Origin of the sequence: Streptomyces sp. NPDC001508 (genome assembly GCF_040298665.1) — a bacterium.
GTDB lineage: Bacteria > Actinomycetota > Actinomycetes > Streptomycetales > Streptomycetaceae > Streptomyces.
The window spans coordinates 1-56,406 of sequence record NZ_JBEPAP010000060.1 but is presented as its reverse complement, the minus strand read 5'-3'; the positions used below and the strand labels follow the sequence as shown (position 1 = coordinate 56,406).

The 56,406-nt window shown below is 69.9% G+C and carries 52 protein-coding genes, 3 pseudogenes and 1 riboswitch; of the genes and pseudogenes, 32 read left to right on the top strand and 23 right to left on the bottom strand.

What is annotated here, in order from left to right; all coding sequences use genetic code 11:
* Nucleotides 1-154 precede the first annotated feature (154 nt).
* A complete protein-coding gene (locus ABT245_RS36280; protein WP_351742381.1) occupies nt 155-1,081 on the bottom strand; it encodes a DUF3027 domain-containing protein in 927 nt (308 codons plus the stop codon).
* A gap of 445 nt (nt 1,082-1,526) precedes the next feature.
* On the opposite strand from ABT245_RS36280, the gene ABT245_RS36275 reads away from it, so the two are divergent.
* The 4 genes from ABT245_RS36275 (at nt 1,527) to ABT245_RS36260 (ending at nt 5,053) form a co-directional block, all read left to right on the top strand.
* Nucleotides 1,527-2,951: an MFS transporter gene (locus ABT245_RS36275; protein ID WP_351742379.1), complete on the top strand. Its 1,425-nt coding sequence runs from the start codon at nt 1,527-1,529 to the stop codon at nt 2,949-2,951.
* Nucleotides 2,952-3,013: 62 nt separating this feature from the next.
* A complete protein-coding gene (locus tag ABT245_RS36270; protein ID WP_351742376.1) occupies nt 3,014-3,484 on the top strand; it encodes a DUF2771 domain-containing protein in 471 nt (156 codons plus the stop codon).
* Complete coding sequence (locus ABT245_RS36265) at nt 3,454-4,209, top strand: futalosine hydrolase (protein ID WP_351742373.1); 756 nt, start codon at nt 3,454-3,456, stop codon at nt 4,207-4,209. The genes ABT245_RS36270 and ABT245_RS36265 overlap by 31 nt, the downstream gene beginning before the upstream one ends.
* The gene (locus ABT245_RS36260) at nt 4,199-5,053 is read left to right on the top strand and encodes a 1,4-dihydroxy-6-naphtoate synthase (RefSeq protein WP_351742371.1); all 855 of its coding nucleotides are present in this window, start codon (nt 4,199-4,201) and stop codon (nt 5,051-5,053) included. The genes ABT245_RS36265 and ABT245_RS36260 overlap by 11 nt, the downstream gene beginning before the upstream one ends.
* Before the next feature lie 38 nt (nt 5,054-5,091).
* On the opposite strand, the gene ABT245_RS36255 is transcribed toward ABT245_RS36260, so the two are convergent.
* Together ABT245_RS36255 and ABT245_RS36250 are read right to left on the bottom strand one after the other, a co-directional pair.
* Nucleotides 5,092-5,475 carry a cold-shock protein gene (locus ABT245_RS36255; RefSeq protein WP_351742368.1) on the bottom strand — a complete coding sequence of 128 codons (384 nt, stop codon included), beginning with the start codon at nt 5,473-5,475 and terminating at the stop codon, nt 5,092-5,094.
* Nucleotides 5,476-5,641: 166 nt separating this feature from the next.
* Nucleotides 5,642-6,556, bottom strand: coding sequence for a hypothetical protein (locus tag ABT245_RS36250; protein ID WP_351742366.1), 915 nt, complete (start codon nt 6,554-6,556; stop codon nt 5,642-5,644).
* Between the two features lie 114 nt (nt 6,557-6,670).
* Here ABT245_RS36250 and ABT245_RS36245 point away from each other — a divergent pair, with 114 nt between their 5' ends.
* The 5 genes and pseudogenes from ABT245_RS36245 (at nt 6,671) to ABT245_RS36225 (ending at nt 9,409) form a co-directional block, all read left to right on the top strand.
* Nucleotides 6,671-6,955 (top strand): hypothetical protein, encoded by a 285-nt coding sequence (locus ABT245_RS36245; protein ID WP_351742364.1) that lies wholly within the window; start codon nt 6,671-6,673, stop codon nt 6,953-6,955.
* 433 nt (nt 6,956-7,388) lie between these two features.
* Nucleotides 7,389-7,579: pseudogene (locus tag ABT245_RS36240) on the top strand (hypothetical protein).
* The gene (locus ABT245_RS36235) at nt 7,566-8,087 is read left to right on the top strand and encodes a DUF6879 family protein (protein ID WP_351742361.1); all 522 of its coding nucleotides are present in this window, start codon (nt 7,566-7,568) and stop codon (nt 8,085-8,087) included. Before ABT245_RS36240 ends, ABT245_RS36235 begins: the two are co-directional and overlap by 14 nt.
* Nucleotides 8,084-8,914, top strand: coding sequence for a helix-turn-helix domain-containing protein (locus ABT245_RS36230; protein WP_351742391.1), 831 nt, complete (start codon nt 8,084-8,086; stop codon nt 8,912-8,914). Before ABT245_RS36235 ends, ABT245_RS36230 begins: the two co-directional genes overlap by 4 nt.
* 60 nt (nt 8,915-8,974) lie before the next feature.
* A complete protein-coding gene (locus ABT245_RS36225; RefSeq protein ID WP_351742358.1) occupies nt 8,975-9,409 on the top strand; it encodes an ATP-binding protein in 435 nt (144 codons plus the stop codon).
* A gap of 69 nt (nt 9,410-9,478) precedes the next feature.
* Here the strand turns inward: ABT245_RS36225 and ABT245_RS36220 are convergent, their stop codons facing one another.
* Entirely contained in the window at nt 9,479-11,116 is a 1,638-nt protein-coding gene (locus tag ABT245_RS36220; protein WP_351742355.1) for a recombinase family protein, read from the bottom strand.
* Between the two features lie 516 nt (nt 11,117-11,632).
* Here ABT245_RS36220 and ABT245_RS36215 point away from each other — a divergent pair.
* A complete protein-coding gene (locus ABT245_RS36215) occupies nt 11,633-11,884 on the top strand; it encodes a hypothetical protein (protein WP_351742352.1) in 252 nt (83 codons plus the stop codon).
* On the opposite strand, the gene ABT245_RS36210 is transcribed toward ABT245_RS36215, so the two are convergent.
* Together ABT245_RS36210 and ABT245_RS36205 are read right to left on the bottom strand one after the other, a co-directional pair.
* A complete protein-coding gene (locus ABT245_RS36210; RefSeq protein ID WP_351742348.1) occupies nt 11,860-12,486 on the bottom strand; it encodes an HAD family hydrolase in 627 nt (208 codons plus the stop codon). The two genes, ABT245_RS36215 and ABT245_RS36210, sit on opposite strands and share 25 nt — an antisense overlap.
* A gap of 411 nt (nt 12,487-12,897) precedes the next feature.
* Complete coding sequence (locus ABT245_RS36205) at nt 12,898-13,908, bottom strand: hypothetical protein (RefSeq protein ID WP_351742346.1); 1,011 nt, start codon at nt 13,906-13,908, stop codon at nt 12,898-12,900.
* A 258-nt stretch (nt 13,909-14,166) separates the two neighbouring features.
* Here ABT245_RS36205 and ABT245_RS36200 point away from each other — a divergent pair, with 258 nt between their 5' ends.
* From ABT245_RS36200 to ABT245_RS36185, 4 genes and pseudogenes are all read left to right on the top strand, one after another.
* Nucleotides 14,167-16,887 (top strand): helicase-associated domain-containing protein, encoded by a 2,721-nt coding sequence (locus tag ABT245_RS36200; protein ID WP_351742344.1) that lies wholly within the window; start codon nt 14,167-14,169, stop codon nt 16,885-16,887.
* Between the two features lie 204 nt (nt 16,888-17,091).
* Nucleotides 17,092-17,625: an NUDIX hydrolase gene (locus ABT245_RS36195; RefSeq protein WP_351742342.1), complete on the top strand. Its 534-nt coding sequence runs from the start codon at nt 17,092-17,094 to the stop codon at nt 17,623-17,625.
* 54 nt (nt 17,626-17,679) lie between these two features.
* Nucleotides 17,680-17,898 (top strand): annotated as a pseudogene (locus tag ABT245_RS36190) (hypothetical protein); the annotation flags it as partial.
* 70 nt (nt 17,899-17,968) lie between these two features.
* On the top strand, nt 17,969-18,811 hold the full coding sequence (locus ABT245_RS36185; protein WP_351742339.1) for a protein kinase family protein: 843 nt from the start codon (nt 17,969-17,971) through the stop codon (nt 18,809-18,811).
* 60 nt (nt 18,812-18,871) lie between these two features.
* Here ABT245_RS36185 and ABT245_RS36180 read toward each other — a convergent pair whose 3' ends face one another.
* Complete coding sequence (locus ABT245_RS36180) at nt 18,872-19,708, bottom strand: recombinase family protein (RefSeq protein ID WP_351742336.1); 837 nt, start codon at nt 19,706-19,708, stop codon at nt 18,872-18,874.
* A gap of 108 nt (nt 19,709-19,816) precedes the next feature.
* Here ABT245_RS36180 and ABT245_RS36175 point away from each other — a divergent pair, with 108 nt between their 5' ends.
* A complete protein-coding gene (locus ABT245_RS36175) occupies nt 19,817-21,457 on the top strand; it encodes a DNA repair helicase XPB (RefSeq protein ID WP_351742389.1) in 1,641 nt (546 codons plus the stop codon).
* On the opposite strand, the gene ABT245_RS36170 is transcribed toward ABT245_RS36175, so the two are convergent.
* The gene (locus ABT245_RS36170) at nt 21,423-22,595 is read right to left on the bottom strand and encodes a glycosyltransferase 87 family protein (protein ID WP_351742386.1); all 1,173 of its coding nucleotides are present in this window, start codon (nt 22,593-22,595) and stop codon (nt 21,423-21,425) included. The two genes, ABT245_RS36175 and ABT245_RS36170, sit on opposite strands and share 35 nt — an antisense overlap.
* Before the next feature lie 104 nt (nt 22,596-22,699).
* Entirely contained in the window at nt 22,700-22,879 is a 180-nt protein-coding gene (locus ABT245_RS36165) for a hypothetical protein (protein WP_351742333.1), read from the bottom strand.
* Nucleotides 22,880-23,276: 397 nt separating this feature from the next.
* Here ABT245_RS36165 and ABT245_RS36160 point away from each other — a divergent pair, with 397 nt between their 5' ends.
* Nucleotides 23,277-25,328 carry a HelD family protein gene (locus ABT245_RS36160; RefSeq protein ID WP_351742331.1) on the top strand — a complete coding sequence of 684 codons (2,052 nt, stop codon included), beginning with the start codon at nt 23,277-23,279 and terminating at the stop codon, nt 25,326-25,328.
* A 661-nt stretch (nt 25,329-25,989) separates the two neighbouring features.
* Here ABT245_RS36160 and ABT245_RS36155 read toward each other — a convergent pair.
* Together ABT245_RS36155 and ABT245_RS36150 are read right to left on the bottom strand one after the other, a co-directional pair.
* Entirely contained in the window at nt 25,990-26,700 is a 711-nt protein-coding gene (locus ABT245_RS36155) for a copper homeostasis protein CutC (protein ID WP_351742328.1), read from the bottom strand.
* Nucleotides 26,701-26,796: 96 nt separating this feature from the next.
* A complete protein-coding gene (locus ABT245_RS36150) occupies nt 26,797-27,465 on the bottom strand; it encodes a maleylpyruvate isomerase family mycothiol-dependent enzyme (protein ID WP_351742325.1) in 669 nt (222 codons plus the stop codon).
* Between the two features lie 329 nt (nt 27,466-27,794).
* On the opposite strand from ABT245_RS36150, the gene ABT245_RS36145 reads away from it, so the two are divergent.
* From ABT245_RS36145 to ABT245_RS36135, 3 genes and pseudogenes are all read left to right on the top strand, one after another.
* On the top strand, nt 27,795-28,439 hold the full coding sequence (locus tag ABT245_RS36145; RefSeq protein WP_351742322.1) for an HD domain-containing protein: 645 nt from the start codon (nt 27,795-27,797) through the stop codon (nt 28,437-28,439).
* Between the two features lie 18 nt (nt 28,440-28,457).
* Nucleotides 28,458-28,712 (top strand): annotated as a pseudogene (locus ABT245_RS36140) (Cmx/CmrA family chloramphenicol efflux MFS transporter); the annotation flags it as partial.
* Between the two features lie 62 nt (nt 28,713-28,774).
* Nucleotides 28,775-29,899 (top strand): GNAT family N-acetyltransferase, encoded by a 1,125-nt coding sequence (locus tag ABT245_RS36135; RefSeq protein WP_351742320.1) that lies wholly within the window; start codon nt 28,775-28,777, stop codon nt 29,897-29,899.
* Between the two features lie 509 nt (nt 29,900-30,408).
* Here ABT245_RS36135 and ABT245_RS36130 read toward each other — a convergent pair.
* Entirely contained in the window at nt 30,409-30,792 is a 384-nt protein-coding gene (locus tag ABT245_RS36130; RefSeq protein WP_351742317.1) for a DUF8819 family protein, read from the bottom strand.
* 54 nt (nt 30,793-30,846) lie between these two features.
* Here ABT245_RS36130 and ABT245_RS36125 point away from each other — a divergent pair, with 54 nt between their 5' ends.
* Nucleotides 30,847-31,767, top strand: coding sequence for a MurR/RpiR family transcriptional regulator (locus ABT245_RS36125; protein WP_351742314.1), 921 nt, complete (start codon nt 30,847-30,849; stop codon nt 31,765-31,767).
* 492 nt (nt 31,768-32,259) lie between these two features.
* Here the strand turns inward: ABT245_RS36125 and groL are convergent, their stop codons facing one another.
* The 4 genes from groL to thrC all read right to left on the bottom strand — a co-directional run bounded on the left by groL (nt 32,260) and on the right by thrC (nt 36,543).
* The gene (gene groL / locus ABT245_RS36120; RefSeq protein WP_351742311.1) at nt 32,260-33,882 is read right to left on the bottom strand and encodes a chaperonin GroEL; all 1,623 of its coding nucleotides are present in this window, start codon (nt 33,880-33,882) and stop codon (nt 32,260-32,262) included.
* Between the two features lie 467 nt (nt 33,883-34,349).
* Nucleotides 34,350-34,553 (bottom strand): cold-shock protein, encoded by a 204-nt coding sequence (locus tag ABT245_RS36115; RefSeq protein WP_004986573.1) that lies wholly within the window; start codon nt 34,551-34,553, stop codon nt 34,350-34,352.
* A gap of 434 nt (nt 34,554-34,987) precedes the next feature.
* On the bottom strand, nt 34,988-35,263 hold the full coding sequence (locus ABT245_RS36110) for a MoaD/ThiS family protein (protein WP_351742308.1): 276 nt from the start codon (nt 35,261-35,263) through the stop codon (nt 34,988-34,990).
* On the bottom strand, nt 35,260-36,543 hold the full coding sequence (gene thrC / locus ABT245_RS36105) for a threonine synthase (RefSeq protein ID WP_351742306.1): 1,284 nt from the start codon (nt 36,541-36,543) through the stop codon (nt 35,260-35,262). The genes ABT245_RS36110 and thrC overlap by 4 nt, the downstream gene beginning before the upstream one ends.
* A gap of 18 nt (nt 36,544-36,561) precedes the next feature.
* A riboswitch (SAM riboswitch) is annotated at nt 36,562-36,726 on the bottom strand.
* Nucleotides 36,727-36,884: 158 nt separating this feature from the next.
* On the opposite strand from thrC, the gene ABT245_RS36100 reads away from it, so the two are divergent.
* Nucleotides 36,885-37,829: a glucosyl-3-phosphoglycerate synthase gene (locus tag ABT245_RS36100; protein ID WP_351742303.1), complete on the top strand. Its 945-nt coding sequence runs from the start codon at nt 36,885-36,887 to the stop codon at nt 37,827-37,829.
* A gap of 715 nt (nt 37,830-38,544) precedes the next feature.
* Entirely contained in the window at nt 38,545-39,951 is a 1,407-nt protein-coding gene (locus ABT245_RS36095; protein WP_351742299.1) for an alpha,alpha-trehalose-phosphate synthase (UDP-forming), read from the top strand.
* Here ABT245_RS36095 and otsB read toward each other — a convergent pair.
* Nucleotides 39,930-40,805 (bottom strand): trehalose-phosphatase, encoded by an 876-nt coding sequence (otsB, locus tag ABT245_RS36090; RefSeq protein WP_351742296.1) that lies wholly within the window; start codon nt 40,803-40,805, stop codon nt 39,930-39,932. The two genes, ABT245_RS36095 and otsB, sit on opposite strands and share 22 nt — an antisense overlap.
* A 48-nt stretch (nt 40,806-40,853) precedes the next feature.
* Nucleotides 40,854-41,096: a DUF3263 domain-containing protein gene (locus ABT245_RS36085; RefSeq protein WP_351742293.1), complete on the bottom strand. Its 243-nt coding sequence runs from the start codon at nt 41,094-41,096 to the stop codon at nt 40,854-40,856.
* Between the two features lie 296 nt (nt 41,097-41,392).
* Between ABT245_RS36085 and ABT245_RS36080 the strand changes: the two genes are divergently transcribed.
* From ABT245_RS36080 to ABT245_RS36070, 3 genes are all read left to right on the top strand, one after another.
* Nucleotides 41,393-42,334 carry an ROK family protein gene (locus ABT245_RS36080; RefSeq protein WP_351742291.1) on the top strand — a complete coding sequence of 314 codons (942 nt, stop codon included), beginning with the start codon at nt 41,393-41,395 and terminating at the stop codon, nt 42,332-42,334.
* Nucleotides 42,334-43,512: an N-acetylglucosamine-6-phosphate deacetylase gene (gene nagA / locus ABT245_RS36075; RefSeq protein ID WP_351742288.1), complete on the top strand. Its 1,179-nt coding sequence runs from the start codon at nt 42,334-42,336 to the stop codon at nt 43,510-43,512. Before ABT245_RS36080 ends, nagA begins: the two co-directional genes overlap by 1 nt.
* Before the next feature lie 130 nt (nt 43,513-43,642).
* The gene (locus tag ABT245_RS36070; RefSeq protein WP_351742286.1) at nt 43,643-44,572 is read left to right on the top strand and encodes a 1-phosphofructokinase family hexose kinase; all 930 of its coding nucleotides are present in this window, start codon (nt 43,643-43,645) and stop codon (nt 44,570-44,572) included.
* A 4-nt stretch (nt 44,573-44,576) separates the two neighbouring features.
* Here the strand turns inward: ABT245_RS36070 and ABT245_RS36065 are convergent, their stop codons facing one another.
* Both ABT245_RS36065 and cdgB read right to left on the bottom strand, forming a co-directional pair.
* Entirely contained in the window at nt 44,577-45,518 is a 942-nt protein-coding gene (locus ABT245_RS36065) for a CBM35 domain-containing protein (protein WP_351742283.1), read from the bottom strand.
* Between the two features lie 141 nt (nt 45,519-45,659).
* A complete protein-coding gene (gene cdgB / locus ABT245_RS36060) occupies nt 45,660-47,312 on the bottom strand; it encodes a diguanylate cyclase CdgB (RefSeq protein WP_351742280.1) in 1,653 nt (550 codons plus the stop codon).
* Nucleotides 47,313-47,698: 386 nt separating this feature from the next.
* Between cdgB and ABT245_RS36055 the strand changes: the two genes are divergently transcribed.
* On the top strand, nt 47,699-48,190 hold the full coding sequence (locus ABT245_RS36055; RefSeq protein ID WP_502982260.1) for a flavin reductase family protein: 492 nt from the start codon (nt 47,699-47,701) through the stop codon (nt 48,188-48,190).
* Between the two features lie 81 nt (nt 48,191-48,271).
* On the top strand, nt 48,272-48,739 hold the full coding sequence (locus ABT245_RS36050) for a GNAT family N-acetyltransferase (protein WP_351742274.1): 468 nt from the start codon (nt 48,272-48,274) through the stop codon (nt 48,737-48,739).
* Between the two features lie 173 nt (nt 48,740-48,912).
* Here the strand turns inward: ABT245_RS36050 and arfB are convergent, their stop codons facing one another.
* Nucleotides 48,913-49,341 (bottom strand): alternative ribosome rescue aminoacyl-tRNA hydrolase ArfB, encoded by a 429-nt coding sequence (gene arfB / locus ABT245_RS36045; protein ID WP_351742272.1) that lies wholly within the window; start codon nt 49,339-49,341, stop codon nt 48,913-48,915.
* Between the two features lie 172 nt (nt 49,342-49,513).
* Between arfB and ABT245_RS36040 the strand changes: the two genes are divergently transcribed.
* Nucleotides 49,514-50,089, top strand: coding sequence for a TerD family protein (locus ABT245_RS36040; protein ID WP_351742270.1), 576 nt, complete (start codon nt 49,514-49,516; stop codon nt 50,087-50,089).
* Between the two features lie 140 nt (nt 50,090-50,229).
* On the opposite strand, the gene ABT245_RS36035 is transcribed toward ABT245_RS36040, so the two are convergent.
* Complete coding sequence (locus ABT245_RS36035) at nt 50,230-51,450, bottom strand: tyrosine-type recombinase/integrase (protein WP_351742269.1); 1,221 nt, start codon at nt 51,448-51,450, stop codon at nt 50,230-50,232.
* Between the two features lie 5 nt (nt 51,451-51,455).
* Entirely contained in the window at nt 51,456-52,022 is a 567-nt protein-coding gene (locus ABT245_RS36030) for a hypothetical protein (RefSeq protein ID WP_351742267.1), read from the bottom strand.
* Between the two features lie 165 nt (nt 52,023-52,187).
* Between ABT245_RS36030 and ABT245_RS36025 the strand changes: the two genes are divergently transcribed.
* The 4 genes from ABT245_RS36025 to ABT245_RS36010 all read left to right on the top strand — a co-directional run bounded on the left by ABT245_RS36025 (nt 52,188) and on the right by ABT245_RS36010 (nt 56,224).
* Nucleotides 52,188-52,358, top strand: a complete 171-nt coding sequence (locus ABT245_RS36025) for a helix-turn-helix domain-containing protein (RefSeq protein WP_351742264.1) — start codon at nt 52,188-52,190, stop codon at nt 52,356-52,358.
* A 952-nt stretch (nt 52,359-53,310) separates the two neighbouring features.
* Entirely contained in the window at nt 53,311-53,655 is a 345-nt protein-coding gene (locus tag ABT245_RS36020) for a hypothetical protein (RefSeq protein ID WP_351742262.1), read from the top strand.
* Nucleotides 53,656-54,051: 396 nt separating this feature from the next.
* Nucleotides 54,052-54,579: a phage major capsid protein gene (locus ABT245_RS36015; RefSeq protein WP_351742259.1), complete on the top strand. Its 528-nt coding sequence runs from the start codon at nt 54,052-54,054 to the stop codon at nt 54,577-54,579.
* Nucleotides 54,580-55,507: 928 nt separating this feature from the next.
* On the top strand, nt 55,508-56,224 hold the full coding sequence (locus ABT245_RS36010; RefSeq protein ID WP_351742256.1) for an Lsr2 family DNA-binding protein: 717 nt from the start codon (nt 55,508-55,510) through the stop codon (nt 56,222-56,224).
* The last annotated feature ends 182 nt before the right edge of the window (nt 56,225-56,406 follow it).

Genomic DNA, 56,406 nt, shown 5'->3' with positions numbered 1-56,406 from the left:
GGCACCTCAAGTGCGCCTCACTGCCGGCCCCGGGCGCGGGACAGACCTGGAAACCCCCCTGGAAACAGCCAAGTTCCCCCACCGACCCATCACCGAGCGGCGTGGCCCGGGGACCGGGAGCGCGGCCGGAGCGGGTGGCAGGCGGGGTCCGGGGTTACGAGTGGCCGAGTTCCGCTGTCGACTCGTCGGTGATCGTCGGTACCGAGCCGGAGTCCGGTGCCGGGCGCAGGGGGAAGGGGTCCACCCGGGTCTCGTCGATCACCGGCGCCGCCGGCTGGGGCGGCTTGGGCATGACGGCCGCTTCGGAGTGGCCGCCGCAGCCGTACGCGAGCGAGACCACGCGGCCGTCCGCCGGGGCGAACTCGTTCGCGCAGACACCGAAGGCCTGGCCGAGTGAGCCGCCGAGGGGCAGCAGGAAGCCGCAGCTGACGCAGGGCGCGGGCGCCGCCTGCGCCATCGGCGTCCCGGGGCCGAACGCCTCCTCCCAGCGGTCGGCGGCCAGGTGCAGGCCGTAACGGGACAGGACCCGGGCGCGGCGCATGCCGAGTTCTTCCGCCACCGCCGAGATCGAGCCCCGGGACGGCGCCACCGGGAGTGTCGCGGGGGCGCCCGCGGTGACTTCCGCGTCCTCCGCCTCGGCCAGTTCCGCCATCTCCTCGGAGACCGCGGAGTGCACGGGCGGCTCGTCCTCGCCGGAGTAGCCCGGTTCCAGCCGCAGGTCCTCGGACTCGGTGGGCAGCAGATCGCCGGGGCCCAGGTCGCCGGGCCGCAGCCGCTCGCTCCAGGGCACCCACTCGGGCGCGAGCAGCGCGTCGGGTCCGGGCAGCAGGACCGCCTCGTCGAGGGTGACCACCTTGGCGCGCGAGGCGCGGGCCACCGTCACCGCCCAGCGCCAGCCCCGGTAGCCCAGTTCCTTGCACTCGAAGAAGTGCGTGACAACACGGTCGCCCTCGGACACCAGCCCGGTGTGCTCGCCGACCACGCCGGGCGCCGCCGCCTCCTCGGCTGCGGCGCGGGCGAGGTCGACGGCCTCGGCGCACAGGCGGTCGGGGGTACGGCTTCGCGTTGTCGCTGCGCTCACAGGTATCGCTTCTCTCCTACGCCGTCTCACGGGTGCGCCTGCCTGAAGGCGGTGGGGCGGACGGAGCGGACCTGTGGGCCGCATCGACGTCCGCGTCCGATCGCACTCGGGCGCACCTCTGCCATCCATTCTGCGGGATGGCTGAGATACGCACGCTACCTGTTCGTGTGCGCTCGGCCTACACCGACGGCCGCTTCACTCCCGCCGGGTGCCGTTTCCGGTCCGCCCCGAGATCCTCGACGGGCCGGTACACCACCGGCCGTCCGGCCGTGCCGCCGCCGGTTGCCACGCTCTGACCCGGCGCCTGGGCCGGGCCCCGCCACCCGCCTCACCAGCAACGTCCCCTGCTTTTGGGCCGATCCTCCCCCACCCCCGGTGCTGATGCCACCGACTCGCTCGGCGACAAGTGCTCTAGGAAAAGGATTCTCAGGGCACTATGAACGTCGTGGCAGCCGCGAGGTCGCCCCAGGGCACCGCCCGCGTCGGCGGCGGCAAGGGGAGCAGTCGAGGTGGCGGTGCGGGCCGTATGGGCGGTGCCGTCCGCGCGGTCGGCCGTGCCCTGCACCTTCCGGTCGCCGGCGCGGCCCGCGGCATCAGGAGGGCCACGCACGCGCACGGCGCCGGCGAGTCCGGGCTCGGCAAGCTGATCGAACTGCACGCCGTCAACGGCGCCGGCGATGTGATGATCACCGTGGCGCTCGCCTCCACCGTGTTCTTCTCGGTGCCGACGGACGAGGCCCGCGGCCGGGTCGCCCTCTATCTCGCGATCACCATGGCCCCGTTCACGATCCTCGCGCCGGTGATCGGCCCACTGCTCGACCGGCTGCCGCACGGCAGGCGCGCCGCGATGGCCGCCGCGATGCTGGCCCGTGCCCTGCTGGCGCTGATCATCTCCGGGGCGGTCGCGAGCGGCAGCCTGGAGCTGTATCCCGCCGCGCTCGGGGTGCTCGTGGCATCGAAGGCGTACGGCGTGGTCCGCAGCGCGGTCGTGCCCCGGCTGCTGCCGCCCCGCTTCTCCCTGGTGAAGGCGAACTCCCGGGTGACCCTCGCCGGGCTGCTGGCCACCGGGGTGGCCGCCCCGATCGGGGCGGGCCTGCACGCCATCGGCGACCCCTGGCCGCTGTACGGCGCCTTCGTGATCTTCGCGGCGGGTACGTTCCTGTCGTTCTCGCTGCCGCGCAAGGTCGACTCCGCCAAGGGCGAGGATGTCGCCCTGCTCGCCGCGGACGCGGAGCATCTGCGCGGCCCGCGCCGCACCGGCGCCAGACGCCCGGGGCTGCGCACGGTCGGCCCGGCCGTCACGCACGCGCTGGGCGCGAACGCCGCCCTGCGCTGCCTCTCCGGCTTCCTGATCTTCTTCCTCGCCTTCCTGCTGCGCGAGCACCCGCTGACCGGCGAGAGCGCGGCCGTCTCGCTGGGGATAGTGGGCGTCGCGGCCGGCGCGGGCAACGCGCTCGGCACGGCGGTCGGGGCCTGGTTGCGGTCCCGGGCACCGGAGATCATCATCGTGACCGTGGTCGCGGTGGCGCTGGGCACAGCGGTCGTCGCCGCGGTGTTCTTCGGCGCGTTCCTGGTGGCGTGCCTGGCCGCGGTCGCCGGGTTCGCGCAGGCGCTGGCCAAGCTGTCCCTGGACGCGCTGATCCAGCGGGACGTGCCGGAACCGGTCCGCACATCGGCGTTCGCACGTGCGGAGACGCTGCTGCAGATGGCGTGGGTGTTCGGCGGCGCCGTGGGCATCGTGATGCCGCTCAACGGCGCCCTGGGCCTGGCCGTGGCCGCCGTATTCGTGGCCGTCGGCTGGCTGACGACCGTGCGCGGGCTGCTGGCCTCGGCCCGGCACGGCGGGGCGGCCCGGCCGCGAGTGGCGTAACGAACCGGGCACGCCGCCCCCCACGTGGGGGCCGCCCCAGGGGTGCCCGATAGCCTTCGGCCATGACCATGCAATCCGCTTCGCGACGCCGCCGCGCCGTCGCCGCCGCCGGCGCCGTTTCCGCCGGACTGCTCGTCCTCACGGCCTGCGAAAAGCCGACCCCGATCGCAACGGTCACCGTCGGCACCAACTCGGTCAACTCCGAAGCCACCTGCTACAACGACGACAAGGCCCTGGACACGGCCGCCCTCGGGAACTGCCTCAAGGACACCGACATCAAGTCCATCACGGTGGACCCGGAGGAGACCGTCCGCTTCGGTGTCGACCCGAAGATCGCCGACAGCGGCTGGACGATCCTGATGAACGGTCAGCCGCTCACCGACTCCAGCACCAAGACGTACCGCACCATCCCCGGCAGCGTCTTCTTCAACGCCCAGTACGGCGCGCAGGGCAACTCGACCCTGGTGTCGGTCAAGGAAGGCGACAAGACCGTCAAGGGACTGTGGTCCTTCAAGCTGAAGAAGGCATCCTGACCACGTCCGGCAAGCGTTTCCTCGTGGCCACCGCGGTCCCCGCCGAGCGGGACGCGGTGGCGCAGGCGTTTCCCGGCACGGCGCGCGAGGTGCGCCTGCCCGGCGGCACACTCCACCGGATCACCGGCGCGCACACCTACGACCTGCTCGCCGCCGGCGTCGGCCCCGCCCTCGCCGCCGCCTCCACCGCCGCCGCCCTGACTGCCGCGGCCCTGCACGGCTCCCCGTACGCGCTCGTGGTCAGCGCCGGGATCGCCGGCGGATTCCGGCCCGCGGCGCCCGTCGGATCGCTCGTCGTCGCCGACGAGATCACCGTGGCCGATCTGGGCGCCGAGACCGCCGACGGCTTCCTCCCGGTCACCGGACTCGGGTTCGGCACCGTCAGTCACCGTCCGCCGGAAACACTCGTACGGGAGGTGACCGCGGCGACCGGGGCGCGCTCCGGGACCGTGCTCACCGTCTCGACCGTGACCGGGACCGCGGCCCGCGCCGACGCGCTGCGCGTCCGCCACCCCCGGGCGCTCGCGGAGGCCATGGAGGGCTTCGGGGTGGCCGAAGCGGCCACCGCGCACCGGGTGCCCGTCCTCGAAGTACGCGCGGTGTCCAACCCCGTCGGCCCGCGCGACCGCGCCGCCTGGCGCATCGGCGACGCCCTCGCGGCCCTCACCGAGGGCTTCGGGAAGCTCACGCCCGCACTGGAGAGTTGGAACCCGCATGAGCCCTGAGAGCCGACCGCTGCAGATCGCCTACTCCCCCTGCCCGAACGACACCTTCGTCTTCGACGCCCTCGCCCACGGCCGCGTCCCCGGCGCGCCCGCGCTCGACGTCACCTTCGCGGACATCGACATCACCAACGGCATGGCCGAGCGCGGCGAGTTCGACGTGCTGAAGGTGTCGTACGCGGTGCTGCCGTACGTCCTCGACGAGTACGCGCTGCTGCCCTGTGGCGGCGCGCTGGGCCGGGGCTGCGGGCCGCTCGTGCTCACCCGGGAGCCGGAGGCGGATCTCACCGGCCGGACCGTGGCCGTGCCGAGCGAGAGGTCGACCGCCTATCTGCTGTTCCGGCTGTGGGCCGCGGACACCCTGCCGGAGGGCGTCGGCGAGATCGTCGTCATGCCGTTCCACGAGATCATGCCGGCCGTGCGGGACGGGAAGATCGACGCGGGACTGGTGATCCACGAGGCGCGGTTCACCTACCAGAACTACGGGCTGCACAAACTCGCCGACATGGGCGAACACTGGGAGGCCACGACCGGGCTGCCGATCCCGCTGGGCGCGATCGTCGCCAAACGGTCGCTGGGCGCGGACACGCTGCGGCTGCTCGCCGAGTCGGTCCGTACGTCCGTGCACGCCGCCTGGGACGATCCCGAGGCGTCCCGGCCCTACGTCATGGAACACGCCCAGGAGATGGACCCCGCCGTCGCCGACCAGCACATCGGGCTGTACGTCAACGAGTTCACGTCGGACCTCGGCGAGGACGGGTACGCGGCGATCCGGGGCCTGCTCACCCGCGCGGCGGCCGAAGGGCTGGTGCCGGCCCTCCGCCCGACCGCACTCGACTTCCCCTGACCGGGCGCGGCCCGGCGGGATGATCCACGGGCCGCGGGCTACACGTCCAGTTGGTCGGCGACCGCGCGCAGCAGACCGGCGATCTTCTTTCCGGAGGCCTTGTCGGGGTAACGGCCCTTCTCCAGCATCGGGGTGATGTTCTCCAGGAGGGTCGTCAGGTCCTGCACGATGGAGGCCAGTTCGTCCGGCTTCTTGCGCTGGGCCGCCGCGACCGACGGGGTCGGGTCGAGGACGACCACCGACAGGGCCTGGTCGCCCCGCTGTCCGGCGACCACGCCGAACTCCACGCGCTGTCCCGGCTTGAGCACATCGACTCCGGCGGGGAGAACCGAGGAATGGACGAAGACGTCACCGCCGTCGTCACGGGAGAGAAAGCCGAAGCCCTTCTCACTGTTGAACCACTTGACCGAGCCCTTCGCCAAGGCACAGACTCCCTCATTCACCCCAGGTCCGCCCTGGTGCTGCCATCTACAGCCGTCGAACCAGCCTACCGGCCCTTTCCCCACGTAGGCACGGGCGGAAACAGCGGAGAGTGCCGAAAGCGCCACAGAGGCCACCTGTGGAATCTGACGAGTTATCAGCCACAGATCACCAGAGATAACCCGTAGCCGGATACCGGGCCAGAGCCTTGACATGATGCCGCTCCCTGGTGTAAGCGCTGCGGCGAACGCCCGGCGGAGCGTCGAACCTCCCCCGCGCGCCGCCCCTGGTTCCCTTCCAGCCGGTCTCTCCGGTGGGGAGCAGCAGGCCGGATTCCACCAGGCGCTTAGCCGACCTGGTGACGGCCTCCCTGGTCATTCCTGCTCGCTCGCCGATCGTTCCGGCTGCTGCGGAGATTCCCTCCGGCCCGAGAAACGACCGCATGGCCACCCATGCCAGGAAGTCGCCGTCTGTGTCGGCCTGCTCCAGGACGGCCAGGGGAACGTGGACGTACGGGCATGCCGTGCCCTTCCTGGTCATCATGACTTCCCGGAAGGACCGCGCCCGGCCGTCCTTCCACTTTGCGCCGTCGGCCCGCTTCTCGACAGTGTCACGCATTACCGCTAGCCACTGGTCGACCTTTTCATCGGTCGTGAGACGGGCTGGAGACGGCCAGTAGCGCGTAACTCCCCTGGTGCCGGTCTCTTCCATCACTACCCATTCCGCGAGGGCGTACGAGGCTTTCAGCGCTTTCTGCCGAGACATGCCGTTCCAGACCTGGCCGAGGTCGACGGCCGACAGGTCGACGTAATCCCGCTTCCCTGAGTGGCGCTCCAATTGCACCCACTGCCGGAAGGGGGCAGGCTTCAACGTGCCCAGCATCGCGCGGGGAACCATGCTGTAAGCCGCTGCGTCGTTCGTGGTTGAATACATGTGAGGCTCTTCCTGTCTCTGGCTCGACCCCTTCGCTTCCACGGCTATCGGGGGTCGAGCCTCTTTCTTTTCTCCAGGAAGTGTCTCCAGGAAGTCGCCCCACCTGGTAATACCGGGAATCGGTAGCAACTTCCCGGCAGTAAGTATCAACTCACGTAATGGCCGAATTGGCTTGCAGCCCTTACCGGTTATAAACGGCGGCTCCGACCCTGGGAGCCTGAACAAGGACAGGGAAAGTCAGTTAGTAATTCAGGAAGGGTTCCCATGGGAATCGTCATATCGCTGGACGACTACCGGCGCAGGAAGGGTCTCCCCCTCCCCCGGATCTCGACGACGGCCACGACGGCCGGGAAGCAGCACCAGGCCAGGAAGCGGCGCGAGCAGCAGCAGCCGACGACGGCCACCAGGCCGACGGCTCCGGCCCGTTCTCGGCGCGCTGCGCGGTCGGCTGTCGTCGTGACGGACGTTGACCCTGGGGCAGCCGTCCGGGAAGCCCTGGTGATGCCGGAGCGCCGTCCTGCTGCCCGACGGGAGGCCGTCAGTGTCTGAGCGTGTGGAAGTCGTCCCCGTGGTCGACGTTGACCGGCCGACAGAGTGCGGCACGGCCGACTGTTCCCGGCTGCCGAGGTGGCGCGGTCTGTGTCAGCGCTGCTACTCGCGGGAGTGGAAGGCTGCGCGCCGGAGGGTCGCCCAGGTGCAGCGCGCGGCCGAGCTAGCGACGCTCGCGGAGTGGGTCGGCACCGAGCCGCAGCCCTGCTGAGAGCCCCTGAGAGCCTGTCTCGCCCCTGTCGGCTGAGCACAGGCCTGTGCGGCAATCTGAGGGCCGTTGGATGCCGTCCTGGCCCCGAGGAGCCGACAAGCACCCCTCAGAGCCCCTGTCGACCCGGTTTCCTGTTGTGGCAACGCAACTCCCTTGTGCCCGGGGGTTGGTGCTGGCCAGCATCGGGCAGGACACGACCGCAGCAGACCGGGGAGGGAACCCATGAAGGTGACCAAGCTTGCGAGTACCTTGACATCAAGGATTGCCCCACCATCTACGCCACGGACAGGGGCACACTCCTTTTCCAGGGGGAGACTCCCACCGACCACGGTCTAGCGATTCCCGCTCACGAAACGGTCGTTGAACTCCCCGTGGAACTCATCAGGAAGGCCATTGCAGATGGGCTCATCTAAGAGCCTCGCAGAACTCTTCGACACGTTCGAGCGGGAAGCGTTCCGGCTTGAGACTCTGGACGACTACAGCAACTCGGGGAACACAGACGCCTATAGGGCGTTCCTTGCCGGGGAGCCTCAGCCGGATGACTACAACGACGGTTGGGTGTCGGAACTCATCTCTCACACTAGCAAGGGCAAGCGCATCTATCGCGTGCACATCCTTTCTCGCCCTCTCACTCCGTATCTCAGGTTTGAGCTTGGGTGGGGATACCGAAAGAACGCGACGGGTGGTGAGGAGTTCTTCATTCTCGACACGACCGAAAAGCCAAACCCGCTTGAAGGAGTAGGAGACTTCTGGCTCTTCGATTCCGTGAGCGCTGCTGTCATGAACTACGACGAGAACCGCGCATTCACGGGGTCTGAGGTTCTTCCCGAAAGCCGGGCACAGGAGTTCATCGAATACCGGGACAGGGCACTCTCTCAGGCTGTCCCGTTCCTCGAATGGTGGGCGAAGTACGAGGAGTGAACAGAGGAGAGCTGGGGGCCGCACTGCGGGCACTACGGCAAGCATCCGGGAAGGAAGCTAAGGCCGTGGCCCGCAGTGCGCTCATGTCCACAAGCAAGCTGAGCAAGATTGAGACTGGCAAGACTGCCCCAACGGTTGCTGATGTAGAGAGCATCCTTACGGCAATTGGTGTCTCTGATGAGGTCAAGGCCGAATACCTCGGAGTCGTCCGGGCTTCTACGACGGAAACAACGGCTTGGCGACTTGTCCGGCGCATGGGAGTCCATAAGGCTCAGCAGCAGACCAGGGCTCTTGAATCTCAAATGACGCTGCCGCGTCTGTTCCAACCGGCTCTGATTCCCGGACTCCTGCAAACCCCTGAGTACATCCGGGCAATTCTGTCTCGGCATGACCTAACTGAGGACGTCCTCACTCGCACCACAACCGCCCGGCTTGAACGGCAACAGGTGCTCTACGACTCAACCAAGGAACTGCATTTCATCATCACTGAGAATGTCTTGCGTTGGCGCATAGTGTCGGCCCCGAGGATGGCTGAGCAGATAGGCAGGCTCATTGCGCTATCTCGTCTGCCCAACATTGACATGCGGGTAGTCCCCTTTGCTGCGGAACAGAGAGACATCGCCAATCATGCGTTCGTCATCCGGGATGACAGGACAGTCACAGTCGAGACTGTTCACGCTGAGCTAGTGGTGACAGACCCGAGAGACGTTTCCCAGTACGTGAAAAAGTTCGAGGGGTTCGCCTCAGTGGCACTGACCGGCAACGACATGCGTTCGATGCTGGGAAGTGTGCAAGACGACTTCTTGCGCGAACAGGAAACTGGGTAGGTCGCTCTGCACGGGGTCTCTAACCTTCTGGGGAAGCAACAGAGGCCCCAGGGAGCGCACGTGAAAACCACAGTGCCGGAGGATACGGAAAAGCCGGATATCAAGGAATGGCGTTGGTCGTGCGTGAAGGGCAGCGCGCCACTGTCCCGGAAGATTCTCAGAAAGTGGCTGGCCGGTAGGGACGCTTCAGACTATGAGGAGGATGCAAGCCTTCTGTTCATGGAACTCCTCTCAAATGCTTTCCGCTACTGCCCGCCGGACAGGCTCATTCCAACTCGGTGGATGCTCTATGAGGACAGGCTCAGGATTGAAGTGGATGACGCGTCCACCGAAGAGCCGGTTGTGACCGTTCTCGATGATGAGGCTGAAAGCGGCAGGGGCCTCATCCTGGTCAGTCTCCTTGCGGGCAAGTGGGGTTCAAATCACAGGGTGTTCAATGACGGGCACGGCAACTACCTCCAGGGCAAGACTGTTTGGTTCGAGCTGTACAAGTGAACAGAGACAGCAGAGAGCCCCTGTGACGCCCTCCCAGGCTCGGGAAGGTATCCAGGGGCTCTCAGCGCTTCACCAGGGCCCGTGCAACTTACGCTGTCGCGTCATCACGATCTTGCGCAGGTAGCCTACCGGCGTGTTGTGGTGGAACACATTTGGGTACTCGGTAATCCCAACACGTTGAGGGAAGAGCTCTTCGGCCATGGTCTTGATATCTCCTAGGTTCATGACGTATCCCCGATCCTTCTTGTCGGCACCCTCGCCCCAGACAAAGACCTTTACGCCATAGGTCCGAAGAAAGTCCCGACGGTCTTCCTGGTCTTTTGTTTCCCAGACTTCCCCGTACTTCTTACCCGTTGCCTTGAAAGTCGGGTTAGCCCTCTCCGCTTCCTGCTTTGCCAGGAGAGCGACCTTTCCGGAGAGCGACTTATGCATACGCTGATAGGACTCTTCCTGTCCCTCTCCGTCGTACTCTCCTGCGATGTACTTAGCTTCCAGGTTTTCCAGGCGTGCCCTAGTCATCTGGAGTTCCCTTGCCTGAGAGGGGCCTACTCCTGCCCTCTCGTACATGTCCCACTGACCAATACTGTCCCGGATCACCTGGTCAACCCAGGAATCAAGAACGTCTGCCCGGATAGTCGGGCCGCTCTGACAGTTCCCGCCCTTGAACTTGTTGGAGCACCGGTAATAGCGATAACCGGGGGTCCTTGTTCCGTCCTTCCGCTTATAGCCCGTACCCAGGAAAGAGGTGAACGGCGCTTCGCACTCTCCACAGTGGGCGACACCGGACAGGAGAGTCTTAGCGATGTTCCGGCTACCCGTAGGGGCTCCCTCTGGCTTCTCTGCGGGCTTGATCTTGTCTACTAGGTCCGTCCACTCATCCATGGACGCTAGAGGCTTCTCAGGGAGGATTACGGGGTCTCCGTTATCGTCTAGAACGGCTTCCCCCCTGTAGGTGTAGATACCGGGAACCCAAGAGGAGCGGATGAACCGGTTAAGGATGGTGGACTGCCACTGTGTTCCCTTGGTTTCCTCGCCCTTGAGCTTCCGGAGATGATCCCCCCACGTGAGGATTCCTCGGGAGTTGAAGTCACGGGCAATCCGGTACGTCGACTGTCCCTCACCAATGCGCCGGAAGATCTCTTCTACGTAAGGGTAGAAGTCCTGGTCAATCTCCAGGATCTTTCGCTTCCCGCCCTCAACGGCCTTGATGCGGTAGCCGGTAGGCGGAGCACCTACCAGCCATGAACGGTTCTCCAGTCGGCTTTGTACGCCGTTCAGGATGCGTGCCTGGATAACGTCCCACTCAGCCTCAGCAAAGACGGCAGTCATGCGCGCCATCATCTTGCCTTGAGGAGTCGAGAGGTCGAACCCTTCCTCTACACAGACAATGAACTTGCCGTTTTGCTGCGCCCACTCCAAGAGTTCATTGAAGTGCATTGATCGGCGGGTAAGCCTGTCCATCTTGGCTGCAATCAAGACATCAAATTGGTCTGCCCTGTCATTGAGCCACTTCCCCAGCTTCGGACGCTTGAAGGGGGAGAGGGAGCCTGAGACGTCCGTGTCCTCTGCCTCTCCCACCAGGTGGCCGGAGATGTGAGGGGCCGTCAGATAGTGGCTGGCCACTCGGCGCTGCCACTCGATGGACGTAGAGCCGTCCGAGTCGGCAGACAGGCGGAGACAGGCGAGGTAGCGCAGGTTGGGTTCCATGGGGAGGACTGTAGCGCGTCTCTGTGCCTAAGCGACTTACTTGACCTTGCCAGTCGGCAAAGAACGCGCTCCCTCGACCGGTCCCGGACGCCCCGGACGCCGGTTGAACTGCCGTCATGACACCTTACCGGGGGTCTCTCCAGCGGAACATGCCTTAAAACGGCGCCGGGCCGCTATGCGCCGTGAGTGGCGGAACACAGGCGCAGCGGGGTGAGGGAGGTGTGACGATTACCCGATGCGCCGGGCGCGTTTCCGGACGCGTTCCCGGGCGCGTTTTCGGACACGGCAGGCTTCGAGCAGCGGACGGCCGAACGGCCGCTGACCGGGTGACGGGTTACCCCTCCGTCACGTCGGGCCGCCCTTTCCTCCGCCCGCCCCGCCAGGAGAGCCATTTCCCAAAGTATTCCTGTAAGCCAAGGCGAGGAGAGCTGACGTGGTGTGGGATCGTGGCCGGCCGGCAGACGGGGACAAGACGTCGCCCGGTTGTCCCTTCGGGCCGGGAACTACCCTGGTGCGGTGCGTGACAAAAACCAAGCGAATTCCGCCGCGCCCGGTGACGGGCTGATCCGCGCCGGTGCCGTCGTCTTCTTCCTCGGCGCCGTGGCCACGCTCGTCACCGTGGCCCCGCTGTTCCTCGGCGCGAAGCCCTTTCCGACGTACATGTTCGGCCTGAGCATGCTCATGGGGGTCGGATTCCTCGTGGCCGGCGCGGGGGTCCTGCGGTCGATCGCGGCCGGACGGCGTCAGGCGCGGGGCGTCTCGCGATAGCCGGTCAGCCAGCGCGGGAAGGCGGACAGATCGTCGAGGACGACGTCCGCGCCCGCGCCGCGCAGTTCCTCCGCGTCGCACGGGCCGGTGGCCACGGCCACGGAGAGGGCGCCTGCGGTACGGGCACCGCGTACGTCTCCGACGTGGTCGCCGACGTAGACGCTCGCGCCGTGCTCGCGCAGCGCCTCCGCCTTGCGCTCCGCCCAGAGGTCGCCGACCACCGCGTCGGGCTCCATACCGAGGTGGCTGAGGTGCAGCTTGGCGTTCGGCTCGTACTTCGCGGTGACCACGATCGCCCGGCCGCCGGACGCGCGCACCGCCGCGATCGCCTCGCGGGCGCCGGGCATCGCGGGGGTCGCGGCGATGGCGATCGCCGGGTACATCTCGCGGTACAGGTCCGCCATGGGGGCGACCTGCTCGGCCGGGAACCAGTTGACCAACTCGTCGGCGAGCGGAGGCCCTAGCCGGGTGATGGCCAGATCGGCGTCGATGTGGGTTCCCGTCCGCTCCGCCAGCGCCGTGTAACAGGCGTGGATGCCGGGCCGGGAGTCGATCAGGGTCATGTCGAGGTCGAACCCGACGGTCAGCACGCGAGAACTCATTCCGCCATTGTGCCGATCGCCTCCGGCCCCCGACCGACCCGCCCCTCCGAAACCGGCGCCACGGCATAGCGAGGGCAGGGCACCACCGGCATGAGGGCCACCCCGACGGAACGGGCCTGCGCGGCCGCCACCACCCGCCCCAAGCGGACAGCCGCCCACAAGCCCCCAGCCGGCCCCCCTACGCCCCTACGCCCAAGCCTCCGGGCAGGGGGCGCGAGGCGTAGGGCGAGCTGCACTGGGCCGTCGGCCGGGGGGCGTGGGTCGGATGGGTGTGTTCGGGCGGGCGGTGGCCGGGGGCAACCCGGCGGACGCCTGCACGTCAGCAGCCCCGTAACGCGGCCGACCCGGCGGAGCCAGGTCAGCCAGGTCAGCCGACGGCGCTGGACGGTCTGGCCGATGCCGGGGACGCGGTCAGCGGGGGCGTTGGGAGCGCCACAGGAGGTAGGCGGCTGAGGTCAGGGCCGCGGCGCGGACCGTCCAGGGCCAGGTTTCGGACAGGGCGTCTCGCATGTGGCCCTGGGCGATGGGGTCGCCCCAGCGGCCCTCGTTCCTGCCCCACAGCCAGACCAGGCCGCCGACGAGCGCCAGGCCGGGCAGGCCCATGACGGCCCATTTGCTCTCCGCAGCGGTGAGACGACGGGAGCCGTAGGCGATGAGCCAGCCGAGGATCAGCGCGAACCAGTTGCCGAGCACCGCCCCTGCGACCAGGGCCGCGGCGGCGAGCAGGAGCAGCGGGTTGGTCCAGCCCGCGGCGGGGCGGGGCAGCGGCAGCCGGCGGCGCGGAGGTGGCTCGGCCGTCTCGGGCGCGGTGGGTTCGGGGGCCGCTGCCGGCTCCGTCGTCGGCTCCGTCGCCGTGGCCTGTTTCTGCGCGGCCTCCGGTTCCTTCGGTGGCGGCTTGAGGAGTTCGGGGATCTCCACTCCCCCGACGAACCCGGGCACGCTGTCCCCGGCCCCGAACGGGCTGTCGTCCACCCGCCACCAGTCGGGCTGCAGTGCGGTGTCGCCGAGTTCGTCCTCGCCGGCGAGGTGGGGCGGTGCGGGGCCGTCCGGACGGGCGGGGGCCTCCGGCTCCGCGGGCCGCGGCCGGGGTACGACCCGACGCAGTCCCTTCGGGCTCAGCAACCCCTTCGGCTCGGGCTCGCGCGGTACGGGCTGCACGGGCACGGCGGCGGGCGGCGGCTGCGGCACCCCGCTGCTCCCGCCGGCCGCCGTCACCACCTCGTCCGGCGTGCCCAGCCGGGCGAGGATGCGGCGCACGGCGGCGGGACTGTCCACGGTGGTCCTGGCCCGGTGCCGGTCGATCTCGTTGCGCAGCTCGGACACCAGGCGCATGCGGTCGGCCGACGGCAACTGGCGCTGCTGCGCGATGTCGCCGACGCGGCTCAGATACTCGTAGACGACCTGGTCGCTCTCGATACCCACGAAGTCCCCTCCGGGGCCGGTGCGTTGGATACCCCGTCGGGACGACGGTAGCGCAGGCCGCCGCTCGCGTCGGCGCGCACGCCCGCGGGCAGCGCGTCTTCGAGCAGGGGCGGCCCGCGTCTCCGAGCAGGGACAGCCCGCATCTCCGAGCAAGAACGGCGCGCGCCTTCGAGCGGGGGCGTTGCATCGGCGGGGCGGATGCCATCGCCGGGGGCATGCGCTCCCGGCGTCCGTCCCGTACCCGCTACCGTGGGTCGGATGAGCAACCCGGCACCACCGCCGCGTTCCCTCGCGGAGGCGCTCCGCGCCAGGGACGACACCGCCCTGGCCGCGCTGCTGCGCAGCCGACCCGACCTCGTCACCCCCGTGCCCGGCGACCTCACCCAGCTCGCCACCCGGGCGGGCACCCGGGCCTCGGTGCTGCGCGCCCTGGAGCGCCTCGACCTGTTCGTCCTGCAGACGGCCCAGGCCCTGGCCGTGGCGACGGACCCGGCGTCCTACGACGAGTTGCTGGGCCTGATGGCGGGTGACGCCGGCGACCGGGCCGTCGCCGCCGCCCTGCCCGACGCCCTCGCCACCCTGCGCGAACAGGCCCTGGTGTGGGGCGATGACGACCGGCTGCGCCTGGTCCGCACGGCCCGTGAGGTGCTGGCACCGACCCCGCAGCACCCGTCCCCGACCGGCCTCGGCCCGACCGTGCGGGAGGCCACCGCGGGCATGTCGCCGGGCCGGATCCAGGAGATCGTCACGGCCGCGGGCCTGCCCTCGACCCATGACTCGGTCTCCGCGGTGGCCGCGCTCAGCGCCCTGTTCACCGACCGCGCCCGGATGGCCGCGCTGCTGTCCGGCGCCCCGGCGGAGTCCCGCGAGGTGCTGGCCCGGCTCGTCTGGGGGCCGCCGTACGGCCAGGTCACCGCCGAGCCGGCCGCCCATCTGCGCTGGCTGCTGGACCGCGGTCTGCTGCTGCCGACGGCGCCGGGCACCGTCGTACTGCCGCGCGAGGTCGCCCTGCATCTGCGCGAGGGGCGCGCCCACCGCGCGGCCGAGGCCGTACCGCCGCCGGTCGAGACGGCCGCGACGCATCCCGCGCAGGTCGTGGACGCGACGGCGGCCGGGCAGGCGTACACCGCGCTGGCGACCGTGGAGGAACTGCTGAAGGACTGGGACGAGGGCGGCCCGACGGTGCTGCGGGCCGGCGGGCTCAGCGTCCGCGACCTGAAGCGGACGGCCGTCGCCCTCGACGTGTCCGAACCGGTCGCCGCCTTCTGGGTCGAACTGGCCTATGCGGCGGGCCTGCTGTCCTCGGACGGCGAGGCAGATGAGCGGTATGCGGCGACCCCGGCCTACGACGAGTGGCTGGAGCTGCCCCCGGCCGAGCGCTGGACGCGGCTCGCCGAGGCATGGCTGACGGCGACCCGGACGCCGGGTCTGGTCGGCGGGCGGGACGCCAAGGACCGTACGTTGGCGGCGTTGGGGCCGGGCCTTGACCGCTCTGTGGCGCCCGAGGTGCGGCACCGGGTGCTGGGGCTGCTGGCCGCGCTGCCGGAGGGCGCGGCGCCGGACCCCGACTCCGTGCCGGCCCGGCTGCGCTGGGAGCGTCCGCTGCGCGGTCCGGTGGGCGCCCCGGAGCGCGAGGGCGGCCGGCCGCGGGGCGGCGAGGAGGAACTGCGTTCCCGGATCGCGCGCTGGACATCGGCGGAGGCGGAGTTGCTGGGCATCACCGGCCGCGGCGCCCTCTCCGCCCACGGCCGCGCGCTGCTCGGCGTATCCGGTCCTGCGGGCACGGCCGCCTCGGCGCGCGGTCCGAGCGGCCGTCGCCGCTCCGACGGCGGCCCGGGGACCGGTACCGGTGGCCCGGGAATCCGTACCGGTGGCCCGGGGAGCGGTGGTCCGGAGATCGGCGGTCCGGGGGCAGGTGGTCCGGGGGCCGGCGGTCCGGGGGCAGGTGGTCCGGAGACCGGGCCCGGGGACAAACTGCCCGCGCACCACCGCCGGCGCCCGCCCGTGCCCCGCGAGCCCCTTTCCCCGGCCGAGCGGGCGGCGGCCGCCGCCGTGGCCGCCGGGCTGCTCGCGCCGCTGCTGCCCGAGCCGTTGGACCACGTCCTGCTCCAGGCGGATCTGACGGCGGTGGCGCCGGGGCCGCTGGAGCGACCGCTGGCCGACACGCTGGGCGTGCTCGCGGACGTGGAGTCAAAGGGCGGCGCGACGGTCTACCGCTTCACGCCCGCCTCCGTGCGCCGCGCCCTTGACGCCGGCCGGACCGCCGCCGACCTGCACGCCTTCCTCGCCGCACACTCCCGCACCCCGATCCCGCAGCCGCTGACCTATCTGATCGACGACGTGGCCCGCAAGCACGGCCGGCTACGGGTGGGCGCGGCCTCCGCGTACGTACGCTGCGACGACGACGCGCTGCTGAACGAGATCCTCGCCGACCGGCGGTCGGCCGCCCTGCGGCTGCGCAGGCTGGCGCCGACCGTGCTGGCGGCGCAGGCCGACCCGGCGGCGCTGCTCGAGGGCCTGCGCGCCATGGGGTACGCGCCCGCCGCCGAGTCCGCCGAGGGCGATGTGCTGATCGCCCGCGCCCACGCCCACCGCACCCCGCCCCGCACGGCCCCCGAGCCGGTCCCGGACGGCCCGCCCGTCCCCGACGCGACCCTGCTGTCCGCCGCGATCCGCGCGATCCGCGCCGGCGACCTGGCGGCCACGACCCCGCGCAGGCCCGCGGGCGCGGCGACGACGGGCGGCGACCTGCCGCGCACCAGCTCCGCCGAGACCCTGGCCACCATGCAGGCCGCCGTCCTGACGGGCGAGGCGCTGTGGATCGGGTACGTGAACGCCGAGGGCGCCGCGAGCCAGCGCGTCATCGCGCCCATCCGGGTCGAGGGCGGCTTCGTGACGGCGTACGACCACACGGCGGACGAGGTACGGACCTACCCGCTGCACCGGGTCACGGGGGTCGCGGAGCTGGCCGCCGACTGAACGGGGACCCCCGGGATCAGCTGCCCGTAGGGCACACTGACTGGCCAGTGTGGTTACGCAGACCCGTTGCGGCAGGTCTCGATGCCCAGTGCCAAGTAGGGCGAATCAAGGCCATCTCGTCAAGATGACGCGAAAAGAGCCGAACCTGCGCCCGCCTCGGGATCGGTCTGAGATCCTGGAGACCGATCGAGAGGGGCCGCAGGCATGGAGTGGAAGACCCACGGTGAGCGACAGATCTACACGAACAACTGGGTGAATCTGTGTCTGGTCGACGTGCAGCAGCCGGACGGGCGCAGGTGGGAGTACCACGTCGTGCGCCTCCGGCACCTGGCCGTGGCCGCCGTGGTCAATGATCGTCAAGAGGTCCTGATGATGTGGCGCCACCGCTTTATCACCGACTCCTGGGCCTGGGAGCTGCCCATGGGCCTGGTCGAGGAAGGCGAGACCCCGGAGGAAGCGGCAGCCCGCGAGGTTCTGGAAGAGACGGGCTGGCGCCCCGGCCCCATCAAGCCCCTGATCTACGCCGAGCCGGCCAACGGCATCACCGACTCGCAGCACCACGTCTTCCGCGTGGATGGCGCGACCTACGCCGGGCCGCCTACGGAGAAGAACGAGTCCGACCGCATTGAGTGGATTCCCCTCTCGGCGGTGCGGGGCATGATCGACCGCCGCGAGATCGTGAGCAGCGGATCACTCGTCGGCCTGCTGTACCTGCTCATGGATGAAGCGATCCGCTGACCGGTGAGAGGAACTCCCGTAGCTGCGCCTCAAAGGCCAGGGCTACGGGCTCCTACGAAGGAGTACGCCGCGCTGTGCGAGCGGTACGCGGGCCGCTTCCTGCACCACAATCCGATGCCGGGCGGAGGGGCCCGTGACCCGAAGAAGGTCGCTGCCTCTGCGCACGCCATGAAGGCGGCCGGGTTCATGATCTTCGACGACCTGTGGACCGTGAACGGCACGAACCTCGCGCAGTGCGACTCGGACTGCGGCCGACCGTACGGTCAGGCGTAGCACACGACAGCAGCGAGGCGGCCGACCTCGACTCGTGGTCGGCCGTGCTCGCCCGGAAGGAGAAGAGACGTTGTCCGGGTCACCCCCTGAACTGCCGATCGTGGTGCTCGACGCGCTGATGCCCATGTCTCAGCGCCTGGTCCTGGACCGCCGGGGCTCCATGGTCTGGGAGGTCGAAAGCCATCGGGGCCACTACGCCGTGAAACTCGGCTACCCGATCGAGGCCACGGCCGACTGGTCTGCCCAGCCTTGGACCGCCCTCGCACCCGCGCGCGAGGGAGCCGTGCTGCATCGCCTCGGCTTCGATGACTTCGCATACGGCGAGTGGGAACGCGGAACGTGGAACTTTCAGCCGTGGCACCAGGGACCGGACTTGTACCAACTGTGGGAGCCATGCCGTAGGAAAGACTCACCCCTCGAACCGCACGCTGGCGTGGCGCTGGGCTGCGTGGAGGCCCTGGCCGAACTTCACGCCAAGGGCTGGGCCCACGGTGACGTACAACCCGCCCACTTCATCATCGGGCCGGACCGGACACACCTCATCGACCTGGCACTAGCCCGAGGCGGACACGTCCCCGAGGGGTTCGACTTCCCGTTCCGCGGGTGCCTCGTTCACTACGAGGCACCCGAGATCGCGCGCAGCGTCCTCGCCACGGGGGAAGCCAAGCCGACACAGGAAGCCGACATCTACGCTCTCGGCGCCTCCTTGCTCATCTCGGCCACAGGCTGGCGGGCTGTCGAGTACCCGGACGACGCTCCGCGCCCTGTCCAGCGAGAGGCCGTGGCCAACGGCAGGCGCCGATCCGTGAAGGCGCCAGGTGAGCTGGGCGAGCTGATCGACGCAATGCTCAGCCACTCTTCCGAGGATCGGCCAACCATCTACGAGGTGGGTAAGGCCCTGAGCTGCCTCTGAGGCGCCGGTTCACCGACGCCGCACAAGACCGAAGCCGACAACCAAAAACTGGACCACGCCTCAGCCTGGACAGCATTCCGGGTGATCCGGTCGCGGAAGCCAGGATCGGCGGGCGGTTGACCAGGGGCAGACCGTCCGTTCGCAGGATCGGCTTTCCGTCCTCGATGACCTGGCCGAGCAACTGGGGATTGCCCAGCAGGCTGCGCAGCGTCGTCGTGTACCACAGTTTGGAGTCGCTGCGCTTGCCCGTGGTCTGCGGGAGGTATGGCCAGGAGATGGGGCACCCTCCTTGTTGAGGTCGTTGATGATCTGCATGAGCGAGTCCTTGGCCAGGACCCCCTCCACGATCTTCCTGATCGTCTTGGCCTCGTCCTCATTGACCGCGAGCACCTTGCCCGCCCCGTTGGGATCGGGGACGACCATGTACCCGTACGGAACCCGCCCACCGGTGTAGCGGCCCTCGCGGCGCAGGTGCTCGTGCGCGCTTGACACTGGCATCCCGATGGTGTCGGACTCCAGCTCAGCGAAGACCGCGATCACTTTCGCCACGGCCCGGCCCATCGACGACGTGAGGTCGAGCGGCTCCGTCGCCGACGCGAGCGCGACGCTCTGGTGCTCGGCGAGTCGCATGATCTCCGCGAAGCCGACCGTCGAGCGTGCGAGCCGGTCGCTCCTGAAGAACACGATCACGTCCAGCTCCGCGAGCCTGGTCAGAATGCGTAGCAGACCCGGCCGGTCGAGGCCCCGCGAGAAGCCGGAGACGTCGATGTCTTCCTCGACGACTACGACGTTCCAGCCACGTGCCTCACACAACGACTCGCAAGCCGCTCTCTGGCGCTCAGGAGAAGTCGCCTCGTCCGTTTCACTCGATAGGCGAACATAGATAGCGGCGCGCATCCCCGCGCGCTGGCCGGAACGCCCTTTCGGCGCCGGGCACGGGGCATGGCCCGAGCCGTGGCAGGTGCGGTGTCTGTCACGCTGACGATCCTATTCGTGGAGGTATGCGTGTCCTGCCTGATCGTCCAATCCGACAAAACCCTGCTCCTGGAGGTCGACCATGAGCGGGCCGATGACTGCCGTCGGGCCATCGCGCCGTTCGCCGAGCTGGAGCGGGCGCCGGAGCACATCCACACCTACCGGGTGACGCCGCTCGGCCTGTGGAACGCGCGGGCGGCCGGGCATGACGCGGAGCAGGTCGTCGACGCGCTCGTGCAGTACAGCCGCTACCCCGTGCCGCACGCGCTGCTCGTGGACATCGCCGAGACCATGGACCGCTACGGTCGGCTCAGCCTGAGCAAGCACCCGGCGCACGGCCTCGTGCTCACCAGCAGCGACCGGCCGGTCCTGGAGGAGGTGCTCAGGTCCAAGCGGATCGCGCCGCTCGTCGGGGCCCGGATCGACCCCGACACCGTCGCCGTGCACCCCTCCGAACGCGGCCAGATCAAACAGGTGCTGCTGAAGCTGGGCTGGCCCGCCGAGGACCTCGCCGGGTACGTGGACGGGGAGGCGCACCCGATCGAGCTGCGCGAGGACGGCTGGGCGCTGCGGGCCTACCAGAAACAGGCCGTGGAGAACTTCTGGCACGGCGGGAGCGGGGTCGTGGTGCTGCCCTGCGGTGCGGGCAAGACGCTGGTCGGCGCCGGATCGATGGCTCAGGCCAAGTCCACCACCCTGATCCTCGTCACCAACACGGTCTCGGCCCGGCAGTGGAAGCACGAGCTGGTGCGGCGGACCTCGCTGACCGAGGACGAGATCGGGGAGTACAGCGGTACGAAGAAGGAGATCCGGCCGGTCACCATCGCCACGTACCAGGTGCTGACCACGAAGCGGAAGGGCGTCTACCCGCATCTGGAGCTGTTCGACTCCCGTGACTGGGGGCTCATCGTCTACGACGAGGTGCATCTGCTGCCGGCTCCCGTCTTCAAGTTCACCGCCGACCTCCAGGCCCGCCGCCGGCTCGGGCTGACCGCGACGCTGGTGCGTGAGGACGGCCGCGAGTCGGACGTGTTCTCGCTCATCGGGCCCAAGCGGTTCGACGCCCCGTGGAAGGAGATCGAGGCGCAGGGCTATATCGCGCCCGCCGACTGTGTCGAGGTCCGGGTGAACCTGACCGACGCCGAGCGGCTCGCGTACGCGACCGCGGAGACGGAGGAGAAGTACCGCTTCTGCGCGACGACCGACACCAAGCGCCGGGTCGCCGAGGCCCTGGTGCGCCGGTTCGCCGGGCAGCAGATCCTCGTCATCGGCCAGTACATCGACCAACTCGACGAACTGGGCGAGCACTTGAACGCGCCGGTGATCAAGGGGGAGACGTCGAACGCGCAGCGCGAGAAGCTGTTCGACGCGTTCCGTGAGGGCGAGATCAGCGTGCTCGTCGTGTCCAAGGTCGCCAACTTCTCCGTCGACCTGCCGGAGGCGACGGTCGCCATCCAGGTGTCGGGCACCTTCGGCTCCCGGCAGGAGGAGGCCCAGCGGCTCGGCCGGGTGCTGCGCCCCAAGGCCGACGGCCACCAGGCCCACTTCTACTCCGTGGTGGCCCGCGACACCATCGACCAGGACTTCGCCGCCCACCGCCAGCGGTTCCTGGCGGAGCAGGGGTACGCCTACCGCATCATGGACGCGGACGAGATCCTGACCGAGACCTGAGCCACACCCCGGTGAGCCGGCAGTCATCGACGAGTGCGTCATGGGGTGGGCCGGTAGCTGTGTCGTGTCGTACGCCGACGGTTTGCCGGCCGGGCTGGGGATCTTCGGGTGCTCGGGGGACTGCGCGGCGCTGTGGGACGAGGGTCCGGGCCAGCAGGGCGAGAGCGAGCAGTGGGTACGGGGACGCGAGCGGCTGCTGCCACCACGCGAGCCGCAGGTCCAGGTCACCCTCGTGCGGCAGCAGCCACATGGTGCGGGCGGTGAACACGGCCGCCGTCAGCGCCGCGAGCCGGATGCGGCCCTCCGCGAGGAGCACGGCGATCAGCGGGACGCACCACACCCAGTGGTGGGACCAGCTGATCGGCGAGACCAGCAGGGCGGTGCCCGCCGCCAGCAGGATGCCGTGCCGCTCCCGCCCCGCCCGTGCCGCCGACCACAGGCCCGCGACGGCCACGCCGACGACCGGGAGCGCCCACGCAGGACCCGGTGCCTGATCGCCCGCCGCCCGCGCGATCAGACCCGGCAGCGACTGGTTGTCGACGATCCAGACCTTGCCCACCCGGCCGGTCTCGAAGATCCCTCCGGTCCAGAAACCGACGCTGGCCGCCGGGAGCAGGACCGCGCCGACCGCGAGGGTCGCGGCGAAGCCGGCCGCGGCCGTCGCCGCCTCCCGTCGGCCCCCGGTCAGCAGGAGATGGACGACGAAGACGGCCGGGGTCAGTTTGATCCCGGCCGCCACGCCCAGGGCAAGTCCCTTGGCGCGGGCGCCCGGCGGGCGGGTGAGGTCCCACAGGACGAGGCAGGCGAGCGCCAGGTTGATCTGGCCGAACAGGACCGTCTGGAAGACCGGTTCGAGCCACAGGGCCAGGGCGGTGGCCGCACACACCTGCGGCGCCCGGGCCGTCCGGCCCGCGAGCCGGGCCGAGAGGACGACGAGATGGGCGAGCAGAAGCACATTGCCCGCGACGAAGGCCGCCTTCATGGCCGGGACGGGGATCCAGGTCGCCGGCACGAACAGGACCGCCGCGAACGGCGGGTAGGTCGCCGGCAGCCGCCACTCGGTGACGGTGAAGCCGTACAGGTCGCCGCCGTGGACGACGGCCGCGCCCTCGGCCCGGTAGACCAGCGCGTCGGCCATCGGGGCGCGTTGCAGGACACACAGGGCGGTGAAGGAGAGAAGGGACAGGGCCAGGAGGAGATAAGGCGTCACCGTCCGTTGTGCCACGGAGGTGAACCTATGGGTTACTTACGGCGAACGCCCGCTTCCTCGCCGTACTCGCCGAGGATGACGACGCCGAACGCCGCCTTTGCGAACACCTTGACGGCACGCAGGATGTTGCCCAGGCGGTGGTGGTGGTTGCCGACGACGGCCGTGGCGCCGGCCGGGCCGGAGGGGGCCGGGTGGATGGTTGCAGCGCTCATGTCTCCATGGTGGAACGCCGGACACCAGGCGTCATCGGTCTCCGGGGCCGATCCCGGGCCCCGCACATACCCCTCGGGAGGGACCCGGCCCCCCTGGGCGAGGTGGAGGCATCCCCTAGGGGACTGAAAGAGGAGAACCGAGACACCGGCGGAAACAGAGAACGGAAACGGGCGGAAACAAGAGGACGGCGACAGGGGCGGAAACGGAGGACGGCGACAGGGGGGCGGAAAAGCATTGGCTTCGGTGCGGGGCTCGTCATTAGAATCTCCGCTCTTGCCCGCCTCCCTCCCGGAGCGCCGCCGTCCGGCCGGAAACCGGACGGCTTCCCGTCACGCAGGCGCGCCCGTCCGCGCACTGTCCGTGCACCCGCCCTGAGCACCGACCGGAGGCACCGCCTTGTCCACGCCCGCCCACGACCCGCTGGACGACCCGCTCGCCCGGGAACGCTCCCACCTCGCCCAGTCCCGTGCCGCCCTGCGCGCCATGCGCGAGGACGTCGAATCCCTCGACATCAGTGACGTCACCGCGAACTGGGTCAACGCCGAGGTGCTGGCGCGGCAGATCGACGAGCGCGTCAAGGCGCTGGCCGACCTCAGCGACACCCCCCTGTTCTTCGGCCGGCTCGACTATCTGCACCCGCCGGGCGCGGAAGGGGCCGAGGGCGCGCCGGGCGAGCGGTTCTACATCGGGCGGCGGCATGTGCACGACGCCGAGGGCGATCCGATGGTCATCGACTGGCGTGCGCCGGTGTCCCAGCCGTTCTACCGGGCGTCCAAGAAGGACCCGCTGGACGTCGCGCTGCGCCGCCGCTTCGGCTACACCGGCGGGGATCTGACGGCGTACGAGGACGAGCATCTGTCGGACCCGGCGGAGGAGGCGCGCACCAGCAAGCTGCTCCAGCAGGAGATCGAACGGCCGCGTGTGGGCCCGATGCGGGACATCGTCGCCACGATCCAGCCGGAGCAGGACGAGATCGTACGCTCCGGTCTGGGCGGCACGGTGTGCGTCCAGGGCGGCCCCGGCACCGGGAAGACCGCCGTCGGACTGCACCGGGTCGCCTATCTGCTGTACGCGCACCGGGAGCGGCTGGCCCGCACCGGCACCCTGGTCATCGGGCCGAACCGGTCCTTCCTGCACTACATCGAGCAGGTGCTGCCCGCGCTCGGCGAGTTGGCGGTGCGGCAGGCCACCGTCGACGACCTGGTCGGGCATGTGGAGGTGCGCGGCACGGACGAGGCGGCGACCGCGCTCGTCAAGGGCGACGCGCGGCTCGCCGAGGTGCTGAAACGGGCCCTGTACGCGCAGGTGACGATGCCCACCGAGCCGGTCATGGTGGTGCGCGGCTCGCGGCGCTGGCGGGTTCCGGCGTACGAACTGGAGGAGATCGTCCGCGAGTTGCTGGCCCGTGACATCCGGTACGGGGCCGCACGCGAGGCCCTGCCGCAGCGGATCGCGCATGCCGTGCTGGTGCAGATGGAGCGGGCGGGCGAGGCGCCGGACGACCGGGTGCAGGACGCGGTGGCCCGCAACAGCGCGGTGAAGGCGGCGGTCAAGGCGATCTGGCCGCCGGTCGATCCGGCGAGGCTGGTGCTGCGGCTGCTGACGGACGCGGACTTCCTCGCGGCGCACGCGGAGGGGCTGCTGTCGCAGGACGAGCAGAAGACGCTGCTGTGGTCGAAGCCGGTGCGCAGCGTGAAGTCGGCCAGGTGGTCGGCCGCGGACGCCGTGCTGATCGACGAGGCCACCGATCTCGTGCAGCGCACGCACTCGCTGGGGCATGTGGTGCTGGACGAGGCGCAGGACCTGTCCCCGATGCAGTACCGGGCGGTGGGCCGGCGCTGTACGACGGGCAGCGCGACCGTCCTCGGCGACCTGGCGCAGGGCACCACCCCGTGGGCGACCCGCAGCTGGGACGAGGCGCTGGCGCACCTGGGCAAGGCGGACGGCGTGATCGAGGAACTGACCGCGGGTTTCCGGGTGCCGACGGACGTCATCGCGTACGCCTCCCGGCTGCTGCCGTACATCGCCCCCGGCCTCACGCCGGTCGCGTCGGTCCGGGAGAACCCGGGCTTCTTCGACCTGCGCGCGGTCGACGGCACCGGTGATGTGGTCGCGGCTTGCGAGGAGTTGCTGCGCAACGAGGGCTCGACCGGTCTGATCGCGGCCGACGCGCGGGTCCCGGCGCTGGCCGAGGCGCTCACGGCGGCCCAGATCACCTATCTGGCACCGGGCGAGGAGACGACGCGCGAGGCGCGCGTCACCCTGGTCCCGGCGTCGCTGGCCAAGGGCCTGGAGTACGACTACGTGGTCCTCGACGAGCCGCGGGCGGTGGTCGACGCCGAACCGGACGAACGCACCGGCCTGCGGCGCCTGTACGTGGCCCTGACCCGAGCGGTATCGGGCCTGATCATCACCCACAAGACCCCCCTCCCACCCCAACTGACCTGACCCCGGGCCCCCACCACACGTGCACCCACCACCGGGGAACGGCCGACAGCAACACACGGGCGGCGGCCGGCGGCACCGCCCGGGTGGAGGGCAGCAGGGTGCGGGCGGGGAGTTGCAGGCAGCAGCGCACGGGTGGGAGTGACAGCACCACGCGGACGGGGCACGGCAGCAACGCTCGGGCGCGGAACGGCAGCAACGCTCGGGCGCGGAACGGCCGGCAGCAGCACGCAGACGGGGAACGGCAGCGCCACTCGGACGGGGGACGGCAGCGCCACTCGGGCGGGGAACGGTCGGCAGCAGCGCGGGGTGGGAAGTGGCCGGCGGCGGCAGCGTGGCTGTGCGCGCGGTGGGGTAGCTCGGGGCGGACGGGGCGAAGTCGCCGGGCACTCCCGGTGCGCCGCGTGCCTCGGCGACCGCCGCAGCCGACGCGGGGGTACGCAGGTGCGTGGGCGCGTGGCTGCCGCGGTGGGCCGAGGCGGGGGCACACCCCCGAACCCGTCCGATCCGATCCGCGCAGGACGCCTGAGCGGCGGACTCCGGTGGCCGGCTCATGCCCGGGGCGGATGCGTGCGACCGGCGGCCCCGCCCCGGCGTCTCCGCGTACCGTTCCGCCGTACCGGTTCCGTCGCCGTCCTGCGGGCCGGGCCCGGGGCCGGGGGCCTCAGGGCCCTTCGGTGTCGTCCAGGGTTCGGCGCCACTGGGTCACCGAGCGGGGGGACACCGGGCCCGTCCAGCCGTCGGGGCGGGCCGCGCCGCCGATGTGGAACGCGGTGACGCCCGCGGAGCGGAGTGTCGGGACGTGGTCGAGGCGCAGGCCGCCGCCGACCATGGCCGTCGGCTCGTAGCCCGGCTCCTGTCCGCGCCGGGCCTCCGCGAGCAACGTGGGCAGCCCTTCGTCGACGCCGGCCGCCGATCCGGCGGTCAGGTAGGCGTCGAGGCCGGGCACGTCGGCGAGTTGCTTGCGCAGGGCGTCGCGGTCGGCGGCCCGGTCGATCGCGCGGTGGAAGGTCCACGGGCAGCCGTCCAGTTCGGCGACGACCCGCTCCAGCGCGACCAGGTCAGGCCCGCCGCCGGCGTCCAGGAATCCGAGCACGAACTGGTCGGCCCCCGCCCACCGCAGCTCCCCGGCCGCCCGCACCAGCCGCTCCACGCCCTCCGGCCCGCCGGCCGCGAACCCGTCGGAGAGCCGCAGCATCACGCGCAGGTCGATGTCGACGGCGGCCCGGATCGCGGTGAAGGTCGTCACCGACGGGGTCAGCCCGTCGGCCGCCATGTCGGTGACCAGTTCGAGGCGGTCCGCGCCTCCGGCCTGCGCGGCGACCGCGTCCTCGACACCGAGGGCGATCACCTCCAGGACTGCACGCGTGCTCATAGGACCCCTTTCCGACGGTGTTCCCCGGAGCGACTACAGGTCTAGTCCAATCGAAAGGGTACGCCCGCCCCGCCCGGCCCCGCGAGATCGCCCCCGTCAGCCGAAGATGTTCAGCTCCGGTGCCGCCGCGCCCACCAGTTCGTACGACATCCCGTCGAGCGACCTGCCCGCGTACAGCCGTACCAGCGTGGCGCTGTCCCCGATGAAGCGGGCCGGGGGCCGCGCCCCGTCGGCCGCGCCCAGCCGCAGCGGCTCGTCCACGTCGTCCAGGTCGGCGTGCACCGGCAGATGCCCCTTCTCGCGGGTCACCCAGGCCAGCAGGGCGAGCGCGTGCGGCGTCCCCGGCCCGGCGTAGGCACCCGGCACGCCGAACGTGTCGCGCAGATCGCCGGCGTGCACCCACTCGCCCAGCGCGATCATGTCCAGCACCCCGCCGGCCTGTGCGATCACCGGCCCGGCCTCGGTCATCCCGCGTTCCAGTTCGTCGATGATCTGCGCATGCGTGCGCTCGGCGCGGTCGGCGATGTCCCGCTCGTTCGACTCGGGTGAGAACACCCCCGGCTCGAAGCGGCGCTCCAGCACCCGCGTCAGCACGGTCGCACAGTGCGCGAGCACATCCCGTACGGTCCATCCGGGGCACGCCTCGACCGCCCGCGCGAAATCCGCGTCGGGCAGGGAGCGGAGCAGGGGCACCAGGGCGTCGCGTTCCACGACGAGCAGCCGGCCGGGCAGTTCGGGGTCCCGTGGTTCGTGTGTGTCGGTCATGGCCCCCACGGTAGGGCTCCGCAGGGTCGGCCGACGACGGTAGGGCTCCGCAGGGTCGGCCGGCGACGGGGGGCCGCCGGGTTGGCCGACGACGACGGGGGGCCGCCGGGTTGGCCGACGACGACGGGGGGCCGCCGGGTTGGCCGACGACGACGGGGGGCCGGTGGGTTGGCCGACGACGACGGGGGGCCGGTGGGTCGTGTTCGGCTGCGGACGCGTTGTGGCTTGTCGCGCCCACGCGGCGGAGCCGCATATTCAACACAGCCCCGCGCCCCAGGGCGCAGCCGAACCGTGTCCCGCGCCGCTTCAGGACGCGGGAGAATAGGGAGATGGCTGATGTCGAGGGGTTGCGGAGGCGGTGGAGCAGGGCTCTGGCAGGGGCTCGGGGGGCCGGTGGTGGGCCCGATCCGTCGCCGTATGCCGACCGGCTGCTCGCCCGCTGGCAGGAGCCGCAGCGCCGGTATCACACGCTCGCGCATCTCACCGCCGTCCTGGACCACGTCGACACGCTCGCGGAGTACGCCGCCGACCCCGACGTCGTACGCCTGGCCGCCTGGTTCCACGACGCCGTCTACTTCCCCGACCGCTCCGAGAACGAGGAGCGTTCGGCCCGCCTCGCCGAGCGGGCGCTGCCGGAGGCCGGCGTCCCGGCGGACAGGACCGCCGAGGTGGCCCGGCTGGTACGGCTCACGGTCACCCACGACCCGGCCGCGGACGACCGTGACGGACAGGTGCTGTGCGACGCCGATCTGGCCATCCTCGCGGCACCGCCGTCCGCGTACGCCGCCTACACCGCGGCCGTCCGCGCGGAGTACCACTTCGTCCCGAACGACGCCTTCCGGAACGGCCGCGCCGCGATCCTGCGCCAACTGCTGGAGCTGCCCCGGCTGTTCCGCACGCCGTACGGGCAGCGTGAGTGGGAGCCGACGGCCCGCTACAACCTCTCCGCCGAGCTGGAGCTGCTCACCGGCTGACGACGGGCGGGGAATGTCACCGCGCCCGCCCTCGGCGCCCGTCTGTTCAATGTCGCCTCGGCCGCTTTGACGCCGGCCGGCGCCACCACCACGGCCGCGTTCGATCTGGGCGACACCGGCGGCCCCTGGCTCGGCGGCACCGTCATCGACGCCGCCCTCGGGTACGCGTCGCCCGCCTGGGCCGGTGCGGCCCTCACCCTCACGGCGATCGGCGCGGCCGGCGTCTCGCTGCGGCTGCACCGCCGTGCGTTCGCGTCCCGCGTCGTCGCCGGGCCGACGCCGGTCAGCCGGAAAACCAGGTTCGCGCACCGATCCGATGACCTAGTCTGCGCCATATGCAGGCAGTGGGCGGGGACCAGGTGGACGAGGCCGTCGCGGGCTGTGTGGCGACGCTGCGCACGGCGGTGGACCGGGACTGGACGGCGGTGCGGGCGGGTCGGCTGGACTGGAGCGTCCGGCGGACCGCCGTACATGTCGCGAGCGATCTCATCGCGTACGCCGGGCAGTTGGCGGGACGGGCGCAGGACGCGTACGTCCCCTTCGACATCACCCTCGACGGCCAGGGCGACGAGGGCATGCACGCGGCCGACAACGCCAGCGTCCTCCAGGTGATCGAGACCACCGGCGTGCTGCTCGCCACCACCGTCCGCACCACCCCGCCCGAGGCGCGCGCGTTCCACCCGTTCCCCTTCGGGAGCGCGGACCGTGAGGGCTTCGCCGCGATGGGCATCGCCGAGGTACTGCTGCACACGCACGACATGGCCGCGGGGCTCGGGCTGCCCTATGAGCCGTCGGCGGAACTCGCCGAGTCCGTCCTGGCCTGCATCTTCCCGCACGTGCCGCCCGGCCCCGCGCCCTGGCCGACCCTGCTGTGGGCGACCGGCCGCGGCGAGTTGCCCGGCCGGGCCCCGGTCACCGGCTGGCGCTGGTCCAACAACCTGGTCATCCCGGCCGAGCGGCTCACCCTCCAGGGCGTACGGCCCGCCGCCGCGCGTGATCTGCGGCTGGGCGGCGACGGCGGCTTCGACTGGATCGACGGCGGGCCGTACCAGGGCACCAGGGATGCCGCGGGGATGCTGGTCGAGGCGTATGAATCCGGGTCGCACCGGCCCGAGTTCGGGCTGTTCGTGCTGGTACGCCGGGACGACGGCCGGGCGGTCGGCGGCCTGGGCTTCCATTCCGCTCCGGACGAGGACGGCCGTGTGGAGATCGGCTACGACCTCGCCGAGGCCGCCCGCGGCCGGGGGTACGCGACGGAGGCGCTGGGCGCGCTGGCCAAGTGGGCGCTGGCCCGGGACGAGGTGAGCCTGCTGTTCGCGCGCGTCGAGCACACCAATCTGCCGTCGCAGGGCGTGCTGGTCCGGGCCGGGTTCGACCGGGCCGGGGCGGCGGAGGAGGCCGCGCACGCCGAGCGGCACGGCTCGGACCGCTCACTCACCCTCCACATCCGCCACACCTGACACTTCCGCAAACAGCCCAGCCCCGCGGCGCGGGCCCTTCGGGCGGCCCACCCCCGCGCCGCGCAGCCCCGCAGACAGCCCAACACCTCGCGGCGCGCGGCCCCGCGGCGCGGCCCCTCCGGGTGACCGAGCCCCGCACCGCGGCCCCTTCGGGCAGCCAACCCCCGCAGCCCAGCCCAGCAGCGCGAGCCCCCCGCAGACAGCCCAACCTCACGGCACAGCCCCTCCGAGTGACCCGGCCCCGCAGCACGCACCCCCTCGGACAACCCAACCTCGCGGCGCGCAACACGGCCCCTCCGGGTGACCGAGCCCCGCACCGCAACCCCTTCGGGCAGCCAACCCCCGCAGCGCGCAGCCCCCTCAGACAGCCACCGCCGCAGCCAGCCCCGCAGACAGCCCAACCCCCGCACGCAACCCCCGCAGCGCGCAACCCCCTCGGACAGCCCAGCCCCGCGGCGCGGGCCCCTCGGGTTGGCCGGTTCGGCGGGGCGGCCGTTGCCGTGGGGGTCTCAGGAGGTCGGTACTTCGCCCGTGGCCCGTCCCAGGGAACCGATCGCCGCGACCTTCACGCCCGCCTGGTGGCAGACCCAGTGCGGATCGGGGCCGAGTTCCGGCTCGACTTCCAGCGCGTGCGGGTCGCCGGAGCCGCAGACCGGGCACAGCGGCCAGCGTCCGTACCGCTCGAGCAGCGCGTCCTGCACGTCCTGCGCGACCAGCCCGGCCACATAGGCCGCACCGTCCGGCCACTGCTCGACCCACCAGCGGCGCTGCACGACCGAGTCCTCGACCAGTGAGACCACGTCCGCCTCGGCGACCTCGCCGGCGACAAGGTCGGCGAGAACGCGGGCGCGGGCCGTGTGCAGGGCACGTTCCAGCGGGCTGATGGGGTCCATGGACCCATTGTGCGTGCTCTTGACCCCGACACCAGCCGAAAATACCTTTCACCTGTGACCCAGGACGTGAAGGAAATTTTCGGCAACCGGGGCGGCCCCGGATACGCGCCGCCGGCCCCCGCCGCCCTCACCGCCAAGGTGCGCACGCTCGCCCCGTCCATGACCCGTTCGATGCAACGAGTCGCCGAGGCCGTGGCGGGCGATCCGGCCGGCTGCGCGGCCCTCACGGTCACCGGGCTCGCCGAACTCACCGGCACCAGCGAGGCCACGGTCGTACGGACGGCCCGGCTGCTCGGCTACCCGGGCTACCGCGATCTGCGGCTCGCCCTCGCCGGCCTGGCCGCCCAGCAGCAGTCCGGCCGCGCGCCCGCCCTCACCACCGACATCGCGGTCGACGACCCGATCGCCGACGTCGTCGCCAAGCTCGCCTACGACGAGCAGCAGACCCTCGCCGACACGGCCGCCGGACTCGACACCGTGCAACTGGGCGCGGCGGTCGCCGCGCTCGTCGGCGCACGGCGCACCGATGTGTACGGGGTCGGCGCGTCCGGGCTGGTCGCCCAGGACCTCACCCAGAAGCTGCTGCGGATAGGGCTGATGGCCCACGCCCACAGCGATCCGCATCTCGCGGTGACGAACGCGGTGCAGCTGCGCTCCGGGGACGTGGCCATCGCGATCACCCACTCCGGCTCGACGGGGGATGTCATCGAGCCGCTGCGGGCCGCGTTCGAGCACGGGGCCACCACCATCGCCATCACCGGACGGCCGGGTGGCCCGGTCACCCAGTACGCCGACCATGTGCTCACCACCTCCATCTCCCGGGAGAGCGAGTTGCGGCCCGCCGCGATGTCCTCCCGGACCAGTCAACTCCTCGTCGTGGACTGCCTGTTCATCGGAGTGGCGCAGCGTACGTACGAGACCGCCGCGCCCGCGCTGGCCGCTTCCTACGAGGCGCTGGCCCACCGGCACCGCTGAGCGCCGGGTGCTCCGCCGGCCGAGCCGTTGTGCGTCGACCGGCTCACCGCCGGGGCGCCGTGCCCGCGAGCGGCGCCTCCGGGAACGCCTGCGGCGGAGTTCCGGGGCGGCCGACGGTGGGGTACTGGGGCGGCTGACCGTGGGGTACTGGGGCGGCCGACGGCCCAGTCCGAGAACGGTCGACGGCCGAGGTCGGGAACGGCCGACGGGCCAGTCCGAGAACGGCTGACGGGCCAGTCCGGAGGCGGCTGACGGGCCAGTCCGGAGGCGGCTGATGGTGGGGTCCGGAGCCGGGTGGCCGTGGGATCCGGAGCCGGGTGGCCGTGGGATCCGGAGCCGGGTGGCGGAGAAGGTCCTGGGCCGCGTTTCCTGGCGCCGGCGCCGCCCCCGAGGCCGCGGTGACGGGGCGTTACATGCCCGAGGGCGGCACTCCCTGGGGTCAGGGAGTGCCGCCCTCGGTGTGCGGCGGACGGGTCCGATCCTCGGGGAGGATCAGAAGTCCATGTCACCGCCCGGCATGCCGCCCGGGGCGGCCGGCGCGGACTTCTCCGGCTTGTCGGCGATGACGGCCTCGGTGGTGAGGAACAGCGCGGCGATGGACGCGGCGTTCTGCAGAGCGGAACGCGTCACCTTCGCCGGGTCGATGATGCCCTCGGCGACCAGGTCGACGTACTCGCCGGTCGCGGCGTTCAGACCGTGACCCGGGGTGAGGTTGCGGACCTTCTCGACCACGACGCCGCCCTCAAGGCCGGCGTTGACCGCGATCTGCTTGAGCGGGGCCTCCAGGGCGAGCTTCACGGCCTGCGCGCCGGTCGCCTCGTCACCGTCCAGCTCCAGCTTCTCGAAGACGTTGGTGGTCTGCAGCAGGGCCACGCCACCACCGGCGACGATGCCCTCCTCGACGGCCGCCTTGGCGTTGCGCACGGCGTCCTCGATGCGGTGCTTGCGCTCCTTGAGTTCCACCTCGGTGGCGGCACCGGCCTTGATGACGGCGACGCCGCCGGCCAGCTTGGCCAGGCGCTCCTGGAGCTTCTCGCGGTCGTAGTCCGAGTCGCTGTTCTCGATCTCGGCACGGATCTGGTTGACCCGGCCGTTGACCTGCTCGGAGGAGCCGGCACCGTCGACGATGGTGGTCTCGTCCTTGGTGATGACGACCTTGCGGGCGCGGCCCAGGAGGTCCAGGGTCGCGTTCTCCAGCTTGAGGCCGACCTCCTCGGAGATGACCTCGCCGCCCGTGAGGATGGCGATGTCGCCGAGCATGGCCTTGCGGCGGTCACCGAAGCCCGGGGCCTTGACGGCGACGGACTTGAAGGTGCCGCGGATCTTGTTGACGACCAGGGTCGACAGGGCCTCGCCCTCGACGTCCTCGGCGATGATCAGCAGCGGCTTGCCCGACTGCATGACCTTCTCCAGGAGCGGAAGCAGGTCCTTGACGGAGCTGATCTTGGAGTTGGCGATCAGGATGTACGGGTCGTCGAGCGACGCCTCCATACGCTCCATGTCGGTGGCGAAGTACGCCGAGATGTAGCCCTTGTCGAAGCGCATGCCCTCGGTGAGCTCAAGCTCCAGACCGAAGGTCTGCGACTCCTCGACGGTGATGACGCCTTCCTTGCCGACCTTGTCCATGGCCTCGGCGATCAGCTCGCCGATCTGGGTGTCGGCGGCGGAGATGGAGGCCGTGGAGGCGATCTGCTCCTTGGTCTCGACGTCCTTCGCCTGCTCCAGCAGGGCGGCGGAGACGGCCTCGACGGCCTTCTCGATACCGCGCTTCAGAGCCATCGGGTTGGCGCCGGCGGCGACGTTGCGCAGGCCCTCCTTGACCAGGGCCTGAGCGAGGACGGTGGCGGTGGTCGTACCGTCACCGGCGACGTCGTCGGTCTTCTTGGCGACTTCCTTGACCAGCTCGGCGCCGATCTTCTCGTACGGGTCCTCCAGCTCGATCTCCTTGGCGATGGACACACCATCGTTGGTGATCGTGGGGGCGCCCCACTTCTTCTCAAGGACGACGTTGCGGCCCTTGGGGCCGAGGGTGACCTTGACGGCGTCGGCGAGCTGGTTCATACCGCGCTCAAGGCCGCGCCGTGCCTCCTCGTCGAACGCGATGATCTTGGCCATGTGAAGTGGTCCCTCCAGGACTGGGGGTGATTCCTTCGGACCGCGCCCGCGCCCGCGACGGACGGCTCGCCGGCCTTGTGGTTCCTTGCCCCACCCGGCCTGCGGGCCTCACCGACCCGGTCCTTCGTTGTCACTCTCACCTTCAGAGTGCTAACGCCAATGATTAGCACTCGACCCACCCGAGTGCAAGGTGCGCCCACGCCGCGGACCCGTCGCGGGGGGTGCGGCCGGGTGGTGGCGACCGGGCGCGCGCCCCCCGGCGCGGCGGCCCGGACACCGCGGCCCGGACACCGCGGCACGGGCCCTGTCGCACGGGCCCTGTCGCATGAGCGCTGTCGCCTGAGCCCTACGGCATGAGCCATGCGCATGGCCCCTGCGACATGGACCCTGCGACACGCGCCCTGTGGCCTGGGCACGACGCAGGGCCCGCACCCCAGGAGGTACGGGCCCTGCGCGTTGAGAATGTTTCAGGCGGTGACGCGAACCATATCGGCCTGCGGGCCCTTCTGGCCCTGCGAGATCTCGAACTCGACCCGCTGGCCCTCTTCCAGGGTGCGGTAGCCGTCCATCTGAATCGCGCTGTAGTGGACGAAGACGTCCGCACCACCGTCGACCGCGATGAAGCCGTACCCCTTCTCCGCGTTGAACCACTTGACGGTGCCCTGAGCCATGCCTAACTCCCCTATTACTGGCCCTTGCACAGATCCACACTTCGCGGACCCGGGTCAGACCTCACCCCCCAAGGTTGGGGGCGTGCGCCGGAACGCGTCGACCGCGGCTGAATGTATCTGTCCAACTGCCCTCTGCAACAGGTCAATCGGACGAGAAATCTGGACGCACTCGGTCGGAAATCTGCCGAGAATTCGGCAGAATTCAGGGCAAGTCGGGCCCTATAAAAGGAATAAAAGCCGCGAAGAACGCATGGACTTTGGCGACTTCTTGGCGGCTGCGCGGACTGAATCCGGGGCTTCCGACCCGCCGGGCCGGGAACGCGTTCCCCAACTCTACCGCGTTCAACCCCACTGAATAGCCCCCTCCGCTTCTCTCACGGAGGGGGCCATCGGGTGAACAGTCGGTAATCGGAGTTACCGAAGGTAAAGGATCGTCAGCCGCCGGCCACGGCCGGGATGATGGACACGCCCGCACCGTCCGGCGTCGCCGTCTGCAGGCCCTGCTCGAAGCGGACGTCGTCGTCGTTGACGTACACGTTCACGAAGCGGCGCAGCTTGCCCTGGTCGTCCAGGACGCGTGCGGAGATGCCGGTGTGGTTCTTCTCCAGGTCGGCGATCACCTCTGCGAGGTTCGCGCCCTCGGCGCTCACCTCCGCCAGGCCGCCCGTGTAGGTACGCAGGATGGTGGGGATGCGAACGGTCACGCTCATGCGAGGCCAGCCTCTCGGAAGGAGTCCAGGTTCGGACGGATGGTGGCGGTCAGGCCGGTGCCGGCCACCGCGTCGAGGGTCTTGAGGCCGTCGCCGGTGTTGAGGACGACCGTGGTGAGCGCTGGGTCGAGCACACCGTCGTCGATGAGCTTCTTCGTCACGCCCACGGTGACACCGCCGGCCGTCTCCGCGAAGATGCCCTCGGTGCGCGCCAGCAGCTTGATCGCGTCGACGACCTGTTCGTCCGTCACGTCCTCCACCGCGCCGCCCGTACGGCGCGCGATGTCCAGTACGTACGGCCCGTCGGCCGGGTTGCCGATCGCCAGGGACTTGGCGATCGTGTTCGGCTTCTGCGGGCGGACCACGTCATGACCGGCCTTGAACGCGGTCGACACCGGCGAGCAGCCCTCGGCCTGCGCGCCGAAGATCTTGTACGGCCGGTCCTCGACCAGACCCAGCGCGATCAGCTCCCGCAGCCCCTTGTCGATCTTGGTGAGCTGGGAGCCGGAGGCGATCGGCACGACGATCTGGTCGGGCAGCCGCCAGCCGAGCTGTTCGCAGATCTCGTACGCCAGGGTCTTGGAGCCCTCCGCGTAGTACGGGCGCAGGTTGACGTTGACGAAGCCCCAGCCCTCGCCCGCCGGGTCGCCGATCAGCTCGGAGCAGAAGCGGTTCACGTCGTCGTAGTTGCCCTCGATGCCGACGAGGTCACCGCCGTAGATCGCGGCCATGACGACCTTGCCCTGCTCCAGGTCGTGCGGGATGAACACACAGGAGCGGAGGCCGGCCCGGGCCGCCGCGGCGCCGACGGCTCCGGCGAGGTTGCCTGTGGAGGAGCAGGACAGGGTCGTGAAGCCGAAGGCGCGCGCCGCCTCCAGCGCCTGGGCGACCACCCGGTCCTTGAAGGAGTGCGTCGGGTTGCCGGAGTCGTCCTTCACGTACAGGCCGCCGGTGACGCCGAGTTCGCGGGCCAGGTTGTCGGCCTGGACCAGCTTGGTCCAGCCGGGGTTCAGGTTGGGCTTTTCGGCCACGTCCGCGGGGACGGGCAGCAGCGGCGCATAGCGCCAGATGTTCGCGGGGCCCGCCTCGATCGTCCGGCGCAGCTCCTCGGTGTCGTACGCCGAGAAGTCGTAGGCGATCTCCAGCGGGCCGAAACACTCCTCGCAGGCGAACACCGGGCCGAGCGGCACCCGGTGACCGCACTCGCGGCAGCTGAGGGCCGCGGCGGGACCGAGGTCCACCGACTGGTTCGTGGTGCTTGCAACGGTCTGCACAGCCATGTGAGGCGAGGCCCTTTCTCCTCATCTTCCTCACGACGCATCTCGCCGTGAGACGGATTTGGCACCTTCCCTAGCCGGGAGCCTCGCGGAAACGATCGGCTTGCGCAGCGATCAGTACGAGTACCGGCTGGAGGGTTGCCGGGGCTTCATCGGGCCGTGTCCCTCTGCCCCTCTGGATGAGCTGTATGCGGTTGTGAACGCCGACGACCCCCGCCATGCGATGGTCATCCGCGTTGTTCAAGACTGTAACCGACGGCCAGGACAGTTGAGATAGTCGTCCGAACCGCGAGATGGATCACACATGCACCAGGTGTGATCACGACAGTGAGGAGCAGCTGACTGTGCTGGAAGAAGTCGAGCGCTGGCTGGCCACCCGCTCCTGGTCCGTGACCGACCGGCCACTGCACAAGATCATCACCGCGAAACAGCGTACGGGCCAGTCGGTCTCCGTCGTGCTGCCCGCGCTCAACGAGGAGGAGACGGTCGGCGACATCGTCGCCGTCATCCGGCACGACCTCGTACGGCAGGCGGCGCTGGTCGACGAGATCGTCGTCGTCGACTCGGGGTCCACCGACCGCACCTCCGAGGTGGCCGCCGCGGCGGGTGCCCGGGTGGTGCACCGCGACGCCATCCTGCCGCGGCTGCCCGCCGCGCCCGGCAAGGGCGAGGTCCTGTGGCGCTCGCTGCTCGTCACCGGCGGGGACATCGTCTGCTTCGTCGACGCGGACCTGCGGGAGTTCTCCTCCGACTTCGTCACCGGGATCGTCGGCCCGCTGCTCACCGAACCGGACGTCGACCTGGTCAAGGCGATGTACGACCGACCGCTGGGCGATGCGGCCGGCCAGGGCGGCCGGGTCACCGAGCTGATGGCCCGACCGCTGCTCAACCTGCACTGGCCGCAGCTGGCCGGTTTCGTGCAGCCGCTCGGCGGCGAGTACGCGGCCCGCCGCTCACTGCTGGAGCGGCTGCCGTTCCCCGTCGGATACGGCGTCGAACTGGGCATGCTGGTCGACGCCCTGCACCTGGTGGGCCTGGACGCCCTCGCCCAGGTCGACGTCGGTGTGCGCAAGCACCGGCACCAGGACGGGCAGGCCCTGGGCCGGATGGCCGCCGCGATCTACCGCACCGCGCAGCTGCGGCTGGCCCGCGGGCACCTCGTACGGCCCTCCCTCACCCAGTTCGAGCGGGGCGAGAACGGCTTCGAGCCGCACACCTACCCGGTGGACACGGAGGAACGACCACCGATGGCACAGATCACGGAATACACCACCCGCCAGGTGGCCTGACCCCACGACCGCCCCGACCCGAAACACAGCCGAAAACACCCCACAAACCACAACGGGACACGGGCCGACACCGGACACGCAGGCCGACACAGGACACGGGCCGACACGGGGCACGGCTGAGGCAAGGCGCGACCGAGACGCGGCGCAGGCCGCGGCAAAGCGCGAGCCGCAGCACGGCGCCAGCCGAAACAGAGCAGGGGCCGAGGCAAGGCGCGGGTCGAAGCAGAACGCGAGCCGAGACGCGGCGCGGGCGCGGGCTCCGGCTGGGGCTCGTCGTGGCAGGCGCAAGCCGAAACACGGCGCGAGCCGAAGGAGCGCAGGCCGAGGCAAAGCGCGGGCCGAAACGCCACGCGAACTTAAGCAGGACACGGGCCGAAACGCCACACGGACCTAAGCAGGACACGGGCCGACACGGGACGCGCAGGCCGACACGCGGCGCAAGCCGAAACACGGCGCAGGCCGACACGCAGCGCGAGCCGATTGAGGACACCTGCCGAAGCACGGCGCCAGCCGACACGCGGCGCCAGCCAAAGCACGGCGTCGGCCGGAACGGGGCGGGGGCCGACACACGGCGGGAGCCGAAAGAGGGCACGGGTCGAAGCACGGCGCCGGCCGGCGCGGGGCGTCGGCCGGCGCGGGGCGTCGGCCAGAGTACGGCGTCGGCCGGGGTGGGTCGTACGTTTGAGGGTTTGTGGGGGTGGCTAGGTTGAGGCGTATGGCTTCCACGCACGGTGCTGCCCAGGTACTGGTCGCGTCCAACCGCGGCCCGGTCTCGTACTCCGTCCAGGAGGACGGCTCGCTGGTCGCCCGGCGGGGCGGCGGCGGGCTGGTCTCCGGGCTCTCGGCGATCGGCCCCGACGCGGACGCGCTGTGGGTGTGCTCGGCGCTGTCCGACGGCGACCGCGAGGCGGTGCGCCGCGGGGTCGGCGAGCCCGGCGTGCGGATGCTGGACATTCCGGCCGACGTGTACGCCGACGCCTACAACGGCATCGCCAACTCCGTGCTGTGGTTCGTGCACCACATGCTCTACCAGACCCCCCTGGAGCCGGTCTTCGACGCGGAGTTCCGGCGGCAGTGGGCGTCGTACCGGACCTACAACCGGGCGTTCGCCGAGGCGCTGGCCGAGGAGGCGGCCGAGGGCGCGGCGGTCGTCGTACAGGACTACCACCTGGCGCTGGCCCCCCGGCTGCTGCGGCAGCTCCGCCCCGACCTGCGTATCGGCCACTTCTCGCACACCCCGTGGGCGCCGCCGGACTACTTCCGGCTGCTGCCCGACGACATCGCGGCCGAACTGCTCGGCGGAATCCTGGGCGCGGACCGCGCCGCGTTCCTCACCCGGCGCTGGGCGGACGCCTTCACCGACTGCTGCCACCTGGTCCTCGGACCCGGCATCCCGTCCGGCACCCGCATCGGCGTACACGGTCTGGGCGCCGACGCGGACTTCCTGCGCGCGCGTGCGCACGAGCCGGACGTGGCCGAACGGATGACGGCGCTGCGCACGGAGATCGGCGCGGACCGCAAGGCGATCGTGCGGGTGGACCGCACCGAGCTGTCCAAGAACATCGTGCGCGGGCTGCTGGCGTACCGGCAGCTGCTGGCGGACCGCCCCGAGTGGCGCGAGCGGGTCGTGCACATCGCCTTCGCCTACCCCTCGCGCCAGGACCTGGCCGTGTACCGGGACTACACGGCCGAGGTGCGGCGCGTCGCGGAGGAGATCAACGCGCGGTACGGGACGCCGGGTTGGACACCGGTGCTGCTGCATGTCGAGGACGACTTCGCGCGCTCGCTCGCCGCCTACCGGCTGGCCGACGTGGCCCTGGTGAACCCCATCAGGGACGGCATGAACCTGGTCGCCAAGGAGGTGCCGGTCGTCTCCGACAGGGGCTGCGCGCTGGTGCTGTCCCGGGAGGCCGGGGCGTACGAGGAGCTGGGCGAGGACGCGATCACCGTCAACCCGTACGACATCGGGGGCACGGCGAACGCCCTGCACCGGGCGCTCACCCTGCCGGACGACGAGCGGGCGGAGCGGACCAAGCGGCTGGCCGCCGCGGCCACGGCGCTGCCGCCGGCCCAGTGGTTCCTGGACCAGCTGCACGCCCTTCAGGCTGGCCGGTCCAGCTGACCGGCGAGCGTCCGCAGCAGCCGCACCACCCCGGCCGGGCCGCCCACGACCAGGTCGGCGCGCTCGGCGAGTTCGGTCACCTCGCTGCTGCCGCTGCACACCAGCAGGCCGGGCACGCCGTCGGAGCGGAGCTTGTCGACGGCCGCGAAGGCGGGGAGGTCACCGAGGTCGTCGCCGCCGTACACGACGGATGCGGCACCGATCTCCCGGACGTACTCCAGCAACGCAACGCCCTTGTCCATACCGGGCGGGCGCAGTTCGAGGACCAGACGGCCGGGCTCGACGATCAGGCCGTGCCGGGTGGCCAGGTCGGCGAGGGGACCGCGCAGCGCCTCGAACGCGGCCTGCGGATCCTCGGCGCGGCGGGTGTGCACGGCCACGGCCCGCCCCTTCTCCTCGATCCAGGTGCCCCGCCAGGCACCGATCCGGTCGAGGAAGCCGGGCAGTTCGGCGCGGACGGCGGCGACGCCGGGGTGCGGGGCAGGGGCGCTGACGGTGCCGCTGACCGCGTCCCAGCGTTCGGCGCCGTAGTGGCCGAGGACGACCAGGTGCTCCAGACCGGGTACGCCCGCGAAGCCGCCGTGGCGGACCGCGACGCCGGCCGGGCGTCCGGTGACCACCGCGATCGAGGCCACCTTCGGGGCGAGGGCGGCGAGCGCGGGTACGGCGTCCGGGTGTGCGCGTGCCTGCTCGGGGTCGGCCACGATCGGCGCGAGCGTGCCGTCGAAGTCGAGGCCGATCACCGCGGTGCGGGGCCGTGCGATCAGTGCGGCGAGCCCGTCCCGCCCGGCCTGTGTCACGGGCGTCGGAAGCGCGTCCTGGGGATCGGTCGAGTCCGTCATATGGGTGCCCATGACCCGACCCTATCCACGCGAACCGCCCCGCACGCCTGGCAGCGCGGGTCAGCGCCCGGTGCGGCGGGCCTCTCGGGTCCGGCGCAGGCGGTTGACCGTCACCGGGTCGTGGGCCAGTGCGCGCTCGTCGTCCAGCAGGGCGTTCAGGAGCTGGTAGTAGCGGACCGGGGCGAGGCCCAGTTCCTCGCGTATCGCGCGCTCCTTGGCGCCGGGTCCCGGAAAGCCCCGGCGCTCCAGCGCGAGGATGGTCTGTTCGCGGCGGCCCAGCTCGTGGCGGTCGTCCGGTTCCATGGGTGAACGGTAGCGCCGGGCACCGACGGCGGATCGCTCCCGGGGTCCTGGTCCGTGAACGGTGGGGCCGTAAAGGGGGTCCGTAAAGGGGTGGCGGTCCTGAAGGAGTGGCGGTCCTGAAGAGGTGGCGGTCCTGAAGAGGTGGCGGTCCTGAAGAGGTGGCGGTCCTGAAGAGGTGGCGGTCCTGAAGAGGTGGGGGGTCCGCGTCCCGTCGCCGTTCGTCATGTGGCCCCGTGGGACCTGCACCGTGTAAGTGGACTAGACCTCTTAAGGGTTCGCGGTCCACACTGTTCCCCGTGAGACATGTCATCGCCCTCGACGTGGGCGGCACCGGGATGAAGGCCGCCCTGGTCGGGGACGGCGGCGAGCTGCTGTACCAGGACCGCCGCGCGACCGGGCGCGAACGCGGGCCCGAAGCGGTGGTCGAGGGCATCCTCGGCTTCGCCGCCGAACTGCGCGCATACGGCACCGAGCGGTTCGGCGAACCCGCCGCCGCGGCCGGCATCGCGGTGCCTGGCATCGTCGACGAGGAACGCGGTATCGCCGCCTACGCGGCCAACCTGGGCTGGCGCGACGTGCCGCTGCGCGCCCTGCTCGCCGACCGGCTCGGCATCCCGGTGGCGCTCGGCCACGACGTGCGCACCGGCGGGCTGGCCGAGGGCCGGATCGGCGCGGGCCGGGGCGCGGACCGCTTCCTGTTCGTGCCCCTGGGCACCGGCATCGCGGGCGCCATCGGTCTCGACGGCCGGGTGGAGGCGGGCGCGCACGGCTTCGCGGGCGAGATCGGCCACATCGTCGTACGGCCCGGCGGGACCGCGTGTCCGTGCGGGCAGCTCGGCTGCCTGGAGCGATACGCCTCCGCGTCGGCGGTGAGCGCGGCCTGGGCGGCCGCCTCGGCAAAGCCCGACGCGGACGCCGCGGACTGCGCGCGGGCCGTCGCGTCCGGTGATCCGAACGCCGTCCGGGTCTGGCAGGAGGCGGTGGACGCACTGGCCGACGGGCTGGTCACCGCGCTCACCCTGCTGGACCCGCGCACGCTGATCATCGGCGGCGGGCTCGCCGAGGCGGGGCAGACCCTGTTGCGGCCGCTGCGGGACGCCGTCCGGCGCCGCGTCACCTTCCAGAAACTCCCGTCGATCGTCCCCGCCGCCCTCGGGGACACCGCCGGCTGCCTGGGCGCGGGGCTCCTCGCCCGGGATCTCCTCGTCACCACTGACCCTTCGGAGGTAACCGCCTGATGGCCCCCAGTACGGTTCTTGCCGGCGCCCGGGTGGTGCTGCCCACCGGGATCGTGACCGACGGACGCGTGATCGTCGAGGGCACGAGGATCACGGCCGCCGCCCCCGCGGACGCCGACACGAGGATCACGGCCGCCGCCCCCGCGGACGCCGAGGTGATCGACGTACGGGGCCACTGGCTGGTGCCCGGCTTCGTCGACCTGCACAACCACGGTGGTGGGGGCGCCTCGTTCTCGGGCACGGCCGACGAGATCCTGACGGCCGTCCGCACCCACCGGCTGCACGGCACCACCACGCTGCTCGCCTCCACCGTCACCGACGACATGGACTTCCTGGTCAAGCAGGCCGGGCTGCTGTCCGAGCTGGCCGAACAGGGCGATCTCGCCGGGATCCACTTCGAGGGCCCGTTCATCTCGCCGTGCCGCAAGGGCGCGCACTCCGAGGAACTGCTGCGCGACCCGGACCCGGAGGAGGTGCGCCGGCTGATCGACGCGGGGCGCGGCCGGACCCGGATGGTCACCCTCGCCGCCGAACTGCCGGGCGGCATCGACTCCGTACGGCTCCTGACGGAGCACGGCGTGATCGCCGCCGTCGGGCACACCGACGCGACGTACGAGCAGACGGTGCAGGCGATCGACGCGGGCGCCACGGTCGCCACCCATCTGTTCAACGCGATGCCGCCGCTCGGCCACCGCTCCCCCGGCCCGGTCGCCGCCCTGCTGGCGGACGAACGGGTCACCGTCGAGCTGATCAACGACGGCACCCATCTCCATCCGGCCGCGCTGGAACTGGCGTTCCGGCACGCGGGCGCCGGGCGGGTCGCGTTCATCACCGACGCGATGGACGCGGCCGGGAGCGGCGACGGCCGCTACCTGCTCGGCCCGCTGGAGGTCGAGGTCAGCGACGGCGTGGCCCGGCTCGTGCGGGGCGGCTCGATCGCGGGCTCCACCCTGACCCTGGACCGCGCCTTCAAACGGGCGGTGACGGTCGACCGGCTGCCGGTGCCGGACGTGGTGGCGGCCCTGTCCGCCAACCCGGCGCGGCTGCTTGGCCTGGCCGACCGGGTGGGCTCCCTGGAGCCCGGCAAGGACGCCGACCTGGTGCTCCTCGACGCGGACTTCGACGTCAAGGGCGTGATGCGGCAGGGCGCCTGGGTGGTCGATCCCCGAATGCCCTGATACGTCCCCCAGGTCGTGCGCGCCGGCGAAAGCCGGTGACCGCCCGTGGTCTGGGCCCCTCGCCAACTGTTTGACATGATCGGGACCAGAACACCCGGCTCAGCCCGGACAGCGAGGGAGGTCGGCGCGGGTGATCCTCACGGTCACGCTGAACACCGCTCTCGATCTCACCTACCGCGTGCGGTCGCTGCGGCCGCACGCCTCGCACCGGGTGTCCGCGGTCGCCGAGCGGCCGGGCGGCAAGGGTGTGAACGTGGCCCGGGTACTGGCGGCCCTCGGGCACGAGGTGACGGTCACCGGGTTCGCGGGCGGCGGCACGGGCCGGGAGGTACGCGACCGGCTCACCGGCATTCCGGGCGTGGCGGACGCGCTGGTCCCGATCGCGGGTGCGACCCGGCGCACGATCGCCGTCGTGGACGAACGCACCGGCGACACCACCCAGTTGAACGAGCCGGGACCGCAGGTGACCCCCGCCGAGTGGGCCGCGTTCCAGGAGGCGTACGAGGGTCTGCTGGGGCCGGCCGAGGCGGTGGCGCTGTGCGGCAGCCTGCCGCCCGGGGTGCCGGTGGGGGCGTACGCGGGCCTGATACGGGCCGCCCGGTCGGCCGGTGTCCCCGTGCTGCTGGACACCAGCGGGGAGCCGCTGCGCCGCGGGGTGGCGGCCCGCCCGGACATCGTCAAGCCCAACGCGGACGAGCTGGCCGAACTCACCGGCTCGCACGAGCCGCTGCGGGCGGCCCGGGACGTCCGCAGGCGGGGCGCACACGCCGTGGTCGCCTCCCTCGGGCCGCGGGGGCTGCTCGCCCACACCCCGCAGGGCCACTGGCGGGCCACCCCGCCCGCCGCCGTGCACGGCAACCCGACCGGCGCCGGCGACTCCGCGGTGGCGGGCCTGCTGTCGGGCCTGGTGGAACGCCTCCCCTGGCCGGACCGCCTGACCCACGCGATCGCCCTGTCCGCCGCGACCGTGGCAGCACCAGTAGCAGGCGAATTCGACCACGCGACGTACGAAGAGCTACGACCGCGGGTCACGGTGACCAGCGAGACCAACGCCGCCTGAGACGTCACCAGTCAGGCTTCTGTCCCTCTTCGAGCAGCGCCAACTGGTCCAGGTTGAAATGGCAGGCGTCTCCCTGGCCGCAGGTGATCGCCACGGTGTTGGTCCCCTCCTCCAGCTGGAGGGAGACGTAGGACCGGTACCAGGCGTTCCAGTCGCCCTCTTTGCCGTAGTTCTTCAGATCAGGCTTGTAGCTCTGCGGCTTCCCGTTGACGACGGTCGTCGCGCTCGCCGCGTCCTTCTCGGCGTTGGCGTACCGAATCCACAGGTCGTACGTGCCGGCCTTGGGCACGTCGACCTTCCAGGTCACCGAGGCCCCGACCTGCGACATCTGGTCGACGTACTTGCCGCCGTCGGCCCTGGCCCCGGAGAACTCGGTGCTGACCCTGGCACCGCCGGCACGCGGCAGGCCCGCCGCGTCCTGGACACCCGGCTCTGTGGCAGCGGTCGCCGAGGCACTGGGCGAAGCCGACTCCTTGGAGTCGGCGCTGCCCGTCGCAGAAGCCGAGGGGCCGCCGTCGGCCTTGTCGTCGCCGTTGCCGTTGAGCATGGCGACGCCGATGCCTATGACGACCGCGGCGACCACCGCGATCGCGCCGATCAGCAGGCCCTTGGTGTTCGGGCCGCGGCCGCCCCGGCCGCCGCCCCCGCCGGCCTGCGGCGGCTGCCGGCCGGCCGGCGGGCCGCCCGGGAAGGTCTCCGGGGCCTGGTAGTGGGCGTTCGGCTGGCCGTAGGCGCCCTGCTGCGGGGGCACGGTCTGCTGTCCGTAGGGGGCGGCGGCCTGCTGGCCGTACTGGCGCTCGCCGACCGCACGCACCCTGTTGACCGAGTTCGGGTAGCCGTAGCCGCCGGACGGCGGCTGGGCCCCTCTGGCCTGCCCGTCGGCGTACAGATAGCCGAACGGGTCGTCGTCCTCGGGCGTGCTCGCGCCGTTGTCGCCGGGCGTCATCCCTAGGTACTCCTCAACAGGTGCGGGCGGATGCGGTACGGATTCGGAAGACGGGTGAAGACGGGTATTGGAGAGCGAGCCTACCCGCTCTCACTGACCCGATCGGGTGGCGAGATGTGCTTCAGCCCACTGACCTGGGGTTCATCCGGCCCGACGATGCTGTTTGGGACGAGATCGTTTCTCGACGTACATCCGTTCGTCAGCGGACTTCAACACCTCGTCCGCCGTCATACCGCAGTGGGCCCAGCCGATACCGAAGCTGGCGCCCACCCGCACGGCCCGTCCCTCGGCCCGGATCGGCTGGATGATCTCGTTGCGCAGGCGTACGGCCAGGTCCTGGGCGTCGGCCTTGCCGAGTCCGTCGGCCAGGATGACGAACTCGTCGCCGCCGAGCCGGGCCACCGTGTCCCCGTCGCGCACACCCCGCGACAGCCGGCGCGCCACCTCGATGAGGACCGCGTCACCCGCGTTGTGCCCGAACCGGTCGTTGATCGACTTGAAGCCGTCCAGGTCGCAGAAGAGGACCGCGAGGCCCTTGGTGCCGTCGTCACGGTCGTCCTCGGGGGCGACGGTGTGCACATGGTGGTCGAAGCCGTCGTAGGCGTCCGTGCCGGAGGCGAAGTCGAAGCCGTGGCCGTTGACGTCGTAGGCGGGATGGCCGTACGCGGCGTCCAGGGACTCCAGCTCGTCGGCGTGCGTGGGACGCCGGCACAGGCGGGCGGACAGGCGTGAGCGCAGTTCGGCGGAGTTCGGCAGGCCGGTGAGGGAGTCGTGCGAGGCGCGGTGGGCAAGCTGCAGTTCGCGGCGCTTGCGCTCCTCTATGTCCTCGACATGGGTGAGCAGGAAGCGCGGGCCGTCGGCGGCGTCGGCGACGACGGAGTTGCGCAGCGACACCCAGACGTAGGAGCCGTCGCGGCGGCCGAGGCGCAGCTCCGCGCGGCCGCCCTCGGCGGAGGTGCGCAGCAGCGTGCCGATGTCCTCGGGGTGCACCAGGTCGGAGAAGGAGTAGCGGCGCATCGCGGAGGCCGGGCGGCCCAGCAGGCGGCACAGCGCGTCGTTGGTGCGCAGGATGCGGCCGTGCTGGTCCCCGCCCATCTCGGCGATCGCCATACCGGAGGGTGCGTACTCGAACGCCTGCCGGAAGCTCTCCTCGCTCGCGCGCAGCGCCTGCTGCTCGCGCTCCAGGCGGACCAGCGCGCGCTGCATATTGGACCTGAGCCGGGCGTTGCTGATCGCGATGGCGGCCTGGAACGCGTACATCTGGAGGGCCTCGCGGCCCCAGGCGCCCGGATGCCGGCCGTTGCGCGGCCGGTCCACGGAGATCACGCCGAGCAGCTCGCCGGAGCCGCCGCCCTGCACGCCGGGCGCGTACATGGGCGCGAAGAGCCGGTCGGCGGGGTGCCACTCGTCCTCGAAGCGGGGCGCGGGCCCGTCGGTGTACCACTGCGGAACGTCGTCGTCGTCGAGGACCCAGCCCTCGGTGTGCGGTATGAACCGCAGGTCGCCCCAGGCCTCGCCCATGGTCAGCCGGCGCTCCCAGGACTCGCGGGAGCCGACCCGGCCGGTGATGAGGGCCTCGGCGGCGGAGTTCCCGGAGAAGGCGGCGACCACGAGGTCGCCGTCGGGGCGTACGAGGTTGACGCAGGCCATCTCGTATCCGAGGGAGGTGACGACGCCGTCGGCGACGGTCTGCAGCGTGTCCGCCAGGCTGCGTGCCGTGTTCATGTCGGCCATGGCCTGGTGCAGTTGCCGGAGGGACGCAAGCCGGACGTAGGGCTCCGACTCCATTTCCATGCCCGCCCTCCCCCCGAGACCTCGCAGCGAATCAAGGGTGCTCTTCGGCGCTTCTCTTCGGTGGTGCCCTTGCAGCAGCTTCCCCGTCACTGAATCACAGTGCGCTGCTCACTCGGTACACAGGGTCAACAATTCATTGGTCTTGTGACTCAAGTCACAGAAGGACATGAACAATTGAGAAGAGTGCCCGCCTTCTGCGTTCTTCTGCGTTCTTCTTCGTTCCATGGACCTAGGACCCGGTTCAGGCGGAGGCCCGATGCGACCCGCTCGCAGCGAAGATTAGCGTTTCCGGCGTGCTGAACACTCCAACTCCGCTGCCCTCCCCCGCCGCCTCCGCCGTTCCCGGGCATGCTGAGGGGGTGAGCAACGACAAGTTCCGGGCCGCCATGTCCCGGCTGGCCGCGGGCGTGGTCCTGGTGACCGCGCAGGAGCCGCCGCTCGACCCGGACGACCCCGGGGCGCCGGCCGGCGAGGACGCCGGCATGACGGCCACGGCCTTCCTGTCCGTCTCCCTGGACCCGCCGCTGGTCCTGGTCAGCCTGCGCGCGGGCGCCCGCATGGACGATCTGCTCGCCGAGCAGCCCCTGTGGGGGGTCTCCGTGCTCTCCGAGAGCCAGCGGCACATCGCGGGCCGCTTCGCCATGAAGGGCCGCCTCAGCGACCGGCTGCTGTTCGAGGACATCCCCTACGCCCGCGGCGAGGTCTGCCACGCGCCCCTGGTGCGCGGCGCCCTGGCGACCCTGGAGTGCCGGACCGAACAACGGGTCGCGGCCGGGGACCACACGCTGGTGATCGGCCGCGTACTGACCGCCGAACTGCCCAGCTCGGACGGCAGGCCGCTGCTGTATTTCCGGGGCCGCTACCGGCAGTTGGGGTAAGAGCGGGGGCACGGCAGAGTTCGCAGGGTGAGGGGGCGAAATTTGGTGGTCCGTGATCGACATCCGGTCTGGCGCGCCGGGATGACGCCCCGCCTGGAAGAGATCACACCGCACACCGTCGAGGCCGCCCTCGGCATCCGGGTCAGGCCCGAGCAGGAGCACGCGGTACGGCCCGTCGCCCACTCCCTCGCCGAGGCGTACGCCCATCCCGCGGGCGTCGCCTGGCCGCGACTGATCGTGGACGGCGACGACGACCGCCCGGTCGGCTTTCTGATGGCCTTCCTCGGCATCGACTGGCACGGCGACGGGAGCGTGTTCCGCTCGGGCCTGTGGCGGCTGAACATCGCGGCCGGCGAACAGGGCCGTGGATACGGCCGTTTCGCGGTCGAGTCCGTCGCCGCCGAACTCCGCCGCCGCGGCGACAGCCACCTCTATGTCAGCTGGCACCCCGGCCCGACCGGCCCGGAAAACTTCTACCGACGCCTGGGCTTCCACACCACCACGGAAACCAGCGGCGGCCAGACGGTCGGGGTATTGAAGCTGGTGTAGGGCGAGTACTGAAGGTCCTGCGGCACCCAACGCGGTTCCCCCGCCACACTTCCCCAACGCAACGCAGCCTCCGGCACAGCCCCGCCGCAGTCTCCCAACGCGGCTCCCGCCGCGATCCCCCCTCGCGGTGATGGCGTACGGCGGGCGGGGCGGGAACCTTGACGGGCCGGGGGTCAGGTCCAGTCGCGGGATGATCTGCCTCGTTTGGTTTCTGAGCGTTGCTTTTTCTCCCGTAGGCGCCGCTCGTTGATGCCGCGTGGGATCCGGGTCGGCTTGCGGGGCTTGGGCGGCGGTGCCGTCGCCTGCGCGAGCAGGGCCGCGAGGCGCACCGCGGCGGCCTCCCGGTTGCGCCACTGGGACCGGTGCTCGGAGGCGCGGACGGCGATGACGCCATCGGTCAGCCGCCCCGCGAGGCACCGCAACGCCCGGTCCTTCCACACCTGGGGAAGCGCCTCGGTCCGCGCCAGGTCGAAGCGCAGCTCCACCTGGGAGTCACTGGTGTTGACATGCTGTCCACCGGGACCCGAGGAGCGTGAGAAACGCCACATCAGCTCGGCCTCGGGGAGGGAGACGGAGCCACGGATGACGTAAGGACCGGACATGCCCCCATGGTCGCGTCCCCGCCCACTCCACGTCACCCGAATTAGCGGAAGGGTAAAAAAGGTAAAGCCATGCGGAACCTCTTGGGCCCCCCTCGGCGTTCTTCCCGATGACGGTAGCTTCGTCCCCAGTACGAAGCCGTACGTATGTAACGAGGGAAGGGACTCCCAAACCATGGCTGTAAGCCTGTCCAAGGGTGGCAACGTCTCGCTCACCAAGGAGGCTCCGGGCCTGACCGCCGTCACCGTGGGCCTCGGCTGGGACGTCCGCACCACCACCGGCACGGACTTCGACCTGGACGCCTCCGCGATCGCGGTCAACACGCAGGGCAAGGTCTACTCGGACGCCCACTTCATCTTCTTCAACAACAAGCAGACCCCGGACAACACGATCGTCCACACGGGTGACAACCGCACCGGCGAGGGCGAGGGCGACGACGAGGCGATCAACGTCAACCTGGCGGCCCTCCCGGCCGACATCGACAAGATCGTCTTCCCGGTCTCCATCTACGACGCCGAGAACCGCGGCCAGAACTTCGGCCAGGTCCGCAACGCCTACATCCGCATCATCAACCAGGCCGGCGGCGCCGAGATCGCCCGTTACGACCTCTCCGAGGACGCCGCCACGGAGACGGCCATGGTCTTCGGCGAGCTGTACCGCAACGGCGCCGAGTGGAAGTTCCGCGCGGTCGGCCAGGGCTACGCGTCCGGCCTGGTCGGCATCGCCCAGGACTTCGGCGTCAACGTCTGAGAATCAGGCCCTGCCCTGGTGAACCAGGCTGCCGGGTGGTGCTGGGTCAGCACAGAACCAGCACGGGATACCCTGGTCAGCACGAAGACCCCCCAACTAACCCTTGGGGGGTCTTCTTCATGTGCGGGTGAGGCGGGCCGCTACACGGCCTGTGCGGACTCCTCCGGGGCTTCCGGCTGGTCCGTGGCTCCGCCCTCGATGACGCGGAGCTGGGGCTTCATGGCGTCTTCCATGGCCTTGCGGCCACGGTTCCACGAGTCCGGTACGAGGTGCCCGTACGTGTCGGCGGTGATCCGGATGGACCTGTGGCCGAGCCAGCGGCTCACCTCCAGCAGGGAGCATCCGGCGGCGAGCATGGTGGAGGCGAAGAAGTGGCGTAGGTGGTGCGGCTTGTAGCTGAGTTCCAGCTTCTTCATGATCTTCTGCCAGTGGTGGAAGAAGTTCTCATGGGTGAAGAGCGTTCCCGTGACGGTGGCGAAGAGCAGCCCGGAGGTTCCGCCCACGGTGCGCGTGCCGTGCTCGGCCTTGTGCTGGGTGATCTCGTCGGCCAGCCATCCGGCGAGCGGGGTTTCCCGGTAGTCGCCCTCTGCCCGGTGCTTGAGGGGGACGAGAGCCTTTCGGTTGCCCTTCCCGTCGCCCTTGTCGGTCGCCTGCCGATAAACGCGGTACACGTCGTCACGCTGGCAGTCGTCAGAGGCTCCGAACGCTTCCGAGGGGCGCAGCCCGGCCCCCGCCATGAGCCACACGTTCAACCGGTACGCGTCGGGTATCTCGTCGGCGATCCGCCGGACCTCCACCAGGGTCGGTATCTCGTCCGGGTCCACGGCTGTGGAGGCCGCCCGGGGCAGCTTCAGAGTCCGGCAGGGGTCCTTGCCAATCCGGTCGTTGTCCACGGCGGCTTTGAACATGGCCTTCATGGGGATCACTCGGGTTTCGATGGTGGAGGCCATCAGTCCCGCTTCCGCCATCGCGGCGACGACGCGCTGAGCGTCGTTCGGGGTCACTCCCGCGATGGTCTTCCGGCCCAGGGTCGGGACGAGGTAGTTGGACGCGAACCCCTTGTAGTCCCGCAGGGTGTTGGGCCGCAGCACCTGAGCGCCAAGCCACTCGTCCCACCACGCCTGAACCGTGATCTTGCCTCGCTCCGGGTCGAGGTAGACCCCGGCCCGCTTGTCGTTCTCCATCTGGTTGCCGTGCGCCTCGGCCTGCTTCTTGAGCGGAAAGCTCTTCTCCCGCTGGCGTCCGGAACGGCCTCCCGGCTCGCGGTAGCGGACGGTCCAAGGGTGGCCGCAGCGGGTTCCCTCGCACGGGTAGTTCTTGTTCGTCTCGTCTGTCTTGCACTTCTGGAAGACGGTTGCCACTGGTGTTACTGGTCCTTCCTGTCACTGCTCAACCAGTCGTTGAGGATCGCTGTCGCCTTGTCCGTGAGTCGCTTCCCGTCCCACAGCTCCAGTTCTTTCGCACGCTTGACACGCTCGGACAAGGTGGCCTTGCCGACTCCCAAGCGGGCTGCCAAGGCACCCTGAGGGGCGGTGGTGTCCGTGGCACGCAGCCGGGCCAACTCGGCCACCAGGAGGGCGTAGTCCAGCTCTGTCCGGCACCGCTGCGGCACCGGCCACGGTTCACCCATGACCTGGTGCTGTTCGGGCTCCAATGCCGCCCGGAACTCTGCCTTGATCTGCGAGAAGGGGACCTGTCGCAGGAGGCTGGCCGGGATGCCGTCGGTCTCCAGAGCCTGATCCATGAGCCGGACAATCTCGTCCTCGTCAGGCCCCCCGATGCTGAGCCGGATCTTTAGTTCGATCGGTCCGGTGAACGGGGCGTTGGTGTCGGCGCGTGCTGAGACCTCCCACGGGCCGTAGTACCGGCGCCACACCAGCTCACTGCCTTCGCGGCGCCACTCGTTGACTGCGTCTGTCTCTTCGGTGTTCACGAGATCCACCATACGTATAGGCGAACTAGATGCAACATGTTCGGGCATGTGGCGATGGTCACCACTTCTGAACTTGACGCAACTAGTTCGGAGATGGGCACTCTGGAGACGGGCGGGACAGCAGCGGGCGGGAGCATCCGCCCACCGGACAGCAGGGGAGACGCATTGACCAAGCTGATGACGGCGGACGAAGTGGCCGAATACCTGAACAAGCCCCGGTCGTGGGTGTATGGGAACTGGAAGGCCGAGCGGATCCCATTCCGGAAGGTGGGGCAGGCGCTGCGCTGTCGACCGAGTGATCTCGACAAGTGGCTTGATGAGCAGGGGGCAGACTAAGCCCCTACGTCTCCCAAAATCCATTTTTTCTTTGTGAAGCCTCCGAGGTGACTCGGGGGCATTTCTGTGTCCGGAGAAGTGATTGACGACAGCAGCCGTGAAGCCGGTTGAGTTGATTTGTGCGACCTGCCGTGAGCCGTGGACCTACCGCAGGCCATACGGCAGAAGTGGTCGCAACCCTGCTACGAATCCTGAACACCCGCAGTGTAAGCGAAAGCGCGACAACCAGAGCCGTGCGATATCGCGTAACAGAAACCGGCAGGGATTGGCGGCGAAGAAGCAATCAGAAAGGGCCGATGCGCTCGATATTGCTTGGCGGGCAGGGGCGTTGGTGGAAGAAGTGCGGAGCCTCGCTGCACCGCCCGTGCAGTACGACACCCGACAGGAAACCGAGAAGAAGGTACACCCGGACATCGAATATTCGACGGATGAGGACAAGCGCACAGTTGCCTTGTGGTTCGCTGAGACACGCGAGCCGAAGACAGGTCCCGAAACGGGAAGGACTTCCCCCAGGCTGCGGGTGATCGGATCGGCTCAGCCTTGGTGGCACTCCGAAGCCACGTGTACACGAGGCTCTATGAAGCCCTTGGAGCCGTTCACCATGGGCATCTGACACGGGAGGCAGGTCCCGTATCCGGGGTGCGTCCGTTTTTTCTTATAGGTGAGGGGAGTTTTCTCCTTGGAGTCAAGCTCACTGGGCGGTGAGCCTCTGACGCGGACGAGAGTCCGGACCTGTTCGAAGTCCTGAGCTGAAGTGCTCGAATGCGGCTCTGCGGAAACCTGCCTGTGAGACACAGCGGCACAACCGGGGAGTGGTCCTCTGCCCCTATGAAGTCAATTGTTTGGGGGTAGGGGGCCTTTCGTTGTCCTGTTGTGAGTTATAAGGCCGCCCATGAGCGGCCCTTCTCTCCAACTTCCCTTCACGTTGATTAGTTCTCTAGGAGGTGTCGCCATGAGCGACGCAGAACAGATTTCCGAGGCCACGCCGGCCAACCCCTCCCATTTTGTTCGGGCTGAGGTTGAGCGGGAGTATGCGGGGAAGCTTGCGCGGGCTGAACTCAAGAGTCATGCCGCCCAGGCCGGAATCACTCTCCCTGATGGATTCACCGAATACCTGGATGGCGCGAAACTTCTTGGTGAAGACGGCAAGCCATCGGCTGAGGCCATGGATAAGGCCCTGGCGCCTTTCAAGCCCAAGGACCCGGCGTTTCCCCACCTTGTCGGGGCAGGACATAACCGCGACGGCAGCCCAATTCCAGAGCGCCGCCGCGTTTCTCTCGACGTTCGTAAGCGATAACTAGGAGTACATCTATGAGCCTTGCCTATCAGCAGCCCGGGACAATCACTTTTGTTCCGGAGATTTTCGATGCGGAACTTCTCGTAGCCTTTGACCCGCTTCTTGTCTGGGCGTCTCCGTTCGTGGCGAACAACAAATATGAGGGCGAGATTCGCAAGAAGGGCGATGTCGTCCACATCAACAGCATTCTTCGGCCTACCGTGGGCGATTACACGATCGCTGATGGAATGACGGCCGAGCGGCCGGAAACCGTCGACCAGAAGCTCACCATTACTGAGGCGAAGTACCTTCAGGTTCTCATCGAAGATGCGGAACGGGTTCAGCTCGCCGGGGGCCTTGACTCGCCCATCAATCAGCAGATGATTTCGGGCCCTGGACCGTGCCGCCGACACGTTCATGGGCAGCATCATCGCCACAGGGGCGACGGCGCTTCCGGCCGTCGTGCCGACCGCTGGCAACATCCCCCAGAGCCTTTACAGTGCGATCCTGGACATGATGCTTGCCTTGGACGACAACGACATTCCGGCAGGCCGTTACGTGGTCGTCTCACCGAAGGTGAAGCGGTATCTCATCGAGCATCCGGCCGTGGCCAATGCCGCCGCGTACGGTGAAGGTGGCGTGACTGCCAATGGTGTCGTTGCTCGGCTTGCCGGGTTCACTATTCTGACGACTACGGCAATGCCTGCTGGTGTGGACATCGTGGGGGGGCATTCGGAGTTCGCCACCTACGCAAGCCAGTTCACGGGCTTCCGTGAGGGGCAGTCGGAGAAGTACAGGGCTGATTACATCGACACTCTGCACCTGTACGGCGGAAAGATCGTGCGTTACCCGGAACTGGACACGAAGAAGTCCGACAGTACCTTTGATGAGTCCAAGCCGACCAAGGGAATCGTCAAGGCCGCTGTCACCTGGCCCACTTCCTGAATTATGGATTAGTTCGGGCCCCTGTAATCAGGCAGGGGCCCGTTCTTTTCACTACCCGTCGATCCGGCAGCCCCGCCGGCCGTGACTGTACGTTTTTCCGGGAGGAACCTTGCCCAAGCCACGGAACCCCGCTTCGCCATTCAGTAGGTATCGCGAAGCGCAGAAGCTCACCGTTCTTCCACTGGAACATGATTTGCCAGTTCCCGACCTTCCTACGGTCCGGGAATGGTCAGATCACGAACGGGCCTACTGGAAGGAACTTTGGGAGACTCCCCAGGCGTCACAGTGGGACGACTCCACGGCCGGTGTTGTGGCCGCCGTGGTCGTCTACTGGTCGGCGATTCTTGCGGGCACTGCGACCAGCACTCAGCACATGGAATACCGGCACTTGGTAAGGGCCCTGGGGCTCACTCCAGAGGGCATGCGCGCGCTTGGGTGGGTGATAGGCGATGAGTAAGAAGCTCGCCCGCCGCAAGGCTGCTCAGGTCGCCCAGGCTTCCACTGTCCGCACTTCTTACACACATGTTGACGGCGTCGAGTGCCCGAACTTCAGTGACTGGCCGAACGGGGAAAGCGTCATCAGTTGCCATACGTGCTGGAACCTGTGGGCACTCCACATCGCTTGGTCCGCCAGCGGAATGGAAGAACCATGGACGGACGGTCAGAAGCATGGCCGGGCTTCGTGTTTCGAGTGCCTGAAAATTGATTAGCAATCAAACGATGGAAGGGAGGCACCCCCGGTGGGTCCTATTCTTTATCTAATCCCCATTACCCCAGGCCTGGAATGTATTTGAGTTATCGTTTAGAAATGTTAGATATATCATTCCGTGATAGGGGTTTGGGAGAATAGTAGTCAAGCGGGAAGGTCGTGAGAGCAGCGCTCCGACCACTCGCTGAGACTTCCGCCCTAACAAAGGAACGCAGCGTTATGCGCAAGACGGTTCTTGTCCCGGTTGAGTACACCTTTTGCGACGCGCACATTGCTCGTGACGGGTCGGAGGTTGAGGCCACGTCGTCACTGACACTGGGAAAGGACACGTGGCACCTGTGCTTGGAACATGACGTTACATTCGGCCGCTACCTCTGTGGCGCACTGGGCGCCCCCTCTGGGGAGGTGATCACGGAGACTCAGGCTGAGTCCGTTCCGATTGTTGAGGCTGTCTTGGAGCCGGAGCCGGAAGCGGCGACCGACCCTGAACCTGTGCCGTCCGTGATGATCGCCGGTGAAGTGCCCGGATACGACTGGGAAGACGCGCGGGAAGCTGTGCGCAACCTTGGCTATGAGGTGGTCGGCCGTGCCGACGAATCCACTGTGTTGCTGATCCTGGGCGAAGGTGGCGACCGGAACGGAACCAAACTGCGTGACGCTTCCGAGCGTGGCATTCCTGTGATGGATGCGCGGAAGCCCGGACGTTTCAAGTCGGCGATCCTTTCTGCCGAGTTGATTGGTGGCGACCCGCTTCCGGAGCCTGCCAAGGTCGACCGTTCCGGCATGAGTGAGCGTGAGCGCAATGCCGTCATCCGATCGTGGGCCCGAACCAACGGCTTCACCGTGCCTGCGAAGGGCCGGATTCCGATGAACGTGAGGCACTCCTACGAGATGGCCCACAAGGAAGCGTCGGAGGGAAAAGCGGCAGCGGCCTGAGTGTCGCCCCCACGGCGCCGGGCGCAGAGTGCGCCCGGCCTCCCCGGCCAGAGGCCACCCAAGCAACACTTTTCGAGATTGAGGCAGCATGAGTTCCCTGAGTCAACCTCTATGCCGCCAGCGGTGTGTCCCCGGGATTGTTGATCTTGCTGTTGGTCTGGTGGATCACAGGGTCGTAGCAG

What these genes read in the sequence shown, in the direction of transcription:
- ABT245_RS36270 (WP_351742376.1), top strand. Translation starts at nt 3,014, where the DNA reads ATGACCATGCAATCCGCTTCGCGACGCCGCCGCGCCGTCGCCGCCGCC.
- ABT245_RS36260 (WP_351742371.1), top strand. Translation starts at nt 4,199, where the DNA reads ATGAGCCCTGAGAGCCGACCGCTGCAGATCGCCTACTCCCCCTGCCCG.
- ABT245_RS36245 (WP_351742364.1), top strand. Translation starts at nt 6,671, where the DNA reads ATGGGAATCGTCATATCGCTGGACGACTACCGGCGCAGGAAGGGTCTC.
- ABT245_RS36235 (WP_351742361.1), top strand. Translation starts at nt 7,566, where the DNA reads ATGGGCTCATCTAAGAGCCTCGCAGAACTCTTCGACACGTTCGAGCGG.
- ABT245_RS36220 (WP_351742355.1), bottom strand. Translation starts at nt 11,116, where the DNA reads ATGGAACCCAACCTGCGCTACCTCGCCTGTCTCCGCCTGTCTGCCGAC.
- ABT245_RS36210 (WP_351742348.1), bottom strand. Translation starts at nt 12,486, where the DNA reads ATGAGTTCTCGCGTGCTGACCGTCGGGTTCGACCTCGACATGACCCTG.
- ABT245_RS36200 (WP_351742344.1), top strand. Translation starts at nt 14,167, where the DNA reads ATGAGCAACCCGGCACCACCGCCGCGTTCCCTCGCGGAGGCGCTCCGC.
- ABT245_RS36195 (WP_351742342.1), top strand. Translation starts at nt 17,092, where the DNA reads ATGGAGTGGAAGACCCACGGTGAGCGACAGATCTACACGAACAACTGG.
- ABT245_RS36180 (WP_351742336.1), bottom strand. Translation starts at nt 19,708, where the DNA reads ATGCGCGCCGCTATCTATGTTCGCCTATCGAGTGAAACGGACGAGGCG.
- ABT245_RS36170 (WP_351742386.1), bottom strand. Translation starts at nt 22,595, where the DNA reads ATGGCCGACGCGCTGGTCTACCGGGCCGAGGGCGCGGCCGTCGTCCAC.
- ABT245_RS36165 (WP_351742333.1), bottom strand. Translation starts at nt 22,879, where the DNA reads ATGAGCGCTGCAACCATCCACCCGGCCCCCTCCGGCCCGGCCGGCGCC.
- ABT245_RS36155 (WP_351742328.1), bottom strand. Translation starts at nt 26,700, where the DNA reads ATGAGCACGCGTGCAGTCCTGGAGGTGATCGCCCTCGGTGTCGAGGAC.
- ABT245_RS36150 (WP_351742325.1), bottom strand. Translation starts at nt 27,465, where the DNA reads ATGACCGACACACACGAACCACGGGACCCCGAACTGCCCGGCCGGCTG.
- ABT245_RS36145 (WP_351742322.1), top strand. Translation starts at nt 27,795, where the DNA reads ATGGCTGATGTCGAGGGGTTGCGGAGGCGGTGGAGCAGGGCTCTGGCA.
- ABT245_RS36135 (WP_351742320.1), top strand. Translation starts at nt 28,775, where the DNA reads ATGCAGGCAGTGGGCGGGGACCAGGTGGACGAGGCCGTCGCGGGCTGT.
- ABT245_RS36130 (WP_351742317.1), bottom strand. Translation starts at nt 30,792, where the DNA reads ATGGACCCCATCAGCCCGCTGGAACGTGCCCTGCACACGGCCCGCGCC.
- groL (WP_351742311.1), bottom strand. Translation starts at nt 33,882, where the DNA reads ATGGCCAAGATCATCGCGTTCGACGAGGAGGCACGGCGCGGCCTTGAG.
- ABT245_RS36115 (WP_004986573.1), bottom strand. Translation starts at nt 34,553, where the DNA reads ATGGCTCAGGGCACCGTCAAGTGGTTCAACGCGGAGAAGGGGTACGGC.
- ABT245_RS36110 (WP_351742308.1), bottom strand. Translation starts at nt 35,263, where the DNA reads ATGAGCGTGACCGTTCGCATCCCCACCATCCTGCGTACCTACACGGGC.
- thrC (WP_351742306.1), bottom strand. Translation starts at nt 36,543, where the DNA reads ATGGCTGTGCAGACCGTTGCAAGCACCACGAACCAGTCGGTGGACCTC.
- ABT245_RS36095 (WP_351742299.1), top strand. Translation starts at nt 38,545, where the DNA reads ATGGCTTCCACGCACGGTGCTGCCCAGGTACTGGTCGCGTCCAACCGC.
- otsB (WP_351742296.1), bottom strand. Translation starts at nt 40,805, where the DNA reads ATGGGCACCCATATGACGGACTCGACCGATCCCCAGGACGCGCTTCCG.
- ABT245_RS36085 (WP_351742293.1), bottom strand. Translation starts at nt 41,096, where the DNA reads ATGGAACCGGACGACCGCCACGAGCTGGGCCGCCGCGAACAGACCATC.
- nagA (WP_351742288.1), top strand. Translation starts at nt 42,334, where the DNA reads ATGGCCCCCAGTACGGTTCTTGCCGGCGCCCGGGTGGTGCTGCCCACC.
- ABT245_RS36065 (WP_351742283.1), bottom strand. Translation starts at nt 45,518, where the DNA reads ATGACGCCCGGCGACAACGGCGCGAGCACGCCCGAGGACGACGACCCG.
- cdgB (WP_351742280.1), bottom strand. Translation starts at nt 47,312, where the DNA reads ATGGAAATGGAGTCGGAGCCCTACGTCCGGCTTGCGTCCCTCCGGCAA.
- ABT245_RS36055 (WP_502982260.1), top strand. Translation starts at nt 47,699, where the DNA reads ATGTCCCGGCTGGCCGCGGGCGTGGTCCTGGTGACCGCGCAGGAGCCG.
- ABT245_RS36050 (WP_351742274.1), top strand. Translation starts at nt 48,272, where the DNA reads ATGACGCCCCGCCTGGAAGAGATCACACCGCACACCGTCGAGGCCGCC.
- arfB (WP_351742272.1), bottom strand. Translation starts at nt 49,341, where the DNA reads ATGTCCGGTCCTTACGTCATCCGTGGCTCCGTCTCCCTCCCCGAGGCC.
- ABT245_RS36040 (WP_351742270.1), top strand. Translation starts at nt 49,514, where the DNA reads ATGGCTGTAAGCCTGTCCAAGGGTGGCAACGTCTCGCTCACCAAGGAG.
- ABT245_RS36020 (WP_351742262.1), top strand. Translation starts at nt 53,311, where the DNA reads ATGAGCGACGCAGAACAGATTTCCGAGGCCACGCCGGCCAACCCCTCC.
- ABT245_RS36015 (WP_351742259.1), top strand. Translation starts at nt 54,052, where the DNA reads ATGGGCAGCATCATCGCCACAGGGGCGACGGCGCTTCCGGCCGTCGTG.
- ABT245_RS36010 (WP_351742256.1), top strand. Translation starts at nt 55,508, where the DNA reads ATGCGCAAGACGGTTCTTGTCCCGGTTGAGTACACCTTTTGCGACGCG.